We start from the raw sequence: 55,738 nt of genomic DNA on the forward strand, positions 1-55,738 counted from the left end.
GGCGCGTCCGGCGCGTACCGCGGGCACCGTCGTCAAGGACGAGGGTGAGGGCGGCAAGCAGCTCGCCGGCTTCCTCGCCGACCAGAAGTTCATCTAGTCCCACCCGTTCGCGCATCCAACGATCGATCAGGAGCAACGAATCATGGCTGAGATCCTGGTTCTCGTGGACCACGCCGACGGTGTGGTCCGCAAGCCGGCCCTCGAACTGCTGACCCTGGCCCGCCGGATCGGCGAGCCGTCCGCGGTCGTGCTGGGCGCCGGCGCCGCCGCTGCCGACATCGCCGCGAAGGCCGCGGAGTACGGCGCGGCCAAGGTGTACGTCGCCGACGGCGCCGAGTACACCGACCAGCTGGTCGTCCCCAAGGTGGACGCCCTCACCCAGATCGCCAAGGCCAACGACGCCGCGGCCGTCCTCCTCACCTCCTCCGGCGAGGGCAAGGAGATCGCCGCCCGCGTCGCGCTGCGCCTGGGCTCCGGCATCATCACCGACGCGATCGACCTGGAGGCCGGTGACGGTGGTCCGGTCGCCACGCAGTCGGTGTTCGCCGCGTCCTTCCAGGTGAAGTCGAAGGTCACGAAGGGCGCGCCGGTCATCACCGTCAAGCCGAACGCCGTCGCCCCCGAGGCGGCTGCGGCCGCCGGTGCGGTGGAGAACGTGGCGGTGGAGTTCACCGGCAACGCGGCCAAGGTCACCTCGCGTACCCCGCGGGTCTCGACCGGTCGTCCGGAGCTGACCGAGGCCGCGATCGTGGTCTCCGGCGGCCGTGGCGTCGGCGAGGCGGCCGGCTTCGGTGTCGTCGAGGAGCTCGCGGACGCGCTGGGTGCGGCCGTCGGCGCCTCGCGTGCCGCCGTCGACGCGGGCTGGTACCCGCACAGCAACCAGGTCGGTCAGACCGGCAAGCAGGTCTCGCCGCAGCTGTACATCGCGGCGGGCATCTCGGGCGCGATCCAGCACCGGGCCGGCATGCAGACCTCGAAGACCATCGTGGCCGTCAACAAGGACCCCGAGGCCCCGATCTTCGAGCTGGTCGACTACGGCGTGGTCGGCGACCTCTTCGCCGTGCTGCCGCAGCTGACCTCCGAGGTGAAGGCCCGCAAGGGCTGATCCTCCCCGCGCGGAGAAGCGGAGGGCGTGGCACCGGGCAGCCGGTGCCACGCCCTCCGACGTGTCCGGCGCCGCCAGGTGGGCGGTGGCGGTGGCGAGGTGTCGGCTGTGCGTGGGCCGGACGGGTGCGGCCCGTAGAGTCGGCGCGACAGCGTGAGACGAGGGCGAGGACGGAAGCATGGCACTGCTGACCGCACTTCAGGGCGACTACGGGGACGCGGCGGACGCGCTGCGGATCGACGGGCGGGCGCTGTCCCGCGAGGAGTTGCTGGGCGCGGCGACCGCCGTCGCCGACCGAGTGGCCGGCGCCCCCGCGCTCGCGGTGCTCGCCCGGCCCACCGTCGAGACGGTCGTCGCCGTGGTCGGCGGTCTGCTGGCGGGCGTGCCCGTGGTGCCGCTGCCGCCCGACTCCGGGCCCAAGGAGCGCGAGCACATCCTGCGCGACTCGGGCGCGGCGCTGCTCGCGCATGCCGTGGGTGACGCCGGTTCAGGGGGCCTGCAGGGGCTTCCGGTCGACCCGGCGGAGCGCGCCGCGACCACGTACGCCGAGCCGGCAGCGGACGCCACCGGCTTCGTCCTCTACACCTCGGGCACCACCGGGGCGCCCAAGGGCGCGGTGATCCGGCGCGAGGCGATCGCCGCCGATCTGGAGGCGCTCGCCGCGGCCTGGCAGTGGACCGCCGAGGACACCCTCGTCCACGGCCTGCCCCTGTTCCACGTGCACGGCCTCCTGCTCGGCGTCCTCGGCGCCCTGCGCACCGGCAGCCGGCTCGTGCACACCGGGCGGCCCACCCCGGCGGGGTACGCGGCCGCGGGCGGCAGCCTGTACTTCGGCGTGCCGACCGTCTGGTCCCGGGTTGCGGCCGACCCCGAGGCGGCGCGGCGGCTGGCCTCGGCCCGGCTGCTGGTCTCCGGCAGCGCGCCGCTGCCGGTACCGGTGTTCGAGAAGCTGGCGGCGCTCACCGGGCACGCCCCGATCGAGCGCTACGGGATGACCGAGTCGCTGATCACGGTCAGCACCCGGGCGGACGGCGAGCGCCGGCCGGGCAGCGTCGGCCTGCCGCTGGACGGGGTGCGCACCCGGCTGGCCGGCGAGGACGGTGCGCCGGTGCCGTCCGACGGGGAGAGCGTCGGCGAACTGCAGATCGCCGGGCCGACCCTGTTCAGCGGATACCTCAACCGGCCCGACGCGGATGCCGAGGCTTGGACGGCGGACGGCTGGTTCCGCACCGGGGACGTCGCCGTGATCGGCGAGGACGGCTTCCACCGGATCGTCGGTCGCGCCTCCGTCGACCTGATCAAGAGCGGCGGCTACCGGATCGGCGCAGGCGAGGTGGAGGCCGCGCTGCGCGACCACCCCGCGGTCGCGGACGCTGCGGTGGTCGGCGCACCGGACGAGGACCTCGGGCAGGCGATCGTCGCGTACGTCGTCCCGGACGGCGCCGTGACGGGGGAACAGCTGACGGCTTTCGTGGCCGAGCGGCTCTCCGCGCACAAGCGGCCGCGCCGGGTCGTGCTGGTGCCCGAACTGCCCAGGAACGCCCTGGGAAAGGTGCTCAAGAAGCAGCTGCTGACGGAGGCCGGCGAGCAGAGGTGACGGTGCGTCCGGTGCCACGCGGGTGACGGGTTGTTCACTCTGATGCACCGTCAGCGCCGGGCGAACCCTCCTATTGGCTCACTCCACTGCGCGCCGTGAGCGGACGCGCGCTTAACGTGACACGCAGGCAGAACCGAATCCCTGGGCGACATGCCGCGGCTTCCGGTCGCACGACCGGAGGCCGCGGCATGTCGGGCGGGGTCTGCCGATCCGTACGTGCCGATCCGTCGGGACGTACCGCGAGTCCGTAGCCGATTCCGCAGCCGTCACCGTGGCGGCAGTTCGCAGTAGTGAGGGAAGACAGCAGGATGACCACTGTCAACACCAGTGCGCCGGGTACCGCCGACGAACCGACCGGGCAGCCCGCTGCCGCCACCGCCACCGCCACCGCCGCCGACCAGCGGGCGGCCGCCGCCCGTCCCGTCCGTCCCTCCCGGGCCGCGCGGGTCCGGAGGGGGATCGGCATGGTGGCCGTGATCGTGGCCGGCGCGGGTGTGATCGGCCTCGGTACCAGCGTGGGCCCCGCGGCTGCCGAACCGGCACCGGCGCACGCCGGGTGGGACGGGTCGCGGTACTGGTTCAAGAACAGTCAGGGGCAGTGGCGCTGGACCACGCACTACAGCGTGTACGTGGCGCGGACGGGGGGCGGATCCTCCTCCGCGACGTCCTCCTCGACGAGTACGACGTCGAGCGGTGGGATCAAGCAGGGGTGGGACGGGTCGCGGTACTGGTTCAAGAACAGCAAGGGGGAGTGGCGCTGGACCACGCACTACGACGTGTACGTGGCGCGGACGGGGGGCGGGTCGGCGGGGTCCCCCGCGGCCCCGTCCGGTTCGTCCTCGTCGGGGTCGTCCGCCGGCGCGGTGGCGGCGGACCGGAACGTCGAGAACGCCGTGCAGTTCGCGCTCAGCCAGCTGGGCAAGCCGTTCCGGACCGCGGGCAACGGGCCGGACGGGTACGACTGCTCGGGCCTGGTGCAGCAGGCGTTCCGGCGCGGCGGCATCAACCTGCCGCGGGTGGCCAACGACCAGTACGCGGCGACCACGCCGATCAAGGCGAGCCAGCTGCGCCGGGGCGACCTGCTGTTCTGGTCCCCCGACGGCACCAAGCGGGGCATCCAACACGTGGCGATCTACCTGGGCGACAACCAGTACGTCGAGGCGGCGCGGCCGGGGACGCTGATCCGGATCTCCAGGATCAGCAGTGGCTACTACCCGTCGTACATGGGGAGGCCCTAGGCGGTCGGGCGGTCGGGCGGTCGGGCGGTCGGGCTGGCTGTTGGGCAGGTGGCCGGGAGCGTCCGGGAGTTGTCGTCCCGGGTGTCCCAGGGCGGTGCTGCCGGGGGTGATCGGTGGGCCGGTCCGCGGATCGCTCAGCGGGCCGGCCCGAGATCGCTCGGGCGGGGGAGCGCGCCACGGGCGCCGAGGGCGGTGACGGCGAACGCGCCGGCGGCCACGGCGGTGGCGGCCGCGTCGGGCAGGGAGGTGCCGCGGGCGAGTTCAGCGGCGAGGGCGCCGCAGAAGACGTCGCCGGCGCCGGTGGTGTCGACCACCTGGACGGCGGGGGCGGGCAGCCGGGTCAGCCGTCCGTCGGCGGCGACCAGCGCGCCCTCGCCGCCGAGGGTGAGTACGGCGCCGTCGGCACGGTGGGCGAGGGCTTGGGCGGCCTCCTCGACCGTGCGGGTGCCGGTCAGCTGGCTGGCCTCGACGGCGTTGGCGACGACCAGGGGGCGGCGCCCGGTCGGGCCGGTGTCGGGGAGCGCGCCGGCGGGGGCGGCGTTGTGCACCCAGCGGGTGCCGTCGGCGGGCAGGGCGGCGGCGGTCGCGTGGATGCACTCCTCGGGGACCTCGCCGCTGGTGAGCAGCACGTCGACGGGGAGCAGGCGGAGGTGGGCGAGTGCGGCGGTGACCTCTGCGGCGGTCAGACGGGCGTTGGCGCCGGGGACGACGACGATGCTGTTCTCGCCGGCGGGGTCGACCATGACGATCGCCTGACCGGTGGGCGCGTCGGGGTGTGTGAGCACGGCGCCCGTCTCGACCTCCGCGCTGCGCAGATCGGTGAGCGCCGCCTCGCCGTCGGCGTCGGTGCCGACCTTCGCGACCAGGTGTGTCGCGGCCCCCATCCGCGCTGCTGCCACGGCCTGGTTCGCGCCCTTGCCGCCGAAGCCCCGGGCCGCGGCGGTGGCGAGGACGGTTTCGCCGGGGGTGGGGAGTACGGGGCAGCGGAGGATGCGGTCGGTGTTGACCGAGCCGATGACCACGACGCGACCGGCGGGGAGCAGCTTCATCGTCCATCTGTACGTGCTGGGGCGTGCACGGCGCAAGCAGGCGCTGGGGAGCGTTGGGGGCGCGAGAGGGGCGCGGGGAGGAATATGCAGACCGGTCTACTGAATTATGTCGACCGGTCTATAGATTTTCGGGCGGAGTTCGTCTGCTGGTCGCCGCAGTCGGGCCGGTGGGGGCGATGGTGCCGCACGGGAAGTCGAGCAGGTCGAACTCCTGTGCGTGAGACATGAGGAGTAGGTGGAGCTTTCATGTAGACCGGTCTACATATTCTCCTGGGAAGGTGGCTGGCCTGGGCACATGCCCCTGTCAAGGGGCGGGCTGGGGCGCAACGGCGGGCGCGGTGGGGAGGCATGGGGAGCGGCGTGGCGCGGGTACCACCACGGGTAGCGCTGGTTCGGCCGACGGGGGCGCTGCCCGATGTGAACGGCATCGGGGCAAGTCGAGGGCAGGGGACGTTGTGATCGTCTGGGTCAATGGCACATTCGGGGCGGGCAAGACGAGTGCCTGCCGCGAGCTGGTGGAACTGCTGCCCGGGAGCGTGCTCTTCGATCCCGAGCTGGTGGGCTTCGGTCTGCGTCGGATGCTCCCGTCCGACCGGCTGGCGACGGTGTCCGACTTCCAGGACCTGGCGGCCTGGCGCCGGCTCGTCCCCGAGACGGCGGCCGCGCTGCTCAGTGAGGTGACGGGCCCGCTGGTGGTCCCGATGACCCTGCTCAGAGAGGACTACCGGGACGAGATCTTCGGCGACCTCGCCTCCCACGGCATAGCGGTGCACCACTTCGTCCTGGACCCAGAAGAAACGATCCTGCGTGACCGCATCGCTCGCCGCGACGAGTGCCCGGGCGATCCGGAGGCCAGCGAGCGGGTCCGCACGTGGTGCTTCGAGCACGTGGCCCGCTACCGGGCCGCCCGGCGCTGGCTGGTCGAGGACGCCCGGATGCTCGACACCAGCGAGCTCACCCCCCGCGAGACCGCCCACCGGATCGCCGAAATGGTCCGCGTCGGCGCCGCCCGCTGCCCGATCGTCCAGACCCCGGAACCGACCGGGGACACCGTGGCCTCCGCGGTCCTGTTCTTCGACGAGCAGGACCGCGTCCTCCTGGTCGATCCCGTCTACAAGCCCGACTGGGACTTTCCCGGAGGCGTGGTCGAGCGCGGCGAGGCCCCCACCGACGCGGCCCTGCGCGAGACCGCCGAGGAGTTGGGCCTGCGGCTCGACCCGTCCGGGCTGCGCCTGCTCGCCGTCGACTGGGAGCCGCGCACCGGCCCGCGCCGCGGCGGCCTGCGCCTGATGTACGACGGCGGCCAGCTGGACGCCGCCGCCCGCCAGAGCCTGCTGCTCCAGGCGGAGGAACTGCGCAGTTGGCGCTTCGTCACCCTGGACGAGGCCGCCGACCTGCTGCCCCCGAGCCGCTACCTGCGCCTCGCCGCCGCCCTGGACGCCCGCCGCAGCAACGAGTTGCGTTACCTGGAGGCGGGCCGCCGGGTCGCGCTCGGTCTGGCCAGCGCGGCGGACGCGGCCTAGGTGTTCTGACCCGTGAGCTTGGGGATGCGGCTTGCGGGTGGTTGGCCTGCGAGTGCGGTGTGTCTGCGGTGGTGATTGTAGGTGTGGAGCCAGGCGGGGTAGGCGTCGCGTCGTTCCTGTTCGGTGCGGTAGGGGCGTGCGTAGGACCATTCGTCGAGCAGGGTGCGGTTGAAGCGTTCGACCTTGCCGTTGGTCTGCGGTCGGTAGGGGCGGGTGCGCTTGTGTGCGATGCCCTCGGCAGCGAGGGCATCGCGCCAGGCGTGTGACGTAGGTCGTGACCGTCAGGGGAATCTGGGAGGCGTAGTCCCAGCGGGCGTTGGAGGGCCGCCCCACGGCCTGGGTCCTGTCCGAGTTCGTCAGCGGGAAGCTGTCGACGAGGTTCAAGTCATGGCCGCTCGTGGGGGTGGAGCCCATGCTCGCCTCCCCGCCTCCGCCGATGGCGACCTTGTTGCTGGGGCAGAAGGCGACCTGCCGGCTGAACTGCCGATCTGCTCGGGCTTCTTGACGATCTCGATCCCGAAGAGGGTGGCCCCCGTCGTGCCGCCGTCCCTCGTCGCGGCCTGCGAGGCCGGTGCCCCCGGACCGGCTGCCGCCGCGAACGCCCCGGCCACAACAGCCAACGCGGTGACGGCGGACCTGAACCTCTTCGAAGCGCGCATGGGAACTCCGCTGGATGAGCACGCGCTCATGACAAGGTGTGACCTTTCCGTGGCGCTTCGTGTCCGTCTGATCGTTCGACGGAAGTCATCCCGCGCTGGCGGGCGGAAGTGTGTGTGGCCTGGCGGATTCAGCGATTGGTCGCGGCCAGGGTCGAACGGTGGTCGTTTTGGTAGAACGATGGCGCCTGCTGCGAAAGGGGCCGATGCGGTGGGTGACGGCCGAGGACGGTGCGGGCGGCACTGCGGTAGGCGCCGCGGCGGCGAAGGCCGCTTGTGCCGGTACCGGCGGCAGGCCCGGCACGCGACCTGACTCGGGCAGCCCGCGCCTACCTCGGCACCGCAACCACAGCCGCCCTCGTCATCTGGCTCCGCGCAGGATCGACCGGACAAGTCCTAGCCGCACCGATCGCAGAGATCGTCCTCACTCCCCGAAACACTCCCGACCCCTGACCGCCGTGGGCGTTGGCCGGCCGGTCGGTGGGGGCGGGAGGATGGGGGCATGCCGTTCACACTGAGCCACCCCGCCGCCGTCCTCCCGCTGCTGCGCGCCGCCGGGGAACGCGGGCCGTTGGTCGCCTCGGCTCTGGTCGCCGGGTCGATGGCGCCCGACGTCCCGTTCTTCGCCGAGTCGCTGCTGCCCGGGGTGTACGGGCACGGCGGTCTGACGCACCGCTGGTGGGCCGTGCCGACGCTGGACGTGGCGATCGCGGGCGCGCTGGTGGTCGGCTGGCACGGCCTGCTGCGCGCGCCGTTGGTGGCGCTGCTGCCCGACCGGTGGGCGGGCGCCGCCGAGGCGCTGACGGTTCGGCGGCCCGCCGGCGGGGTGCTCGGTACAGGGGCGCTCCGTACGGGGGCGGCCTGGTTCGCGGCGTCGGCGGCGATCGGTGCGGCCACCCACGTCGGCTGGGACGCGTTCACCCACGAGGGCCGGCTCGGCGTCCGGCTGCTCCCGGTGCTGGACCGGCAGGTGGCCGGGACCCCGCTCTACTCCGCGCTGCAGTACGGCAGTTCGGCGCTCGCCCTGGCCGCTATGGCGGGTTGGGCGGCGCGCGCCGTACGGGCCGTCGAGCCGGTCCGCCCGGCCGTCGTCCTCGCGCCGCGGGCGCGTCGGGCCGCCGTCACGGCGCTGGGCGCGGCGACGGCGGCCGGGGTGCTGCACCGGCTGGTCCCGCTGCGGCGGAACCTGATCCCGGAGTTCTGCTTCGGCGCCGGGGCCGGGCTCGCGGTGGGCGCGGTCGGCTACGCGGTGGCGGCGACCGTCGCCCGAAGGCTCCGCGGCGGGCGTCCGGGGCCGAGGACCACCACCGGCAGCCCCCGGCCCAACGCGCGTCAGACGGAGCGCAGTTCGGCGTAGCGGCGGAGGAACAGGGCCTCGGTGAGGGCCATTCGCTCCAGCTCGTGCGGGTCGACGCTCTCGTTGACCGCGTGGATCTGGGCGGTCGGCTCCTCGACGCCGATGAGCACGATCTCGGCCTTCGGGTAGAGCGAGCGCAGGGTGCTGCAGAGCGGGATCGAGCCGCCCTGGCCGGACGTGACCATCGCGGTGCCGAAGGCCTCGGCCATGGCCTCGCCCATCGCCTCGTACGCCGGGCCGGTGGTGTCGGCGCTGAACGGGGCGCCGTTGCCCTGGCGTTCGATGGTCAGCCGGGCGCCGAGCGGGACCCGCGCCTCCAGGTGGGCGACCAGCGCGTCCTGGGCGGCCGCCGGGTCGCAGCCCGGCGGGACCCGCAGGCTGACCAGGGCCTTGGCGGACGCCTGGACGGAGGAGGTGGCGCCGATCACCGGCGGGGCGTCGATGCCGAGGATGGTGACGGAGGGGCGGGCCCAGAGGCGGTCGGCGATCGTGCCGGTGCCGGTCAGGGCGACGCCGTCGAGCACCTTGGCGTCGGAGCGGAACTGCTCCTCGGGGTACTGGACGCCGGTCCAGGTCTGGCCGCCGGCCAACCCGGCCACCGCGACGTCGCCGTTCTCGTCGTGCAGCGAGGCGAGCATCCGGACCAGCGACTGCAGCGCGTCCGGGGCGGCGCCGCCGAAGGCGCCGGAGTGCAGGTTGCCGGCCAGGGTGGTGACCGCGACCTCGACGGTCGTCATGCCGCGCAGCGAGGCGGTCACGGTGGGCAGGCCGGGGGCGAAGTTACCGGTGTCGCCGATGATGACGGCATCGGCGGCGAGCAGTTCGGGGTGGGCCTCGGCGTAGCGCTCCAGGCCGCCGGTGCCCTGCTCCTCCGAGCCCTCGACGATGATCTTCAGGCTGACCGGGTAGGCGTCGCCGGACGCCTGGCGGAGCGCCCGCAGGGCGGTCAGGTGCATCAGGATGTTGCCCTTGCAGTCGGCGGCGCCGCGCCCGTACCAGCGGCCGTCGCGCTCGGTCAGTTCGAAGGCGGGGCTGAGCCAGGCGTCCTCGTCGAGCGGGGGCTGGACGTCGTAGTGCGAGTAGAGCAGGACGGTCGGCGCGCCCTGGGGGCCGGGCAGTTCGGCGTAGACGGACTGGGTGCCGTCCGGGGTGTCCAGCAGCCGGACGTTGGTCAGGCCCTCGGCGGCGAAGGCGTCGGCGACCCAGCGGGCGGCCTTCTCGCACTCCTCGACCGGGAACTGGCGCGGGTCGGCGACCGAGGGGAAGGCGACCAGTTCGGCGAGGTCGGTGCGGGCACGGTCCATCAGGGACCGGACGGCGTCGGCCAGAGGCTGTGACATCGGGGCTCCGGGGGACGGGTCCGCCCGAGGGGTGGTGCGGGCGGAGGGGGTCGGTTGGGGTACCGCCGATCATAGGCGGAGTCGAACCCGGCGGTCCGGCGGTTCGGCCCTGTGGTTCGGTCTGGCGTTCGGGGGCGGTGCGGCGACCGGCGGGACCGGCGGACGCATAGGATTGCTCGACGTGACTGACTCCGGAAGCTCCGATTCCCGCAGCCCACTCGACACCGAGGACTCGCCGCTCGACGCCGAGGTGCCCGGACGGCCGTCAGGCCGGTCGTCGGGTCAGGCGTCAGGTCTGCCGTCAGGCGAGGCGGCCGAGGCGGTGCCCCAGGCGGTGTCCGAGACCGCGCCCGAGGACGAGGACGAGGCCGAGGCCGAGGCTGAGACCGGGCCCGAGGGCGAGACCGGGCTTGCGGCTGGGCCCGAGGCCGCGCCGCAGACCGACCGTGTGGCGTCCGACCCGCACGACGGTGTCTGGGACGTCGTGGTGGTCGGCGCCGGACCGGCCGGCGCCTCGGCCGCGCACGCCGCAGCCGTCCAGGGCCGCCGGGTGCTGCTCCTCGACAAGGCCGAGCACCCCCGCTACAAGACCTGCGGCGGAGGCATCATCGGCCCGTCCCGGGACAGCCTGCCGCCCGACTTCCGGCTGCCGCTGCAGGACCGCGTGCACGCCGTCACCTTCGCGTACGACGGGCGGTTCACCCGGACGCGCCGTTCCCGGCGGATGCTGTTCGGCCTGGTCAACCGGGACGAGTTCGACCTGCGCCTGGTCCAGGCGGCCAAGCAGGCCGGAGCGGTGCTGGTCACGGGAGTGACCGTCACGGGCGTCGAGCAGCGCGGCGGCGAGCACCGGACGGCGCTGGTGACGGCCGCTGACGGGCGTACCTTCGAGGCGCGCGCGGTGGTCGGCGCGGACGGCAGCGCGAGCCGGATCGCCCGGCACGTCGGCGTCACCTTCGACCAGATCGACCTCGGCCTGGAGGCGGAGATCCCGGTGCCGCCGCAGGTCGCCGCGGACTGGTCCGGCCGGATCCACCTCGACTGGGGCCCGCTGCCCGGAAGTTACGGCTGGGTGTTCCCGAAGACCGAGTCGAGCAGCCTGACCGTCGGCGTCATCTCGGCACGCGGCGACGGGGAGCGGACCAAGCAGTATCTCGCCGACTACATCCAGCGGTTGGGCCTCTCCGGCTTCACCCCGAGCGTGGAGTCCGGGCACCTGACCCGTTGCCGGGCCGAGGACTCGCCGCTCTCCCGCGGCCGGGTCCTGGTCGCCGGGGACGCGGCCGGACTGCTGGAGCCGTGGACCCGTGAGGGCATCTCGTACGCGCTGCGCTCGGGCCGGCTGGCCGGCGAGTGGGCGGTGAAGGTCGCGGAGGCGGGCAAGGCGGCGGACGTGCGGCGCGAGGCGCTGAACTACGCGTTCGCCATCAAGGCCGGGCTGGGCGTGGAGATGCGCGCCGGTAAGCAGCTGCTGGGGGCCTTCGAGCGGCGCCCGTACCTGTTCCACGCGGCGGTCTGCCTGGTGCCGCCGGCCTGGCGGGCCTTCGCCCGAACCACCCAGGGGCACACCACCTTCGCCCAGGTGCTGCGGCAGTACCGCGCGGCCCGGAAGCTGGCGGCGATGGCGTCCCGCTGACGGGGGTCGTCCTGCGTGGGCGTCTCGCTGAGGGATGGACTGCCTAGCGCGGGCGTTTCGCTGAGGGGCGGCCTGCCTTGCGCGGGCGCCTCCGTCGTGCGGAGGCCGATGCGGGACGAGGGGGGGGCGAGGGACGGGGGACGAGAGACGGCGTGGGCCGGCGCTCCGCTGCTCGGGAGTGCCGGCCGTTTCGCGTCACCGCTCCAACAGGCCGGTCTTCCCGGCTACTTGAGGCCGGAGTCGAGGGCGTTGATGAGCGTGCCGGACGGGGTGTCGCCCGAGATCTCCCAGATCATGCCGCCGAGCAGGTTCTTCGACTTGAGGTAGGCCGTCTTCTGAGCGATCGACCAGGTGTCGTCGAAGGTCCACCACTGGCCACCGGCTCCCGTGTAGCCGTACGTCGCAATGGACTTGGGGTCGTGGTAGACGGTGAGGTTGGGGACGCTGGTGATGAGGTTGTTGTAGCCGCGGGTGCCGGCCTCCTCGGCGAACTGGCCGGGGGCGGCGCCGTTCGCGGACTGCCACACGCCGGAGGCGCCGCCGTCCGCCACGCCCTGCCAACCGCGCCCGTAGAACGGGAAGCCGATGGTGAGTTTGCGCGGGTTGACCCCGGCGCCGAGGTAGGCCTGGACCGCCGCGTCCACGCTGAAGTGGAAGTTGTACGGGTCGTTCGCGTCGCTGTAGAGGTTGGCCTGCGGGCCGGTGCGGTTGGGCTCCCAGGAGTTGTCGCTGCCGGAGCCGTGGAAGTCGTAGCCCTGGACGTTGGCGATGTCCAGCGAGCTGAAGATCTTCGTGAGGTCCCAGCCCGCGGCGACCTTCGCCGGGTCGGCCGGGGTGAAGGCGGTGAGCAACTTGTGCGAGCCGCCCAACGCGTCGAGCTGCTTGCGGAATTCGGCCAGCAGCAGGGTCAGGTTGCCCTTGTCGTCGGCGCTCCAGTGGTTGCCGGCGTGGCCGTCGGCGGAGCCGGGCCACTCCCAGTCGAGGTCGATGCCGTCGAAGATCCCGGCCGCCACGCCGCCGCCGCCGGCGCCGTTGTAGACCGGCAGATTGCCCTTGATCCAGGTGTCCACGCAGGACTTGACGAACTTCTGGCGGGAGGCGTCGGTGGCGGCGACGTCCGAGAAGTACTTGGAGTACGTCCAGCCGCCGAGCGAGACGACCACCTTCAGGTTCGGGTACTTGGCCTTGAGCTTCTTCAACTGGTTGAGGTTTCCGCGGAGTTTGCCCCAGCCGTCGTCGGCCACGCCGTCCACCGACTGGTCGGCGCTCATCGGGCGGGCGTAGTCGGCGTCGGCGTCACCGGCGCCGGTGCCCTGGTCCGGGTCCTGCGGGTTGGCGGTGGTGCCCTTGGTGACGCCCGCCAGGCAGGTCAGATTGACCGGATCGATGTTCTCGAAGGCGTAGTTGACGACGTCGAGCTTGGCCGCGCTGCCCGAGGTGTCGAGGTTCTTGACGAAGTACTGGCGGCCGTAGATGCCCCACTGGACGAAGTAGCCGACCCGGGCGTACTTTCCGGCGCCGACCAGGTCCGAGGTGGTGGCGGTGAGGGGCGTGGAGGCGGGCGAGGCGTTGTCGGCGGGGTCGCGGGCCTTCACGGTGAACGTGTAGGTGGTGGAGGGCGACAGGCTGCCGACGGTCGCGGTGAGGGTGCCGCCACCGACCGTCGTCACCAGCGTGCCGCCCTGGTAGACGTCGTACGCGGCGACCCGGACGTTGTCGGTCGCGGCGTTCCAGGCGAGCGTGACGTCCGACGAACTGACTGCTGTGGCGCGGAGGTTGGTCGGCGCGGTGGGCGGGGTGGGGTCCGTCGACGGGTCGAAGGTGGCGGCGGTGACGGGTGCGCTGAGCGGCCCGGTGTTGCCTCGGCTGTCCTTGGCCCGAACGGTCAGGGTGTACGTCGTGGCCGGGGTGAGCCCGGTGACCAGGGTGCCGGCGGTGGTGCTGGAGGCGACCACGGTGCCGCCGTTCAGCACGTCGTAGGAGGCGACCGGGAAGTCGCCGCCGGTGGCGGCCGGCCAGGTGAGGGCGAGCGTGTGCGCGGTGGACTCGGTGACCACCGGGGTGCCCGGCGCCGATGGCGGGACGTCGGCGGTGCCGTCGCACTTGTCGCCGTTGACGCGGCAGTTGGTCGGCGTGGAGACCGGGCCGTTGCCGACGAACCAGAAGCTGTACGGCTCGGTGGTGCTGTGGGCGTCGACGGTGGCGTTGTAGAAGGCGTTGGTGGCGGTGACGTGCCGGCCGTTGACGGTGGCGGTGCCGTTGTAGCTGTTGCCGATGGTGACGCCGGCCGGCAGGTCGAACTCCAGGGTCCAGCCGGTCACGGCGGTGGCGCTGTCGTTGTGGACGATGTAGGTGCCCTGCCACCAGGAGCCGTTGTTGGCGGTGGTGAAGGTGGCGGTGAGCTTTCCAGTGGCGTTCGCCGGGGCCGCCAGCGCGGTGAGCGCCGCGAGGGGCAGGAGTAGGACGGAGAGCAGTGCCAGCAGTCTGCTGCGCACGCGTGGGCGTCTGACCCGGGATCGAGCGGACATGGTTCTCCCTGTGACTGTGGGGGTTGAACAGGGTGACGTAGAACCTCGGGGCTTGGTGCGTGTGCGATGGGTGCCAGCGCCGTGGGGAGACGGGGCATGGGCACTGTAGGAGGACTGGACCAATGCGTCAACAGGTCTGTACCACTTGGGAGTTGGGGCCAGGTCGGGGGTGGAGGCCCGGGTGGTGACCGGGGGTGGCGGCTGACGGATGGTAGATGACAACTTTCAGATTTCAGATAACAGAAGTTGAAATCTGTCATCTGTTATCTGTTATCTGTTCGACCCCGCCAGCTCGTCCCCGAGCGGGCTGCGCAGGTACAGCACCGAGCGGCCGTGCCGGGCCCGGGTGACCAGGCCGGTGGCGGCGAGGACGGACAGGTGCTGGCTGACCGCGCCCGGGGTGACGCCCAGTCGGTAGGCGAGGTCGGTGGTGGAGGCGGGTTCGGCGAGCAGGGTCAGTAGCCGGGCCTTCGGTCCGCCGACCAGCGCCGCCAGGGCCTGCGGCGGCACCGGCGTACCCGCGCCGGCCATGCCCGCCTGGCCGCGGGCCGGGTAACTGATCTGCGGTGCCCGGTCGTTGCTGATCATGGTGATCGCGCCGCGGGCGAAGAAGGTCGGGATGAGCACGAGGCCGCGTCCGTCCACGGCGGTCTCGGCGTCCCAGTCCGTCCACCGACGGTTGATCGACAGGACGCCGTCCTCCCAGCGCAGCCGGTGGTCCAGGTCGGCGAAGAGGGCCGCCGCGCCGTGCTGGGAGAGCAACCGGGCCCGGTAGACCAGGTCGGCGTCCAGCACCGCACGGGCCTGCGGCCACCAGGAGGGCGCGAGGCAGACCTCCCAGTACTCCTCCAGCGCGTCGGCGATCCGCTGCAGCAGTCGCGCCGGGTCGGCCAGCCCTGCGGCGAGCGCGGCGGGTATCGGCCTGCCGTGCGGCAGGAAGGTCTGCTCCAGTTCGGGGCGCAGCAGCTCCGGCGGCAGCGCGCGGACGCTGGCCAGCTCGGTACGGAAGTCGGCGGCCGGGGTGGCCGGGCGGGGTGTCAGGAAGTCGGGGATCCAGCGGTTTGCGGCGATGAGCGACAGCAACAGCGTGGAGTCCAGCCGCTCGAAGGCGGATCGGAGCCGTTCGAAGGCCGGAGTCTGGAGCGGGTAGACGCCCGGGTGGGTCCACATGCGCAGGCTGAGCGAGGCCTCCTGGATCGGGGAGACAGCGAACCAGGTGGTGGCGAGGTCGGCCAGGCCGAGCGTGAAGCGGTGCACGGGGTGCTCTCCTGCCGCGCCGTACGTGGACGCGGGCACGGTGGGGGCGGATGGATTTAGCCAGAGCCTAAAGGAATACCTGGCCCGGGCCGGCAGGCGGTGTGATCGGGGCATGACCACCACCTCGCCGGCGGAGACCTCCGCACCTGACCCCGCCATGCCCGGAAGTACCGGAAGCGTCGGAGCCACCGGAAGTGCCACGAGCCCCGGAGCCGGCGGGCCGTTCGGGGCCGTGCGACGACGGTTGCACCCCGACCCGATGGTCCGGCGGCTGGCCGGGATCACCCTGGTCAACACGGTGGGCAACGGTCTGTCCCTGTCCGTCGCGGTGCTGTTCTTCACCCGGGTGCTCGGCCTGAGCGCCGCCCAGCTGGGCCTCGGGATGACCGCCGCAGGCCTGTGCGGGGTCGCCGCCAGCGTGCCGGCCGGGCGGGCCGCCGACCGCTGGGGAGCCCGCCGGGTGCTGGTGGCGCTGGTCGCGGCGGAGGCGGTCGGCACCGCCGGGTACACGTTGGTGCACAGCTATCCGGCCTTCGTGGTGCTGGCCTGCGGGGTCTCCGCCGTCGACCGCGGGTCGGCCGCGGTGCGGAACGCCCTCTACGCCGAGGTGCTGCCGCCCGACCGCCGAGTGGCGGGCCGCGCCTATCTGCGGGTGGTGACCAACGTCGGCATCTGCGTGGGGACGGCCGTCGGCGCGATCGCGCTCCAGGTGGACACCCGGCCCGTCTATCTGACGGCGATTCTGGCCGACGCCGTCTCCTTCACGGTCGTCGCCGTGCTGTTCCACCGCCTCCCCGACCTCGGGCACCCGGGGCCGGCGGCGCCGTCCGTGGACCCGGGGACGGAGGGCGTCCGGCCGGGGAAGCGGCGCAACCCGGCGCTGCGGGACGGCCCGTTCCTGGTGGTGACGGTGCTGAACGCGGTCCTCGGGCTGCAGTTCGCCGTCCTGGAGGTCGGCGTGCCGCTGTGGATCGTCCAGGACACCGATGCGCCCCGGATCACCGTCGCGGGCACCCTGGTCGTCAACACCCTGCTGGTGATCGCCCTTCAGGTGCGGGCCACCCGGGGGACCGAGGACCGGGCGACGGCCGCCCGGCTCTGCGGTCGGGCGGGTCTGCTGCTCGCCGCCTCGTGCCTGGTCATCGCCCTCGCGCACGGCCTGCCCGCGATCGTCGCGGCCGTGGTGGTGCTCGGCGGGGTCGCGCTGCAGTCGCTGGCCGAGGTGCTCGGCCAGGCGGGCGGCTGGGCGCTCAGCTACGACCTCGCGGGGGAGCGCGACCACGGCGCCTACCAGGGCGTGTACAACGCGGGTTCGGCGGCGGCGCTGATGGCCGGTCCGGCGCTGGTCAGCACCGCCGTGATCGGGTTCGGCCTGGTGGGCTGGGCGGTGCTGGGCGCGGTACTGGCGGCGGCGGGTCTGGCGATGGGCCCCGCCGTCCGGTGGGCCGGGCGGCGGGGCGGGTACGCCGAGGGGAGGTGAGGCGGCTACTCCTGGACGATCGCGAGGGCCTCGATCTCGATCAGCACCTCGGGCAGGAAGAGCGCCGCGACCTGCACCGCCGAACTGGCCGGCGGGCAGGCGGTGTTCACGTGCTCGTCGCGGGCCTCGCGGATGGCCGGGAGGTAGGCGATGTCGGTCACGAAGATGGTGAACTTCAGGACGTCGGCGAAGTCGGCCCCGGCGGCGGCCAGGCAGCGGCGCAGGTTCTCGAAGACCTGGCGCGCCTGTGCCTTCGGGTCGCCCACGCCGACCAGGTTCCGGTGCTCGTCGAAGGCGACCTGGCCGGAGACCTGGACCAGCCGACCGGTGCCGGTGACGACCTGGGTGTAGCCGGTACCGGGGGCGACTCCGGGCGGCTCGGTGATGTGGGTGAGGTGCGTGGTGGTCATGGCGCCTATCGTGGCCCGGCCCGCGTACGCGGCGCACCCCCGTTTCGCGGTCGGCGTCACGCCGGTGCCGGATGCGCCGACGCCGGATCCGGCGGGGGGTGGCTCTGGTCGAGGGGCGGGTGGGCGTGCCAGAGTCGTCCGGGCGTCGTCCGGCCACCCCCGGGCGGCGCGGCAGTCCGACCCACCCTCAGCCGGAAGGCAGGCCCCGCCGATGACCAGCGCAGAGCCCCTCGTCCGCGTCACCACCGCCGACGCCGTCACCACGATCACCCTCGACTCGCCGCACAACCGCAACGCGCTCTCCACCCGCCTGATGGCCGAACTGCACGCCGGCCTGGCGGTCGCCGCGGCCGACCCGGAGGTCCGGGCCGTGGTGCTCGGGCACACCGGCAAGGTGTTCTGCGCGGGCGCGGACCTGTCCGAGGCGACCGGTGCGGACCCGACGGTCGGTCCGCGCGGCCTGGTCGAGCTGCAGCGGGCGATCGTGGACTGCACCAAGCCGGTGATCGCGGTGATCGACGGGCACGTCCGGGCCGGCGGCCTCGGCCTGGTCGGCGCGGCGGACCTCGCCCTGGCCGGGCCGGCCGCCACCTTCGCGTTCACCGAGGTCCGGCTCGGCCTCGCACCCGCCGTCATCTCGCTGCCGCTGCGCCCCAAGCTGGAGCCGCGCGCCGCCTCCCGCTACTACCTCACCGGCGAGGTCTTCGACGCCACCGAGGCCGCCCGGATCGGTCTGATCACCCGCGCCACCGAGTCCGCCGAGGACACCGGGGTCGCGCTGAAGGGCCTGCTGGACGCGCTGCGCCAGGGCTCCCCGCAGGGGCTGGCGGAGTCGAAGCGGCTGGCCAACGCCGAGGTGGTGCGGTCCTTCGAGCGGGACGCGGACGAGTTGGTGGGGCTGTCGGCGCGGCTGTTCGGGTCGGCGGAGGCGCAGGAGGGGATGCGGGCGTTCCTGGAGAAGCGGCCCGCGCGCTGGGTGCGCTGACCCCCAGCTGCCCCGGCCCAGCCCGCCCCGCACGCCCCGCCTGGCCCCGCCGCACGCCCCACCTGCCCCGACCGGCCTCCGCCGCGCGCCCCGGTCTCAGATGGCCGCCGTCGCCTGCCAGAGGTCGAGCAGCGCCGCGTCGCCGTCGAGTTCGACCCGCGCCGGGCCGATCGGGAGCCGGTTCCACAGCAGCAGGTACAGGTCGTGGGCTGGGCCGGTGAGGGTGAGGTCGGCCGGTTCGGCGGCCCCGCCCGTGGTGGTGGCCGGAGGCTCCTGGGTGATCGTCACGCGCCAGGAGCCGGGGCCGTCCGTCGTCCGGACGTCGACGGTGCGGGGCCGTTCGCTGCGCAGCTTGGACCGGCTGAGGACGGTGAAGCCGCGCAGCAGCTCGTCGATGCCGTCGAGGGCGAGCGCGGCGTCCAGCCTGGGACCTTCGGTGCCGGCCGCCGCGTCGGCGTCGAAGCGGTGGACGGCGGTCTCGTGCGCCTGACGACGGGCCCAGAACGCGAGCGGGCTGGTCGACGGCAGGAAGCTCCAGCAGTCGACGTCGGCCGGGGCCAGGGTGAGCGCGTCCACCAGGGCGGCGTGGCCCTCGCGGAACCAGTCGAGCAGTGCGGCGTCCGACGGGTCCGGCCCGATGGCGGCCCGCCGGCCCTCCTCGTCCAGGGGAGCGTGCAGGCCCCGGGACGGGTAGGCGGTTGCCCAGCGGTGGACCTGGCCGACGTGCCGCAGCAGGTCGCTCAGCTGCCACTCCGGGCAGGTCGGTACGGGGGCGGCGAGGTCGGTCCGGGCGGCGGCGTCGGCGAGCAGGACGCCCTCGCGGCGCAGTGCGTCGATGTGTTCGGTGATCTCCATGGGAGGCAGTGTTCCACCCGAAACCACCGTCGTTCGCGGTTTTCGGACCTGCCCGGGCGGATGGCCGGATCCGGCTGCGGGAGGCGTACGAGGCCGCAGGTCACGGCGGGCACGGCGACGGTGTGATGTTGGCCGCCCGGCGGCCGGTCGGACCCTACGGGCCGGTAACGTGAGCGCATGTCGATAACCCGTTCGCTGCTCTCCGCCGTCCGGTCCGGCGGCCGCCGTGCCACCGGTCGCCTCGTCCATCGGGGCTGGCGCTGGGTGCAGCGGACCGGCGCGGTCACCCGGCAGAGCCCGGGCCCGTACCGGTTCGGCGAGTTGGGGGACGGCACGACGCTGGCGTTCCCGCTCGGGGCGGTGTTCAACGAGCAGTGGATCACCATCGGACCGTTCTCGATCATCGGCGAGCGGGTCACCATCAGCGCCGGCTTCCTGCCCGGCCTCGACCTCGGGCCCGAGCCGATCGTCCGGATCGGCGGCGGCTGCGTGATCGGCCGGGACAGCCACATCGTCGGCCACCAGTCCATCGTCCTCGGCGACGACGTGTGGACCGGTCCCGGCGTCTACATCTCCGACCAGACGCACGAGTACCGGTCGACCGACCTGCCGATCGGCAAGCAGTGGCCGCGCAACGAGCCGGTGGAGATCGGCGCCGGGAGCTGGATCGGCACCGGCGCGGTGATCCTGCCGGGCGCCCGGATCGGCCGCAACGTGGTGGTCGCGGCGGGCGCGGTGGTGCGCGGCGAGGTGCCCGACCACAGCGTGGTGGCCGGGGCGCCGGCCAAGGTGGTCCGCCGCTGGACGGCCGAGGAGGGCTGGCAGCCGCCGCTGCGCCACGACGCGCCCCAGCCGGTGCCGGACGGCGTGACGGCGGAGCAGCTGCGGGCCCTGGTGGGGTGGGACCTGCGGCTGCCGGGGGAGACGGCCTAGTCCGGGATCCCGGCGTCCCGGCGTCCCGGGATTCCGGGATTCCGGGGCACCGAGGTCGGCGGGGCGGGCCCCGGAGCTGGTCCTGGCGCCGACCCCGGCGTTGGTGCTGGTGCCAGCCCTGGTGCTGGTGGCGGTGGACTACCGGACGGGCGTGGCCTGTTCGGCGGTGCGGGCGGCGATCGCGGCGGTGATCCGCAGCAGGTCGGCGGGGCGGGCGGGGTCGAGGCCGGTGAGGGCGGCGATCCGGCGCAGCCGGTAGTCGACGGTGTTCGGGTGCAGGTGCAGGGCGCTCGCGGTGTGTCTCCGGTTGAGCCCGCCGGCCAGGTGGGTGCGCAGGGTGGTGAGCAACTCGCCGCCGTCGGCGAGCGGTTCGAGCAGTGCGGCGAGGCGGGAACGGGCCTGGCTGGGGCGGGTGAGCTGGTATTCGAGCAGTACGTCGTCGAGCCGGTGGAGGCCGGGTGGGCGGCCGAACGCGCGGGCCACGTCCAGGACTTCGTACGCCAGCGCGGCCGCGCCGGGCACCTCGGCGGGTGCGGCGGCCGCCGCCGCGGCCAGGACGGGGGCGCCCGCGGCCCGGGCCGTCGCGGCGACGGTGGCGGCGAGCTGCTGCCACGGGATCCCGTCGGGCGCGCAGGCGTGCTCGGACGGCCTCTCGGGCCGTTCGTCCCGGGGCGCGCCGAGCGGGACGAGGACGAGGCCGCCCGAGGGGGTGAGCGCGGTGAGCGCCGACTGCCGCGTGCGATGGTCGAGTTCGGCGACGAGGCGGCGCAGCTTGCGGCGGGCGGCGACGCCCGGGTCGACGCCGGCGGCGGTCTCGTCGGGGTGGTCGGCGACGGACAGGCAGAGGACGGCGTACCGGGGCGGCAGCCGGAGCCCGGCCCGGGCGGCGGCCTCGTCCGCCGGGGTGCCGGCGAGCAGCGCGATGAGGAGGGACTGCCGGGCGTTGCTGCGCCGGTCGCCGGTCGGCCGGCGTTCGTCGAGGTAGCCGGCGCCGGCGGCGGTGGTGGCCTGGCGGAGCTGGTCGAGCAGCAGACGGTTGAGGGCGAGCAGGTCGGCGGCGTCGCCGTCGCGGGCGTGCCGGGTGATGAACTCCCAGCAGACCTCCAGCCCGATGTGGTGGGCGAGCAGGACGGCGTCCAGCGGCAGACCCTCCTCGGCGCGGCGGGTGGCGGCCTCCCGGACGGCGGTGAACTCCTCGTCGGGGGCGGGGAGTCCGGTGCGGACGGCGTGGGCGAGGGCGCGGATCCGGAGCTCGGTGTCGCGGGTGAGTTCGCCGGTCAGCTGCTCGCGGGGCAGACGGCGGTAGACCGGTACGCGGTCCAGCAGGGCGGCGACCACGGCCTCCGCCAACTCGCGTACGCCGCCCAGGAGTCGCTGGTCGGCCGGTCGGCCGCCGATCGACGGGACGTGCCAGTCGGGCGTGGCGCCGGGCTTGACACCGGGCGTGGCGCCGGGCGCGGTGTGGGGGGTGGCGCCGGATGAGCGGTCGGACGGGCTGTGGGGTGCGGCGTCGGGTCCGGCCTCGGGCGGGCCGTCGGGTGCATTGTGACCGGTCACAGAGAACACCGTCCAGGTCTGGGGAACGCCCAAGGGCCGGGCCGGAGGGGCGACCGCATGATGGAGCCACTCGGGTTACCTGTTGGTAACAAAAATCCGTCGTGGAGGCAACAGTTGAGAACCCCACTTCTCCGCTTCTCCGCAACTCCCCTGCGTCGTAGGCTCGGAGGAGCCTTCGGCGTGACCCTGCTGGCAGGGGCGCTGCTGGTCGGCGCGACGACGGCTCCGGCGAGTGCCGCGTCCGCCGCGCCTGGCATGCCTGCCGTGGCGGCCACCCCCTCCGTCGCCCCCTCCGTCCGCACCCCGTCCGCCGCCGAACTGCCGCCCGACGGCGACTCGGTGGCCTCGCCGCCCGGCGCCAACGACTGGAGCTGCCGGCCGACCGCCGCCCACCCCGACCCGGTGGTCCTCGTGCACGGCACCTTCGCCAACCGCTACGAGAACTGGCTCGCGCTCTCCCCGCTGCTGAAGGGCCTCGGGTACTGCGTCTTCGCCCTCGACTACGGCACCATCCCCGGCATCACCTCCAGCGGCAGCGGCCTGCTGCTGCCGATCGGCGGTCTCGGCCCGGTGCCCGAGTCGGCGGCCCAACTCGGCCGGTTCGTCGACCTGGTGCTGAACGCGACGGGAGCGGCCAAGGTCGACATCGTCGGGCACTCGCAGGGCGGCATGCTGCCGAACTACTACCTGAAGTTCCTCGGCGGCGCCGCCAAGGTCGGCCGACTGGTCGGCCTGGCGCCGTCCAACCACGGCACGACGCTCGACGGGATCACCAAGCTCGCGGCATACTTCCCCGGTGTCGCGGACCTGATCTACACCGTCTGCCAGGGCTGCCGGGACCAGGCGGTGGGATCCGACTTCAACCGCACGATGGCCTCCCGTCCGGACACCGTGCCCGGCGTGAGCTACACGGTGATCTCGACCGTGTACGACGAGGTCGTCACCCCGTGGCGGACCCAGTTCCTGACCGGCCCGAACGTCGACAACGAGGTGCTGCAGGACCACTGCCCGATCACGCTCGCCGAGCACGTGGCGATCGCGTTCTCGCCGACGGCGCTGCACTTGGTCACCAACGCCCTGGACCCGGCCCACGCCACACCGGTGTTCTGCGGCTGAGCCGAGCACGCCGCCGACGCCCCGGCCCGGGAGGTCCCCCGGGCCGGGGCGTCGGCGGCGGCGGAGATCGAGCGCCGGAGATCGAGCGGCGTAGATCGGGCGTCAGTGCGTAGGCGTCAGGGCGCGGTCGTCGAGCGGAGGGTGACCACGGCGACGGCTCCGCCGGTCCGGACCCGGACCTCGCACGTACCGGGCCCCGCCGGCAGGGCGGCGTCGAAGCGGTCGAGCACGGCGTCGTCCCCGACGACGGCCCCACCGGCGAGGCAGACCAGCAGGACGGTCGCCTCCGGCGGGACGTCCACGGCGGCCGGCGCGGTGAGCACGTCCACGGTGGCGCCGACCCGGCCGCGGCGGGTCATCACGTTGAAGTCGACCACCGGACCGGCCAGCAGTCGGCAGTCCGTCGCGGCGTCACCGGGAAAGGCGAAGGGACGGAAGGGCACGTCGACCAGGTGCCCGGCGCCGTCGACGGTGAGCGTCATGCCGGGACCCTCGACCAGGGTGATCACCCGGTCGACGCCGGGGAACGGCGAGAACGGCCCGGCCGACGCGACGTCCGCGAGGCTGACCCGCCAGTCGAACGCGTCCAGCCCGGCCCCGGTGGGGAAACCGGCGACCTCTCTGGTCACCCCGCCCCCGTTGAGCCACGCCGTGGCCGGGCGCTCGTCCGCCCGCAGTATCTGGATCCGTCCGCTGGTCGTCATGGCCCGCATCCTGCCACCACGTCCGCGAGCGGCCACGCCGAGGCGCCATCCGCCGCATCAGCCGGATCAGCCGGATCAGCCGCATCGGCCGGATCGGCGTCGTCCGCCGCGTCCGCCACGTCGGGCCGACCGGGCCCGTCAGCGCCGCCCGACGGCCAGCGGCAGGAGCGCCGCCGCCGTGGCGGTCACCGCGACGGTGGTCAGGGCCATCGGCAGCCCGGCCGCGTCGGCGAGGAAGCCGATCACCACCGGACCGATCAGCATCCCGCCGTACCCGAGCGTCGAGGCGAGCGCGACGCCCTGCGGGCCGCCCGCCGCGCCGGCCCGGGCGATCGCGAGCGGGAAGAGGTTGGCGAGGCCGAGGCCGACCAGGACGAAGCCGCAGACGGCCAGCGGCACCACCGGGGCGAGCGCGGCGACCAGCATGCCGGCCGCGGCGGTCAGCCCGCCGAGCAGCATCAGCCTGGTCTGGCCGAGCCTGATGGACAGCCAGGTGCCGCCGACCCGCCCGCTGGTCATGGCGAACGCGTACGCGGCGTACCCGGCGGCGGCCGTCCCGGGGCTGGCGTGGACGTCGTCGGTGAGGTGGAGCGTGGTCCAGTCCGCGATCGCGCCCTCGCCGTACGCGGTGCACATCGCGGTGAGGCCGAGCAGCAGGACGAGCAGGCGCAGGTGCGGCGCTGCGCGACCGGCGGCGCTCGCGGTCTCGGTGCTGCTGCTGGCGCTGGAGCTGGCGCTGGCGCCGGTGCCGTCGTCGCTGCGGCCGTCGCCCGTGCGGCCGGGCGCGACCAGTGGCGCGGCCGGGCTGCGCAGCAGGACGACGCCCGCGGCGGCGGTGACGGCGAGGCCGAGCAGTCCGCCGAGCGCGAGCGCCCAGGCGGTGCTCAGCGATCCGGCGAGCAGCCCGCCGATGCCCGCGCCGAGCAGGCCGCCGAGGCTGTAACCCGCGTGGAAGCTGGGCATGACGGGCCGTCGAAGCTGCGCCACCAGGTCGACGGCTGCGCTGTTCATCGCGACGTTGGCGCCGCCGTACCCGGCGCCGAAGAGCAGCAGCACGCCGCCGAGCGCGGCGACCGAGTGGGCGTGCGCGGGCAGTGGGACGGCGAGGCTGAGCAGGGCGAGCGAGCCGACGGTCACCGGGCGCGAGCCGTAGCGCAGGCACAGCCGCCCGACCAGCGGCATGGTGAGGACGGCGCCGATCGACAGGCAGAGCAGGGCGAGCCCGAGGGCGCTGTGCGAGGCGCTGACCTGGCTGCGGACGTCCGGGATGCGGACCACCCAGGCGGCGAAGAGGAAGCCGTCGACGGCGAAGAACGCGGTGAGCGCGAGCCGTGCGGCGCCCCAGGGGCTGTCGGTTCCGGGGGGTGTGCTGCGAGACTGGGAGGAGGCCGGGGCCGGCCGAGGATGCGAGCGGATTTTGTTTCGAAGCGGCACAAAGTCACAATAGGGGCGTGCAGCTCTCACCTTCAAGTCCGCGACCAGGTTCCGGGACCGACCTCGAAGCGCAGCGCGACGCCCACCGCCGCGCGGCCCCCGACCGCGGTCGGACGCTGCTCGGCCCCGCACTCTCGCTCGTCCACACCGGTCAGACGCCCACCCGCTCGGCGCTCACCCGCGCGCTGGACGTCACCCGGGCCACGGCCGGAGCCGTCACGGCCGAACTGGAGGCGCTCGGTCTGATCACCGTCGACTCGCGCCCGGCCGGCGGCGGTCGCGGCCGGCCCTCGCACCGGCTCGCGATCGACCCGCAGGGCCCGGTCGTGGTCGCCGGGCAGATCCACGCCGACGGGCTGAGCGTCACCCTGGCCGGCCTCGGCGGCCTGCTCGACCCGCCCGTCCACCTGCCGCTGCCCGCGGCCACCGACCCGGTCCGGATGCTGCGCGCCGTCGCCGAGGCGGGCGCCGAACTCGCCCGCTCCACCACGCGGCGCTGCCTCGGCGCCGCGCTCGCCCTGCCCAACCCGGTCACCGAACCGGACGGTGCCGCGCTCGCCGCACTGCACTTCGCCTGGCCCAGCGGGACCCCGGTCGCCGACCTGTACGACGTCGAGGTGGGCCGCGCCGACCACGGCCCCGGCGCCCGCCGCCCGCTGCCCACCGCGATCGCCAACGACGCCAACCTCGCCGCGCTCGCCGAGTACCGGCACGGCGCCGGGCGGGGCGCCCGTCACCTGCTCCTGGTCACCTCCGGCCACCGCGGCGTCGGCGGCGCGCTGGTGATCGACGGCCACCTGCACACCGGCAGCGCCGGCCTCGCCCTGGAGGTCGGCCACCTCACCGTCGACCCGCAGGGCCGTCCCTGCCAGTGCGGCAACCGGGGCTGCCTCAACTCCGAGACCGACCCCGACGCGCTGTTCGCCGCCGCCGGGGTCACCCCCGAACCGGGACGCCCGCTGCTCGACCAGGCACGCGAACTGTGTCAGGCGGCCGCCGGTGACGAGCGCGCGCGGGCCGCCGTGGAGCACGTCATCGACCGGCTGGGGCTCGGACTGGCCGGTGTCGCCAACATCCTCAACCCCGACCGGGTGGTCCTCAGCGGACTCCACCGCGACCTGCTGGAGGCCGCGCCCGGCCGGCTGCGCGCGGTGGTCGCCGAACGCAGCCTGTGGGGGCGCAGCGGACGGGTGCCGATCGTCGGCGCGAAGCTGGCGCACGGAGCCCTCGCGGGTGCGGCGGAGCTGGCGTGGGGGCCGTACCTGGCGGACCCGCAGTCGGTGACGGCGGGCTGACGGCGGGGCGGCGGCGGGGTCGCGCGGCGGCGGCGGGGCTCGGGACGGCGGCGGGGCTCGGGACGGCGGCAGGCCGCGCGGCAGGGACGATAAGCGGAAGCTGGCCCTTCGAAAACGGTCACTTATCGTGACTCTCATACACTCGTAGTGAGCAGTGGGGGTTGTGACGAGGGAGAGTGGCCATGAGCACCCAGCCGGACAGGACATACGACGTCGAGCCGACCGTCGACGTCGACCGGACCGATCAGCAGTACCGCGACTGGCTCAAGGAGGCGGTGCGCAAGGTCCAGGCCGACGCCAACCGCTCCGCCGACACCCACCTGCTGCGCTTCCCGCTGCCGACCGAGTGGGGGATCGACCTCTACCTCAAGGACGAGTCCACCCACCCGACCGGCTCGCTCAAGCACCGCCTCGCCCGCTCGCTCTTCCTCTACGGGCTCTGCAACGGCTGGATCCGCCCCGGCAAGCCGGTGATCGAGGCCTCCAGCGGCTCCACCGCCGTCTCCGAGGCGTACTTCGCGCAGCTCGTCGGGGTGCCGTTCATCGCCGTCATGGCCAAGAGCACCAGCCAGGCCAAGATCGACCTGATCGAGTTCCACGGCGGCGAGTGCCACCTCGTCGACCGCCCGGACGAGGTGTACGAGGCCTCCGCCCGGCTCGCCGCGAACACCGGCGGGCACTACATGGACCAGTTCACCTACGCCGAGCGGGCCACCGACTGGCGCGGCAACAACAACATCGCCGAGTCGGTCTTCGCCCAACTGCGCCTGGAGCCGCACCCCGAGCCGACCTGGATCGTCGCCACCGCCGGTACGGGCGGCACCTCGGCGACCATCGCCCGGTACGTGCACTACATGCAGTACGACACCCGGATCTGCGTCGCGGACCCGGAGAACTCCTGCTTCTTCGACGGCTGGGTGCACCACGATCCGGAGGCCGTCTGCGAGCGGGGCTCGCGGATCGAGGGCATCGGACGGCCCCGGATGGAGCCGAGCTTCGTCCCGGGGGCGATCGACCGGATGATGAAGGTGCCGGACGCCGCCTCGATCGCCGCCGTACGGGTGCTGGAGCAGGTGCTCGGCAAGAAGGCGGGGGCGTCCACCGGGACGGGGCTGTGGAGCGCGCTGAAGATCGTCGCCGAGATGCGGGCGGCGGGGGAGCGGGGCAGCGTGGTCGGCCTGATCTGCGACCCGGGCGACCGCTACCTGGACAAGTACTACTCGGACGACTGGCTGGCCGGCGAGCGGATCGACATCGCGCCGTACCGGGCCGCGTTGGAGTCCTTCCTCGCCGGCGGCGTCTGGACGGGCTGACGCCACAGGCCGGTTGACCATCCGTCAGGAGTCTACCGGGACGGCAGGGTTGTGGTGCTCTGCGAGCAGCAGCCCGCGGCCGTCCGCCTGCCCTCGCCCAGCCCGGCCGGGTAACGGCAGGCCGCCCGCCGCGCCTGCCGGAGGCATGCCCATGCCCATCCCAACGCCCGTGCCGCCGCGGGGCAGGTAGGCAGGTCAGGGCAGTGGCGCGGTCGGGAGGTCGGCCGGGACGAGGAGCTGGAGCTCCTCGGTGGAGGGGTCCGCGAGGTGGGCGACCCGCATCGCGTGCCGCTCGACCATGGTCTCGAAGACCTGCCGCGCGGTACGCCCGTTGCCGAAGTTGGGGCCGCGCTCCATCCGGGCGAAGTGGTCGAGCAGCACGCCCTCGGTCGCCTCGGCGAGCGCGTACTCGTGCTCGGCGCACTGGGACCGGGCGATCTCCAGCAGCTCCTCTGCCGTGTAGTCGGAAAAGGTGATGGTGCGTGAGAAGCGGGACGACACGCCGGGGTTGGCGGAGAGGAAGCGTTCCATCTCGGCGGTGTAGCCGGCCACGATGACGACCACCTCGTCCCGGTGGTCCTCCATCAGCTTGACCAGGGTGTCGATGGCCTCCCGCCCGAAGTCGCGCGCGCCGTCCTCGGGGGCGAGCGCGTACGCCTCGTCGATGAAGAGCACCCCGCCGCGCGCCCGGTCGAAGGCGGCGGCGGTGCGGATCGCGGTGGAGCCGATGTGTTCACCGACCAGGTCGACCCGGGCCACCTCGACCAGGTGTCCGCGCTGGAGCACCCCGAGCGCGGCGAGGATCTCGCCGTAGAGCCGGGCGACGGTGGTCTTGCCCGTGCCGGGTGCGCCGGTGAAGACCAGGTGCCGGCGCAGCGAGGGCGCCTTGAGCCCGGCCTGGCGGCGGCGCTTGCCGACCGAGATCAGGTCGATGAGCGTGCGCACCTCCTGCTTGACCGTGGCGAGCCCGACCAGCGCGTCCAGCTCGGCGAGCGCCTCGTCGGCGGGTCGGCAGTCCGGGATCGGGGAGATCACCGGTGCGGCGGCCGGCGCGGTCGCGGTCGCCACGGCCGACGGGGTCGTGGCGGAGGCCAGTTGGGCGGCGCGTGGGGCCGGCAGCTCGGCCGCGCCGGAGGGCGGTCCGGAGGGCGGGCCGACGTCGTCCGAGGTGCAGCCCTGCGCGACCGGCCCGGGCTCGGAGAACTCGAAGCCGGCCCGCTCGTTCTGCTCGGCCCGGCAGCGGGTCAGCTGGGTGCGGCAGCCGTCGATGATGTGGAAGCCGAAGCCCTTGCCGTGCGAGACCCGGCAGTCCTCGAAGGTGCCCCGCCCCTGCGCCGAGACGTACACCCCGGCGTCGGTGCTGGCCCGGACGGTGCAGTCGCGCAGCACCGGGTCGGCGCCCTTGGTGACGATCACCCCGGTGGCCACGTCGGAGATCTCGCAGTCGGTGAGCAGCCCGCTGCTCCCGTGGTCGCGGAACCACAGGCCGGTGCCGGCCTCCTGGACCCGGCAGCCGGTGAGGGTCACCGCCGCGCCGCCGCTGACCGAGACCGCCGAGCTGCGGATCCGGCTGAAGGAGCAGTCGGCGGCGGTGGCGGCGGAGTCCCGGTCCAGGACGAACAGCGCGTCGGGCAGGTCGTACAGCGAGCAGTCGGTGAGGGTGAGCCGGGCGCCGTCGCTGACCCACAGAGCCGGGTACTCGCCGGTGGAGCCGTGGATCTGGCAGGACTCGGCGACGGCCTCGGTGCCCTGGTCCCAGACCGAGAGCGCCCCGCGCCCGAAGTCCCGGACGGTGCTGTTGGCGAGGCTGAGCCGGGAGCGGCCGCGCAGGTCGGCGCCGTTCTCCGGCAGGTCGTGCACCCGGCAGCCGGTGAGGACGAGTTCGGCCTCGCCGTCCAGGGTCAGGCCGTTGCCGGTGACCCGGTGGATCTCGCAGTCGACGAGCCGCCCGCCCGCCTGCGCCTCGGCCTGGACGCCGCTGCCGCGGATCTCGTAGATCTCGCAGCCGGTCAGTTCGGCGGCGCTTCCCGGGTCGGAGAGCAGGACGCCGGCGCCGGCGGCATGGTGCACCCGGCAGCGTTCGAGGGCGGCGGTGGCGCCGCCGAGGACGGCGAGTCCGGCCTGGCCCGCGGCGGCGACCTCGCAGTCCTCGAAGGCGGCGGCGGTGCCCTGGCCGCGCAGGCGCAGCCCGAGCCCGGCCGGGTTGGCGACGACGCAGCCGCGCAGGGTCGGCCGGGCGCCGTCGGTGATCTCGACGCCGGTCGCGGAGCGGGTCTCGATCCGGCAGCCGCTGAGCGCGGGCGCCACCTGCGGCCCGGTGATCAGGACGGCCGGGGTGGAGCTGTCGCCGCCCTCGACGACGAGGTCGCGGACGGTCGCGTCGGCGGTGACGGTCAGCGCCACCCCGGACGGCGGGTCGATCCGGACGGTGCCCGGGCCATGGGCCGGGACGATCGTCACCGGCTTGTCCAGCAGCACGTTCTCCCGGAACGTCCCCGGCCGGACGGTCACGGTGTCGCCCGGTTCGGCGGCCGCGAGGGCCTCCGCGAGGGTGTCGTACTCGCCCGCGCGGCGACGCCAGCGGGATGCGCTGTCCTGGGTGACCCGGACCCTGTGCTCTGCCATGACGGTCTGTCGTCCCCACCTTCGTCGAGCCGGCGTTCAACGGGCCGTACCCGCGGGGCGCGCGGTCGGCCCGCCCACCGTAGCGCGCCTGCCTGGGTGGTCCGGTCGGCCGCGGTCGCGCGGGCACCGGGGGCTCGCGCCTTCGCCACAGGTTCCGACCACATGTTTCAACGAGCGCGCACAGCTGTGGTTCCTAGGCGGGCGCCGGGCGCCGGTGGACCGGCGCGCCGCCGGTTCACCCCCGCGCGTCGGCCGGCCACTGCGCCCCGTCCTCCAGCACCTCGACCTCGTCGCCGACGCGCAGCGTGCCGAGCACGTCGCCGGTGACGCCGGCCGGCCGTTCGGGGATCAGGTTCTGGCCGAACGCGGCCTTCTTCAGCAGCCGGTGGTGCCGGGCCAGGGTGCGCAGCGGCTCGGGGCCGCGCCGCTCGCCGCTCTCCTGGTCGGTGGTGGTGACGACACAGCGGCCGCAGGGCTTGACCACCTTGAAGGTGAGGTCGCCGATCCGGATCCGGCGCCAGCCGTCCTCGGCCCACGGCTCGGCGCCGCCCACCACGGCGTTGGGGCGGAAGCGCTCCATCGGCAGGGTCTCGTGGCCGTCCGGGTGCTCGGCGGCGATCAGCTCGTTCAGCCGGTCCAGCGAAGCGGTGGTGGTGAGCAGCAGCGGGAAGCCGTCGGCCATCGAGACCGTGCTGCCGGGCTCGGAGTAGTCGGGGTCGACCGGCCGGGCACGCGGGTCGTCCAGGTGCACCAGACGGTAGTCGCCGAGGTGTTCGGCGATCCACCGGTGCGCGTCCTTGGCGGCCTCGGCGGCGCGGAAGCGGGTGCCCCAGACCTCGACCTCGGCGAGCGGGTCGCCGGCGGCGACGGCGGGCGCGGGGACCTCGATCCGGGAGCCGCCGGGGGCGGTGAGGGAGAGCGCGCCGTCGGGGAGCAGCCCGGCCCGGATCTGGCCGAGGGCGGCGTTCTCGCGTTGGCTGACGAAGCGCCCGGTGTCGTCGGCGAGCATCCAGCGCCGGTCTCCGGCCAGGCCCCAGGGCTCGACGGTGGCGGTGTCCGGGCCCAGGCGGTACATGGACTTGACGGGGTAGACGTGGAGTCCGGTGAGCTGCATTCCCCCATCCTGCCAGCCCGGCCCCGGCGGTCCGCAGGCCCCCGTACGCGCACGGACCGCCCGGGACGCCGTGGGGGGCGTTCCGGGCGGTCCGTGGATGACCCGTTCTCCGTACGCCCGGCGCGAGGAGCGCGCCGGGTGGTGCTCAGGTGGTGCGGGTGCGGGCCGGGTGGGGTCGGCCCTGGGGTGTCAGCGGCTCAGTAGCCCTGGCCCTGCGGCTGGTAGCCGCCGCCCTGGTACTGGCCGGGCTCGCCGTACGGGCCCGGGCGCTGCGGCTGCGTCGGGCGGGCCGGCGCCATGGCCGGGCGCAGCTGGGCGCCGCCGAAGCCCTGTTCGCCGCCCTGGCCCTGGTATCCGGGGCCGGCCGGGTTCGGGCCGCCGAAGGACTGCTGGCCGCCGAAGCTCTGCGGTCCGCCCTGCGGCTGGCCGCCCGGCTGCCCGGGGCCGAACGCGCCCGGTCCGCCGATCGGCTGCGCGCCGAAGGACTGCTGGCCGCCCTGGCCGCCGATGAAGGTGTTCTGGCCGCCGAAGCTCTGGCCGCCGGTCGGCTGGTAGCCGCCGCTGGCGGTCTGGGCGAAGGCCGGTGCGGCGGGCTGCGGTCGCTGGTACGGCTGGGGGCCGCCGTAGCCGGGGACGGGCGGCTGCGGCGCGGAGGCGTACGCCGGTGCGGGCTGGGCGGGGATGTACGCCGTGGCGGGACCGGCGGAGGGACCGCTGCTCGGGCCGGGGCCCAGGGCGAGGCGGGCGGGCGGCAGCGCGGGGAGGTTGCTGCCGGCACTCTCGTACCCGTTGCCGTACCGGTTCTCGTAGGACGGGCCGGCGGTGGCCCCGTAACCGGACGACAGGGCCGGCGGCAGGGCCGCCGGCACGTTGATGGGTGCGATCTGGGGGACGCCGCGCTCAGCCACGAGGCTGTCGTAAATCGGCGTGCCGGAGGAGAAGGACGGAGAGGGGTAGCCGACTCCGTCGTAGGAGCGGGGCGAGGTCATGGGGCATACGGTAAGCCCACAACGAGCCTGCTGAGGAGAGCGGGAGGGGGAGCAGTTCGAGTGTTTACACAGTCTTCGCTCGCACAAAGGTTTCGAAAGTAGGAAGAACGGACATACCGGCGTTCAGTTCCGGACAACCTTGGCGCGCCGTCAGTGATCGAACAGTGCCCGGACGGTGGCGTCGCGAACCCTTGCGGTGACCGGGCGGTGGACGGTTCGGGACCCGGCGGAGAAACTTTTGCGGACAGGGCGTGCGCCGGCGCATTCGAGCCCCCGCCGAGGGTGCGGCGGAGGCTCGTGAATGTTTCGGGAATAAAGTCCCTGTCAGCGGCCGTGGAGGACGGCGACCAGTGCGTCCGCGGTGCTTGCGGCGTCGGGTGTGGTGCCCGCGGCGCCGGGTGTGGTGCCTGCGGTCAGTGCGCCTGCAGCGCCTGCGTCTGCGCGGGGAGGGCGGGCCGGCTGGAGACCTCCGAGGTGCAGAAGGAGCAGCGGCGCGCCGCGGCCGGGATCGAGCTCAGGCACTCCGGGCAGTCGACCTTCGCGACCGGCGCCGGCTTGGCCGACTCGAAGCGCGCCTGCAGCTTGCCGACCGGCAGCACCACGGCGAAGTAGATCACCGCGGCGATCAGCACGAACCCGATCAGTGCGTTGACGAAGACCCCGTACGGGAACCGGGTGCCGGCCACCTCGAAGGTCTTCTGGGTGAAGTCGCCGACGGCGCCGGTGGCGACCCCGATGAGCGGGGTGAGGAAGGCGCTGACGAACCCGGTGACCACCGCGGTGAAGGCCGCGCCGATCACGATGCCGACTGCGAGGTCCACCACGTTTCCGCGCAGCAGGAAGCTGCGGAATCCCTTGAACACCGGGTGACTCCAAATCCGTACGGGGGAGGGGGAGATGAGGCAGCGCGACGGGCGCCCCGGCCGGACATCCTGCCGACCGGGCCGGGCCGAGGTCCAACCGCGTTCACCCGATCCGCGTAACCGGCCCCGGGCCGTACCGGCAGGTCCGGGCGGCGCCCGGACGCTCCGCGTACGGGTCGATCCGGCTGCCGTACGCGCTCCGGCAGTACCCCCGGCGGGAACCCCGGGAGGGTCAGAGCGGCCGCACCCGCAACGCTCGCTCGTAGAACTCGACCATGTGCGCGGACACCTGAGGCAGCGTGAACGAGGTCAGGAAGCGCGCCCGCGCGGCCTTCGCCCGCACCCGCGCCGCCGCCCGGTCGTCCAGCGTGTCGAGGACCGCCGCCGCGAGTTCGGCCGGCCGCTCCGGCGCCACCAGCCGGGCGTAGTCCTCCGAACCGACCGTCTCGCGCAGCGCCGGCACGTCCGTGCAGACCAGCGGTACCCCGACGCCCATCGCCTCGATCGCGGTGCCGCCCTGGCCGGCCCAGCGGGACGGTACGGCGACCGCGTCGGCGGCGGCCATCAGGTCGGCCACGTCCTCGCGCCGCCCGAGCAGGCGGACGCTCCCGGCGGACTCGGCGAGCGCCCGCAGCCGCCCGCTCTGCGGGCCCGCCTCGCCGGCCAGCAGCAGCACGGCCCCCGGCTGTGCGCGCCGGACCGCCGGCCAGGCCGCCAGCAGGACGTCCAGGCCCTTCCGGTACTGCTGGCAGCCGGCGGCCAGCACCACCGGCACGTCCGGCGCCAGCTCCAGCGCACCGCGTACGGCGGCCCGCCGCTCCGGGGTGGCCGTGCCCAGCAGCTCCGGGTCGAGCCCGCGCGGCACCACGTCGATCCGCCGGCGGGGGACCCGCAGCCGCCGCGCCATCGTGGTGGCGACGTGCCGGGTGAGTGCGTGGAAGCGGCGGGCGCCCTGGGCGGTGGCCGCGTCCAGGGCCTGCGCGGTGCGCATCCGCCAGGGGCTCGCGCCGTGCGCGGCCGACTGCTCCGGTCCGTAGGCCGGGTCGAGCAGGCTGGAGACCACCGGGGTGCGGGCGGCGAGGGCGGCCGCCCGGCCGAGCACGTCCGAGGCGGGGCGGGCGGTGTGGACGAGGTCGGGCCGGCGTTCGCGGATCAGCCGGCGCAGCGCGGCGGCCGTCCCGGCCCGGGTGGGCCGGCCGATCCCGAACACGGCGGCGCCCGCCGCGGTCAGTTCCGGCTGCCAGCCGCCGGGGGAGTCGTACAGGTAGGCGACGTCCAACGTGACGCCGGCCCGGACCAGTTGGGGGGCCATCGCGACCAGGGCGCGCTCCGCCCCGCCGATCCGGTTCACGCTGTCGACCACCAGAAGCACCTGCACCGGCCACCCCCGCCCGCTGCGGGCGCGTCCGTTCTCCCGTGCCGGACGCCCCCTGACTGGTGATCAGCATCGCAGGTGGTCGGCGGGCCCGCCAGCGGTTCGCCCGCGGACCCCGGGCGGCGGCCGGGGGCGGACCGCGGGGCGGGGCGGGGCGAGTGGGGGGTGCGGCGAGGCGAGCGGGGGCGAGACGGGGTGCGACAGGGCGGGAGGGGGCGGGACAGGGCGCAGGACGGGGGCAACCGGCGCGCGGCCGCGGCCGACCCGCGCACACCAGGTGTATTCGCGTGGTCGCACGGACCACCACCAGGTTGCGCGAAGGGGCTGTACGGCGCGGAGCACTGTGCCAAGGTCGGTCCATGCCCGACGATACGTCGGCCGACCCGGCCGGAACCCGCCCCCGCGTCCTGCACCTGATCAGTGAGCCACGTCGCGGCGGCGCCCAGAACTTCGCCCGTGACCTCCACCGGGAACTGCGCCGCCGGGGCCAGGCCTCCGCCCTGTGCGCCCTCGCCCCGCACCCGGCTCCGCGGCCCGCCGGGCCGGCCCTCCCCGGGCCACGGACCGAGGCCTGCACCGGGGAGTGCACCGGGGCGCACGGCGCCCACCCCACCGCGCACGACTTACGCCCCGACGCGTACGACGCGCCCCCCGACGCGTGCGCCGACGCGGCGGGCCTGCGGGCCGCCGCCGTCCTCGGCTCCGGCCGCCTGCACCCCGGCACCCTGCGGGCGCTGCGCGCCACCGCCCGCGCCGCCGACGTGGTGCTCGCCCACGGTTCGGACACCCTGGCGGCCTGCGCCCTGGCCCTGGCCGGCACCCGTACCCCCTTCGTCTACGTCTCCGTCGGCCACCCCCGCTACTGGACCGCGAACCGACTGCGCCGGGTGCGCGGCGGCGCGCTGATGCACCGCGCGGCCGCCGTCACCACGCTCACCACCGAGGCCCGCACCGTCCTGGAGGGGCAGTTCCGGCTGCCCGACGGCAAGGTGCACGTGATCCCCAACTCCCGCGCCGCCGAGAGCTATCCGCCCGCCGACGGCCGGGCCGACCGGCGCGCCGCCCGGCACGCGCTCGGCCTGCCCGCGGACGTGCTGCTGGTCGCCTGGATCGGCGCGATCGCCCCCGAGAAGCGGCTCGACCTCGCCCTCGACGTGCTCGACCGCCTGCCCGACGTCCGACTCGCCGTCGCCGGGGACGGCCCGCTGCGCGAGACGCTGGCCCGCCACCCGGCCGCCGCCCGCGCGCACTTCCTCGGCGCCCTGCCCGACCCGGCGCCGCTCTACCGGGCCGCCGACGCGCTGCTGCTCACCAGCGACAGCGAGGGCGTGCCCGGCGCGCTGATCGAGGCGGCCCTGGCCGGCGTGCCCGCCGTCGCCACCGACGTCGGGTGGGTGCGCGAGGTGGTCCGGGACGGCGCCACCGGCGCGCTCGTCGCGCCGGGGGACCCGCTCGCCCTCGCCGAGGCGCTGGCCAAGGTGCTGGCGTGCAACCGCGCGGGCCTCGGCGCGGCCGCCCGGGCGCACGCGCTGGAGCACTTCGAACTCGGCGCCGTGGTGGACGCCTGGCAGCGGCTGGTCGCCGAGGTGTGGGCGGGCAGCGGGGCGGGGGCGCGCCCCGGCCCGTGACGGGCCCGCCGGCCCGGGCTGCGCCGATCGGGCGAATCCGAGCCTGCCCGCTCGGGCCGACTCGACGGTAGCAAACCGTCACCAGCACACTGCCCGGTGTGAACTCGAAGTCGCTGCTGCGCTCCGCCGTCCTGTTCGTCGTCGCCGCCGGGATCGCCGTATCCCCCGTCCAGGCCGGCGCGGTGACCCACCAATCCCCGGCCGAGGGCGCCCAGTTCGTCAAGCTCGACCATCCCCAGCCGGTGCGCGAGAGCACCCGTACCGAGGCGGTCGAGTTCTTCTGGTACGACTGCGGTCACTCCCAGCAACTCGAACAGCCCCTGCAGGCCTGGGCCTCGAAGCACCGTGCGGACGTCGCCCTGCGGCGTGTCCCGGCGATCTGGCCCACCAGCCGGGATGAGGGCGTGCAGCGCGGCCACGCACGCCTGTACTTTACGCTGGAGCGCCTGGGCCTGGTCGAGCGCCTGCAGACCAGCGCCTTCCGCTCGGTGCACACCGAGAAGGCCGACCTCACCACCGAGGCCACCGCGACCGACTGGGCGGTGCGACACGGCGCGGACGCCCAGCTCTTCCGTCAGGCGTACCGTTCCCCCGACGTGGCGCGGTCGGTCGACGAGGCCGCCGCCGAGTTCGTCCGCTACGGCGTCAACGAGCTGCCGACGGTGGTCGTCCAGGGCGAGTACCGGACCTCGCCGACCAAGGCCGGCGGCGTCGAGGAGATGCCCGAGGTGCTGGACTACCTGGTCCAGCAGGAGCAGCTGCGCGGGAACTGACGCCCGCCGCCCGCCTGGGCGGTGCCTGGCGTCGGTCCTGCCCGTCGGTCGTGCGCACCGGCCGGAGCGCGCCGCACACAGAAGTGGCGTGCTCCGGCCGGTGGTTCAGTCCCGGCGCAGCAGGTACGTGACGAAGCCGAACGTCCCCCGGTAGCCGTGCAGCCATTCCCGCCGGTGCCGGTCCGCCGCCTCCCGGGCGGGCGCCGCGTCCGGGTGGTCCGGGTGGTCCAACGCCCACTCGGCCAGCGTGCCCGTCCAGGCGAACTCGTAGTCGTCCCACTCCTGCGGGCTGCTCACGTACCCGGACACCGGCGTCCAGCCCTCCGCCAGCACCCGGTCCGTGGTGGTCGCCAGGTCCGCGTAGTCGTCCCGGGCCACGCCCAGCCCGTCCAGCGCGGCCTGGGACGGCTCCCGCTCCCAGAAGCCCTCGCCGACCAGCACCCGGCCGCCCGGGGCCAGGTGCTCGCGGGCCGCCGCCAGCGTGGGCAGCAGCCCGCCGAAGGCGTGGGTGGCGCCCACGCACAGCACCAGGTCGAAGGGCTCGGCGGAGCTGAACTCCCGGGCGTCCACGTGGTGCAGGCCGATCCGGCGGACCACCCCGAGCGCCTCGGCCGACTCCCTGGCCAGGGTCAGCGCGGCTGCGTCGAGGTCCACCCCCACCGCCCGCCAGTGCGGGCGCGCCGCCAGCGCCCGGACCAGCCACGCCCCTTCGCCGCAGCCGAGGTCCAGCGCGAGGCCGGTGTCCGTCCCGGCGGTCGCGCGGTCCAGCAGCCGGGCCACCGACTCGTCCGTGAGCGGCGCGGCGATCGGGTGGTGGGCATGGGCGAGGCGGGAGATCAGCTGTCGGTCCATCCGAGCAGTATGGAGCCACCAGGCCTGCCACGCCCGCGAATCGGGGCTTCCGGGCCCGGGACCCTCACGCCCGCGAGTACGTCCGGCCCTTCCACGCCGCACCCCGGCCGCGCCAGTGCTGCACCGCCGAGTCCACCGTCATCAGCAGGTACAGCCCGGCCGTGAAGGGCAGCAGCAGCACGGCCGGCGCGGGCTGCCGGTAGTACCGCACCATCGGCAGGTAGGTGCCCGCCATCAGCGCCCAGGCCGCCCCGCCCACCGCCGCCGGCGCGGGCACCCCCGCGACCAGTCCGGCCACCGTCGTCACCGCCGGCACCAGGTACACCAGCGCCAGCCCCAGCACCGTCCCGAGCAGCAGCAGCGGCGAATGCCGCAACTGGGCGTACGCGCTGCGCGACACCATCCGCCACAACTGCTCCAGCCGCGGGTACGGACGGACGCTGTCCACCTCCCCGGCCAGCCCCAGCCAGGTCCGCCCGCCCGAGGACTTCACCGCCCGGGCCAGCGAGACGTCGTCGATCACCGCGCCCCGGATCGCGGCCACCCCGCCCGCCCGCTCCAGCGCCTCCCGCCGCACCAGCGAACAGCCGCCCGCCGCGGCCGCCGTCCGGCCACCGGGCCGGTTGCTCCGGCGGAACGGGTACAGCTGCGCGAAGAAGTAGACGAAGGCCGGCACGATCAGCCGCTCCCAGCCGGTCTCCACCCGCAGCCGGGCCATCTGCGACACCAGGTCCAGCCCGTTGGACTCCGCCGCCGCCACCAGCTCCGCGAGCGAGTCCGGCCCGTGCGCGATGTCCGCGTCCGTCAGCAGCAGGTACTCGACGTCCGGACCGGCCAGCTCCACCCCGTGCCGCAGCGCCCACAGCTTGCCCGTCCATCCCGGCGGCAGCGGGGGAGGCGTGGTGACGGTCAGCTCCAGCCCGTCCATCGTCCGCAGCTCCGCCGCCAGCGCGCCCGTGCCGTCCGAACTGTGGTCGTCGACCAGGATCACCCGCGCCCGCCCCGGGTACTTCTGCGCCAGCAGCGTCGGCAGGCTCACCGGCAGCACCTGCGCCTCGTCCCGGGCCGGCACCACCACCGCCGCCTGCGGCCAGCGCACCGGCGGACGGCGCGGCGGCAGCCGCACATCGGTGCGCCAGAACAGCCCGTGGCAGCACGCCAACCAGAGCCAGACCAGCAGGGAGGACGCGGCGATCCACAGCAGGACGGTCACCCCGGCAGTCTGCCGCAGAACAGGCCCGATCGGGCGGATCGACTAAAGTCTTGCCCCGTGAAGATCGCACTGATGGACTCCGGAATCGGCCTGCTGGCCGCCGCCGTCGCCCTTCGGAAGGTGCGCCCGGACGCCGATCTGGTGCTCTCCTCCGACCCGGCCTCGATGCCCTGGGGGCCGCGCACGCCCGAAGAGGTCACCGACCTCGCCCGCGGCTGCGTGCTCGCCGCCGCGGCGCTCGAACCGGACGCGCTGGTCATCGCCTGCAACACCGCCTCCGTGCACGCGCTCGCCACCCTCCGCACCGAGTTCGAGCCCGGGCTGCCCGTCATCGGCACCGTCCCGGCCATCAAGCCGGCCGCCGCCCTCGGCGGCCCGGTCGCCATCTGGGCCACCCCGGCCACCACCGGCAGCGCCTACCAACGCGGCCTGATCCGCGACTTCGGCGGCCCGGCGGACGTGACCGAGGTCGCCTGCCCCGGCCTCGCGGACGCCGTCGAGCACGGCGACGACGCGGCCATCACCGCCGCCATCGCCGCCGCCGCCGCCCGCACACCGGCCGGCACCGCCGCGATCGTGCTCGGCTGCACGCACTACGAACTCGTCGCCGACCGCATCCGCGCCGCCGTCGCCCCCACCGCCTCCCCGGCGCTCACCCTGCACGGCTCCGCCGACGCCGTCGCCGCCCAGGCCCTGCGCCGCGTCGCCGACCCCACCCGTACCGGCGCCAGCACCCTCACCGTGCTCCACGCCGGCACCCCCGCCGCCCTCCCCGCGGCCGCGCTGCGCTACCCCGAGGGGCAGGCCCTCGCCGCCCTGACGCGCAGCCCGCTGTCGGCATGACCGGCAGCGCCGTCGCCGGGTACCTCGCGGTGATCGACGGCATGCTCGCCGAGCCCTGCGGCGGCCCGGGCCACCGCGGTCCGCGGTCCCGGGGCATCGGTCTGCTCGCGGCCGTCGGCCCCACGCCCGCTCCGGCTCTCGGCGCCCGCTGACCGGGCTCACCGCTCCCGCCTCCGGCCGGCGCAGGAGTCGTGCCCGGATGCCGTGGGACTAAGACCGACCGGCACATGGTGGGCGGCGTCGCGACGCCCGGGCTGCCGCCCGGTCTAACTTTTACCCGCTGGCTGCCATCGGAGGCGTCCGGGTGTGCGGCAGGAAGATCTTCTACCCCCGATCCCCGATGGTCGGGCCAGGGCGAAGCGGCCGCAGGCCGTGCGGCACGCCGTTGGGTCAAATTTTGCCCCTGACTGTTGACCGCCAGCCCAGGGCCGCCCGGGCGGCGCCGGTACGGGAAGTCGGCCTGCTCGACTTCCCGTACCGGCCGTACCAGCCGTACCGGGTACTGCAGGGCGCATCTTGGCCCCTCGACCCGGGTGGTCGTGGGGCTCAGATTGGCCCCCCGCAGCCCGCCGGTACGGGAAGTCGGCCCCGTCGACTTCCCGCGCACCGGGCACGGCCGGTCAGGCGACGGCCTGGCGTCGCCAGCGGCGGTAGGCGGGTTCCAGGCCGGAGAGGATGGTGTCGAAGCGCCGGGTGCTGGTGGTGGAGTCGACCTGGAGCCGGCTGATCTGGAGGGGGTGCGAGGGGATGCGCGGGCCGAGCCGGTGGTCGGAGAGGAAGCCGAGACGGTAGCCCAGCTCCTGCAGGACGGTTTCAGCACGCGGGTCGTGCCCGCCGTCGGGGTAGGCGAAGGCGATGGGGGGTTCGCCGAGCCAGCGGGTGAGGGCCTCGTGGGCGCCGGTGATCTCGGCCCGGACGGTGGCGTCGTCGCAGCGGCCGAGACAGGGGTGCCCCTGGGTGTGGTTGCCGATGGCGACGCCGCCGTCGCGCAGGGCGAGCAGGTCGGCGGGGGTGAGCTGCTCCTGGCGGGGCGGTCGGCGGTCGGCGCTGACCCGTAGCTCGTGCAGGCTGCGCCGCCGGTCGGGGTCGGGCATGGCCTTGAGCCGGGGGAGCAGCTGCGAGGGGTGCCCGCAGTCGAGCGAGCGGGCGCGGCCGCCGTGCCGGGCGAGGAAGTCGGCCTCGTGCCACCAGAAGGGGCGCTCGGTGCCGATGAGTTCGGAGATGACGAACGCGGTGGCGGGGATGCCGCGGGCGTCGAGGGCGGGCAGGGCGTGGGTGAGGACGCTGCGGTCGGCGTCGTCGAAGGTGACCAGGACGCTGCGGGGCGGCAGGGGCCGTTGTTCGGTGACGGCCTGGAGGACGGCCGTGAGCGAGACCGGGGTGGCCAGTCTTCGCAGCCGGTCGAGCTGGGCGCCGAAGGACCGGTGGTCGGTGACGCCGTGGTAGGCGAGCACGGCGAGGCGCTGTGCGGCGCGGGCGCGGAACAGCGGCTGGACGGGGGCGAACCGCAGCCATTCGCCCCGCGCGTCCGGCCGACCCTGCTCGGGAGAGGGCCGGCCCCTCTCGGCGGGCGGGCGGCGGCGGCCGGTGGCCGACGTCAGCGTGCTGACGACCGCGGCGGGCCTGGTGGGGGCCATGGAGATCGACGTGGTGGACTGGGACTGCGGCACGGTTCCCCCTCGGTCGCCGAGCGGCGTGGCGGTACCGCCGGAGGACGGAGCCCGGCCTCCGACTCCAGGGGGCGGCGGCTCCGGCCCCTGGGTATTCCGGTCCGCGGTGGGGGCTCGCACCCTTCCCGCGAACGGCTCCTGGATCGCTCAATGCCATTGAGACCGCTGCACCGAGCGGATGGTTGTACCGGGGGGACGAGGATTTTTCGTGGACTGATTGTGGAGCCGGAATGCACGACCGGGGCCGGATCGGAAGGGCTTCGGCGGGGCCCGCCGCGAGGTCTGCGGCCCGGTCGCGCCGGGTGGCCGAAGGATCACTCCCCGCGGGCTGCCGCCGGCGGCCGTCGGGGGTACCTTGGGCTCATGGCAGATGCGGACCGTGATCCATTCCACCTGCACGGCGCGACCCGGATGGCCCGCGCGTGGAGCGGTGGAGCCCTGGTCACCCACCAGCTCCCGCTCGCCGTGGTGGGCTTGGCCTGCCTGGCGCTGGGCATCGTGGTGGCGGTGATCGTTCCGGACAGTGACGGTCCGGCCTGGGCGATGGCGGTGGCCGGCTGCCTCGCCGCGGGCGTGCTGCTGCTCGGCCGGATCGTGTTCGGACTGCTGCGCTACCGCCGGGGTGCGGCCCTCTGAACGCCTGACCGCCTGACTCACCCGCCGGACGGCTGTACTTCGATTGCCCTCGGCATTCCGGTGGCCGATCGAGCAATATTGGTCAGATCGACCGAATTTCGGCCTGTCGGACAGTTTTCTGCTCACTTCTTTCACCATTCCCGGGCGGCGGCTCCATGGCGCCTCATACTGTGAATGCGTTCTTGCGGCTCGACGGCGCCGTGGAGGGGGAGCGATGGTCGGCAGCGTCGTGTCCGAACCGGACAGCGGATCGAGATGAGACGCGGCGGGGACCTCGCCCTCGCCGCCCTGGCCGGGATCGTCGCGCTCCCGCTGGCCCTGGTCATCGCCGGCCTGCTCCGCTGCACGGTGGGCGGCCCGGTGCTCCTGCGGCTGACTCGGACCGGACGGCACGGCCGGGAGTTCCAGATCCTCCGCTTCCGGACCGGCCGCGGCGGACGGCTCGGCACCCTGCTCCGCCGGACCGGCCTGGACGAGCTGCCCCGGCTGTGGAACGTCGCCCGCGGCGAGATGGGGGTGATCGGCCCCCGGCCCGCCCGCCCGGACCAGGTGGTCCGCTACTCCCGCCGCGAGCGCGGCCGGCTCGACGTCCGACCCGGCCTGACCGGCTGGGCCCAACTCCAGGCCCGCCGCCCGCTGGCCCGGCCGGACTGGGCCGAACTCGACCTCTGGTACGTGGAGCACCGCTCGCTCCGGCTCGACCTGAGGATCCTCGGGCTGACCGTCCTGGCCCTGCTGCGCCCGGAGGGGGACCTCGTGCGGTGAGGTCGAGGTCGTCCATGACCCCGAGCAGCGCTCGCGGGCCGCCGCCGCCCCGCCCCGCGGTGGCTCGATAGGCTGCGACGCATGGCCATTCCCGCGTTCCTCGCCGAACTCCGCGCCCTGGTGGGCACCCGTCCGCTCTGGCTGAGCGCCGTCGTCGCCGTCGTGCTGGACGACCACGACCGGGTCCTGCTGGCCCGACGGGCCGACGACGGGCGGTGGGCGCCGGTCGGCGGCATCCTCGACCCCGGTGAGCAGCCCGCCGACGCCGTGGTGCGCGAGTGCCTGGAGGAGACCGGGGTGGTGGTCGTGCCCGAGCTGCTCGTCTCGGCCACCGTCTCGCCGCAGGTCACCTACCCGAACGGCGACGTGACGCAGTACCTGGTGCTGACCTTCCGCTGCCGGGCGGTCGGCGGCGAGGCGAGGGTGAACGACGACGAGTCGCTGGAGGTCGGCTGGTTCCCGCTGGACGGGCTGCCGCCGATGATCGAGGTCGAGCACGAGCGGCTGCGCCACGCACTGGAGTGCGAGGGCCCGGCGGTCTTCGCCTGGGAGGGCAAGGAGCGCCCCTGACCGTGTGGCGGACCGTCCGCATGCTCGCCTCCCCGCCCCGGGCGGGCCGGGAGCCCGGGCCCGTGCCGATGGTAGCCGTCCAGTCACCCCGCGTGGGCGGAATCCGCGGTACGGCCCGCTCAGCCCTTGTACTGCCGGTAGGCCTCCTCCGCGGCGTCCAGTACGGCGGCGAGGTCGCCACCCGCGGTGGCGGTGGCGGCGGCGGCCACCGCGCCCTCGACGAACGGCGCGTTCGCGAACCGGACCGGGAACGGGAGGCCGTGCTCGTCGGCGTCGGACAGCAGGGCGCGCACGGTGGTGACGGCGCTGCCCAGGTCGGCGATCACCACCACCCCGTGGCCCTGGTCGACCCGGCGGGTGGCGGCGGCCACCAGCACCGCGCTGATGCCCGGCCCGGCCGGCTCCCCGCCGGTCGCGGCGATCGGGGCGGGGGCGTCGGATCCGGTCAGTGCGAGCGCCAGGGTGCGGACGGCGGTGGCCAGTTCCTGGCTGTGCGACACCAGGACGACCCCGACCCGGCCGTGCGCGGCGGGCCGGCCGGAGGACGGCCGGGGCAGGGTGGCGGGCGCGGGTGGCGTGCGGGGCGCCGGGGGGTGGGCCGAGGGCGCGTCGGAGATGGGGATGACATCGGCGCGGGTGCCGTCCCGGCGGCTCATCGGCTGCTCCCTGTGGGCGGTGGTGGCGGTTGACGGGTGGTCGGTGGGCGGGGCGGGGCGGCGGCGGTCGGGGTCGGCACGGGCCGGCGCGGGCCGCCGAGGGCCCGCGTACGGTCGGCGGAGGCGTTCCCGCACGCTGCCATGCACTCTGGCAGCTCCTGCGGCCTCCGACCGGCGGGACACGCGTCGAGCGGGCCCGCGGCGGCGTCGGTGCCCGGCCGATGGAGTCCTCGTCAACCCGCTGACCGGGGCGGGCGGGTGTGGCTAGGCTGGGCCGGGAACGCCGTCGGGAGGAGACCGGGTAGTGGCAGTCAACAGCGGGATCGACGTGGAGGCGGGCGGCGCACAGCCTGAACTGGCGCCGAGCGGGAAGCCGAAGGTGGACTTCACCGGGGCGAAGTGGCTGTGCAGCAGCCAGGGCGTCGGGGATGTCCAGATCGCGTTCGTGGACGGGTACATCGGGATGCGGGACGGCCGCCAGGAGGACGGCCCGGTCCTGGTGTTCACGCCGGGGGAGTGGCGGGCCTTCGTGCTCGGCGCCCGGGACGGCGAGTTCGACCTCACCTGAGCCGCGAGCCGTCGTCGCACGACCGCGGAGCGGGCCCCACCGGTACGGGGCCCGCTCCGCGGTCGATTTCGGCCCCGAACATCACAACTGATGATCTATTGAGCGTGCCCCGTCAGAATTTCTGTTGACTGTTAGACAAACGCAGCTCAGAGTATGAGCACAGGCAGACGCCGTGCCCACCGCCCCCACGCGGCCAGACACGGCGCCTGCTGTGCGGCCCGGCAGCGTTGCCAGGCCATCCTCCCAGTCATCCCCTGCGCACCGGGGGTGCGTCGGCCGGTCCCGGCCCACGAGGGGCCGGCAGTCGCCGGGAGGCTGGCGTCGACGCCGAGAGCGACTCGACGACGACACCGTTTGCTCGGGACCCGCACGCCCCCACGCGGCGGCGTCCCGAGCAAGATCCACGGGAGCGACGGGCCGGGGCCCCGCGGATCTGGCTTGTGGTGCATGGAACTGTTGGCTTGTGTGCTGTGCTGTGTGCGACGACGAAGCTGGGTGCTCGGCAGTTCGGCACGACAATGTGCACAGTGAGGGAAACGCGTGTAGGGCCGCGTTGCGACATGCCGTCCCCCCGGAGGGTGAAACCCAGAACGGCTGTCGTGCAGAACCGAACGTAGCCCGGACGGTTGCTCAGAGTCAACATTGGTCTCTGAGCGTCGATCTCCCGCCGCTGCCCCACCCACCTCGCGAGCGCGGTGTGCCGGACACGTACGATGTTCCCATGTCTTTTCTCCGCCGTCGCTCCGGACAGCCCGCCGGCCCGGACTTCGACCTGCTCGCGATGGACCCGGGTGACTGGCCCGGCGACTTCGGTGCGGCCATGATGACCGGCCCGGACGGCTCCTGCCAGGGGATTTTCCTGCGCTACGACCTGTTCGGCGGCAGAGGCCCGGCGATGTTCATCGGCAACCTCCCCGAGGGCTCGCCCGCCCGGGAGACCGGCGACAGCGTGCCCTTCGAGGTGCGGCAGCTGCTCGCGGCGCTGGAGAACGACGAGCCGGTCGACTTCGTCTCGGCCGAGGACTTCCCGGTGATGCTCGGGGACGACCTGCTGATCGTGAAGAAGGTCAAGGTCAGCGAGGAGCGGGTGTTCTGCGCGCAGTTCGGGCGCAGCGACGGCGTCCAGGTCACCATCGCGTCCTGGGACCGACCGATTTCGGACGACCTGTATCAGCTGTTGAAGCCGCTCCCGGCCGACATGTTCCAGCAGGGCTGACCGGCGCCCCGACCGGGGCCCGGACGCTGCTTGACGGCTTCGATCACAGGTTCGTACAGTCGCGAACATGTCGTGCCGTCTCCCGCTGCTGACCCGCCGCAGCTACCTGGACCTGCGGCGCACCGCCAGCGCGGTGTGTCCGGGCCACTGAGGGGATTCGTCCCCGAGGCGGCGGGCGGCCGGTTGTTCGTGGCCGGCGCCGAACCCGGGGGCGGGCCGTGAACCGACCTTCGGGGCCGCCGAGCCGGTACCGCGCGCCCGTCCGGCGTGCCGCCCGCATTCGCCGAGCCCACGCTGCCGCCCGGAGGCCCCAGCACCATGACGACCACCGCTGCCGACCGTTCGCCCGCGGATCGCCCGTCCGCCGCGTCCCGGACCACCGAGTCCCCGGCCACCCCGCCCTCGGCCACCGGGGCGGCGTCGGCTTCCGGCCACACCGCTTCCGGCCACACCGCTTCCGGCCACCCCGCGCCCGACCGCTCGGCGGTCACCGACGCCCTCGCCGGGCTGCCCCGGGTGGTCGACCTGCTCTCCGCCCGCGCCGAGGAGCACGACCGCGACGCGACCTTCCCGTACCAGGGCATCGAGGCGGTGCACGAGGCCGGCCTGCTCACCCTGACCGTCTCCCAGCGGTACGGCGGCCCCGGCGGCACGCTCGCCGACACCGTCCGGGTGCTGGCCCAACTCGGGCGCGGGGACGCCTCGGTGGCCGTGGTCACCGCCTTCACGCTGCTCCAGCACGCCGAGCAGGGCCGCCGCGCCGCCTGGCCGGCGGCCGGCTATCGGCGCCTGCTCACCGAGTCCCGGCGCGGACCGGCCCTGGTCAACACGCTGCGCGCGGAGCCCGGGGGCCGCCCCGGCGCGCTGCCCGAGACGGTGGCCCGACGGGACGGCGACGGCTGGCTGCTGACGGGCCGGAAGACGTACTGCACCGGCGCCGAGGCGCTGGCCTGGATGGCGGTGACCGCGCGGACCGACGAGCCGGAGCCGCGGGTCGGGACCTTCCTGGTCCGCGGCGAGAGCGAGGGCCTGGAGATCGACCCGACCTGGGACCAGCTCGGCCTGCGGGCCAGCGCCAGCCACGACGTCCTGCTGGAGCAGGTCCGGGTACCGGCCGATCTCGCACTCGGCCTCACCGCGCGCGGTGGAGCGGCGGGTTCCGCCGGCCCGGAGGCCGAGGCCGCCGAACTCTCCCTCGCCTGGCACGATCTGGCGCTCTCCGCGGTGGCGATCGGGGTCGCCCGCGCCGCCCAGTCCTGGCTGGTCCGCTTCCTCAACCAGCGCACTCCGGCCAATCTGACCGAGCCGCTCGGCACCCTGCCCCGCTACCGCTGCGCCCTCGGCGAGATCGAGGCCCAGCTGATCGGCGCCGAGGAACTGGTCGAGGGGCTGGCCCCCCGGGTGGACCGGGGCGAGCCGGACGCGGTCGCCCGGACCGGACCGGCCCACCTGCTGGCCACCCGGGCCGCGACGGCGGCCGTCCAGCAGGCCGTGTCGCTCACCGGCAATCCCGGCCTGAGCCGACGTCACCCGCTGGAGCGCTACCTGCGGGACGTGCTGAGCAGCCGGGTGCACCTCGCCCCGGACGAGGCCGTCCTGGAGGCCGCGGGCCGGACCGCCCTGGAGCGCGGCGGCCGGCCGTAGGGCGACCAGGGCCTGTCCGGGCCCTCAGTGCTTGGCCGGTCAGCGGGTGCCGACCGCGGCCCGGACGGCTCGGCGGGCGAGCGCGGCGTCGTCGTAGAGCCGGCGGATCATGATCCGCTGCTCCTCGCCGGCGCCCGGCACGTCGTACAGCCGGATCTCCCGCATCAGCACCAGCACCAGGTTGACCAGGAACGCGTCCCGGGCCAGCGTGCCGCCGCTCTGGGCGAGTTGGCTGATCTGGCGGCGTGCCGCGGTGTCGCCGGACAGCACGCTCCACAGCACCGCCAGGTCGTAGCCGGGCAGGTACCAGCCGGCCTGCTCCCAGTCGACCAGCACCGGGCCGGACGGCGCCAGCAGCATGTTGCTGAGCAGGGCGTCGCCGTGGCAGAGCTGCAGCGGGGTGTGGCCGAGGCCGTGCAGCAGGCCGCGCAGGTCGCCGGCGTCCCGGTCGGTGAGCTGGCCCACCGAGTGGTAGCGGGCGATCTCCAACGGATAGTCCATGCGCGGCTGGAACACGTCGGTCGGCGGCCGCCACAGGTTGAGCGTGCGGACGGCCCCCAGCAGCGCCCGCACCTCGCCCGGGGTGGGCGCGTTGACCGGGTGGCGCTCCCGGGCGGCCGGCCGGCCGGGCACGCGCTCCATGACGAGCACGCAGCGGTCGTGGTCGGCGGCGACCAGCCGGGGCAGCCGCACCGGCGGGCGGTGCCGGACGAACGCCCGGTAGACCGCGACCTCGTGGTGGAAGTCGGCCACCAGCTGCTCGAAGTGCCCACTCCGCACCGCCTGCGGCGCCAGGCACTTGGCGACCACCGGGGCCCGCCCGATGGTGCCCGCCACCAGGATGTGGCGGCTGCCCTCGCGCAGCACCTGGCGCGGGGTGAACGCGGGACATATCCGCGCGACGCTCGCCAGCGCGGCCCGTACGGCCGGGGTCTGCAGCGCCGACGGGTCGATCCGCTCGGGGCCGCCGGCCTGGCCGGGCCGGTGCGGCTGGCGCAGCACCCGGCCGTCGGCCTGACGGGCCAGCGGCAGTCGGCCGCCGACGGGCGGGGCCGACTCGGGGCCGCGCAGCCCCAGCGCCGTACGGCCGGCCGGGACCCGGGCGTCCGTGGACCGGCCGTCGGTGCCGTGCGGAGCCACCGGGCGGCTCGACGGGGGCACCTGCTTCGGGCCGGGACGGCCGGCGGCTGCGGTGGGGGGGCGCAGCGCGGAGCGGGTCGCGGTGGGCGTGGGGGTCGTCGCTGAGGAGTACATGGGGTGAGGGTGGTCCCTTTCAGTCCGTCGGCGGGTGCGCCCCGCGGTGCGGGGAGGGCCGGTGCCGCGTGCTTCCTGGCGTGACGGCGACCCTGGCTCGGTGCGGTGGGTGGTGCGCGGGCGCCGGGCACGGACGCGGGGTCGGGAAGACCCTGTCGACGGCAGTGCTCCCGCCTTCCGCACCCTGGGGAGTACGGTCGGCCGGACTGCCGTGGCCGTGCCCGGCGCCCCCGCGCCACCCGGCCGCGCCACCCCCTCGGGTGAGGACCGGGAGCGTCCCGTGCCACGGTCGGGGGAATGCCCCGACGCTGGTGGGACGCCGCCCGACCCGGGGGCGAGGTGGCGCACCCCTACAACACACCCACCGCGCACTGGCTTAGTAGTCTGGCGGGCCCTGGCGAACGGTGGCGAATGCTCGCCTGGCACTTGCCGGAGCCTCTAGCCTCGAAGCAGCCGAGGAACCTGGGGGCTTCGTTGAGCAGGGAACCCAACACCCGACTCGCTGATTTGTTCGTCCTGACCGGATGGTCGAAGGGCGAACTCGCGCGGCTGGTCAACCGTCGGGGTGCCGCGATGGGTCAGCAGCAGCTGTCCACCGACACGTCGAGGGTACGGCGTTGGATCGAGCAGGGGGAGATCCCCCGCGATCCGGTCCCGAGGGTGCTGGCGGCCGTGTTCACGGAGCGGCTCGGCCGTGTCGTCACCACTGAGGACCTCGGTCTGGAACGACACCGGCCCACCAGGTCCGGAGCGGCGCAGTCCGCAGCAGTGCCATGGTCGCCGGATCGAACGGCCGCGGTCCTCACCGAGTTCACGGGAATGGACCTCATGCTGAACCGACGTGGATTGGTGGGCGCGGGCGTCGTGCTCACGGCCGGAACGGTCATCGCCGATTCGTTGAAGGGCTGGCTCGGGGGGGACGCGGTCGCGTACGCGGCCTCCGTCCCCGGGCCGCGCCAGGTGATCACCCAGGGCGGGGCGCGCCCGGTGGTGGACGTGTACGACGCGGGCCCGGTGGGGCTCGACGAGGTGGAGTCGCTGGAGCGCTCGGTGCAGGTGTTCCGCGCCTGGGACGCGGCGCGCGGCGGCGGACTCCAGCGCAAGGCGGTGGTCGGTCAACTCAACGAGGTCGGCGGACTGCTGACGCACCGGCACGCTCCCGTGGTGGAGCAGCGGCTGTGGCTGGTCGCGGCCAACCTGGCGGTGCTGGCGGGCTGGATGTCGCACGACGTGGGCCTGGAGCCCACCGCCCAGCGGTACTTCATGATCGCGGCGGAGTCGGCCAAGGAGGCCGGCGACCGGCCGCGGGCCGGCGAGGCGATCTCCCGGGCCGCGCGGCAGATGGTCCACCTGGGCCGGGCCGACGACGCGATCGACCTGATGTCGGCGGCCAAGGCGGCGGGCGGCCGGGTGCTGCCGAGAACGCGCGCGATGCTGAACACCGTCGAGGCCTGGGCGCATGCCTCGATCGGGCACTCCCAGGACACCTGGCGGCTGCTCGGGGAGGCCGAGGAGCTGTTCGCCGAGGGGGTGCCGGAGCCGCCGCCGTCCTGGATGCAGGTGTTCGACGAGGCCGAACTGCGCGGCATGCAGGCGCTGGTGCTGCGCACGCTCGCCGAGCACGACCCGTCGGCGGCCCCGCAGGCGCAGCGGCACGCGGAGCGGGTGATCACCCTGCGGGAGGGCACCGGGCAGCTGCGCTCGGCGCTGTTCGACCGGATCACCCTGGCCTCGGTGCACTGGCTGACCGGCGAGCCGGACGCGGCGGAGTTCCAGGCGAAGATGGTGATGAACCTGATCGGCCAGAACTCCTCGCACCGGACCTGGGACCGGCTGCGCGAGATGTACCGGCTGACCGCGCGCTACCGGGGGCTGCCGGTGGTGGACGAGCTGCGGGCCGAGCTGGGGCGGGAGCTGCGGACGGCGGACACGAAGAACCGGCCGAAGCGGCCCTGAGGCGGCCGGCCCGCAGTCGTGCGTCGGCGGTGCCCGGAATCGTGGGCCTGGTGGGCCCGGTGAGCCCGGTTGGCCCGGGGTGGCCCGGGTCAGTTCGGCGGCGCCGGCCGGAGCAGCATCCGCAGCGCGGTGACGGTGCCGTCCGCGCCGAGGACGGGCTCGCCCGCGCACTCGACGTCGGTGTGCGGGGCGCCGGTCCGGCGGATCCGCAGGGTGCCGGCGGAGGTGCGGCCGTGCACCAGGGCGTCGGTCATCATCCGGCGCAGCACCGGCCGGTCCGCCTCGGGGAGGCGGTCGGGCAGCCGGTCGAGGCTGAGCGGGCCCTTGCCCGGGTCACAGCCGAGGAGTCGATAGGTTTCCGCGTCCCAGTGGACGCGGTCGGTGAGGAGGTCCCATTCGGCTGAGCCGATGACGTTGTCGAGGTCGTCACCGGCGCCCGGTCCGTGGCCGGGGTTGGACGGCTCCTGCGCCGTGCCGTCCACTCTGCCGTCCGTTCCGCTGTCGGCGTCGCCGCCCGTTTCGCCGCAGGCGCCGTCGTCCGTCGCGCCCGCCGGGGCGCCGTCCACCGTGGCGGTGTCCGGCGGGCGGGCGGGAGCCAAGGGCATGTTCATGGCAGTTCCATCGCTCAGGGCCCGCTGCGCACGGGCCGTCGGTGGTGAGAAGACTGTCGCACGGCGCCCCCACCCCTGCGGGCGATTTGGACATATCGCAGGCAAAATACCCGTGGCATATGCCACTGTGGCAGGAGCCTTCGTCGCCCTGTGTGCGGACGGGGGCCCGAGGCGGTAACCTTCGGTGATTCCGGCGCCCGGGCGCCCACCGCAGTACCGACCACAGACCCCGGCGACGGAAATCCCGTTGCCACTACGACCGCCGCAACGGATGCTGACCTCATGTTCGAGCCAGTGATAGCACCCAGTGCCAGCCTCCTCGGCCTCCTGCAGCGAGGCCGCGGTGACGGGCAGCTCCACGCGCTGGCCGCCGACCGTACCGAGGCCATCGCCGCGCTGGAGGAGTGCGTCACCAGGGATCCGCGAGCCGACTGGCAGGTCGAGAGCCGCTCCCTCTACTACGCCCGCCTCTACATGGAGCTGGAGGCCCCCCTCGACGGCATCGAGGACCACCTCCACTCCGCCGAGGACCTCGTCAGCGACGACGAGAGCCGCACCGGCCTCGCCCTCTCCGTCCTGGGACACCTCGCCGCGTACGGCCGGCGCGACGCGCTGCTGATGCTGCGCGAGTACACCGCCACCGGCGCCAACTGGGCCTGGGCCCTCGACGAGCTCGCGCTGCGCGACGACGACCGCGGCCTGCTGCTGCTCGGCACCGCCGTGCTGGACCGCTTCGCGCCGGGCCCCGAGGGCGACGCCGAGCTGCGCGAGTTCATCCGCAACGCCTACGAGCCCCGGCCCTGGCGGCTGTGGGCGGCCTACCACCCCAGAGTGGCGGCGGCCAGCGAGCAGTCCCCCTTCGACCTGTGGCAGCGCCAGCTCAACCGCGGCGGCGTCACCCCGGGCTGGTCCACCGCCGACGTCCTGGCCTGGGCCGACCAAGGGGACCTCGGCGCCCTCGGGGCCGGCGCCTTCCTCGGCCGCCCCGACGGCCGGCCCGAGCTCGCGCAGGACACTGCCGATCCGGCCGGACCCGACGCCGTGGACCGCCGCGCCGCCGCGGCCGCCAGGTGTCTGACCGCCGTGGTCCGGCCCGAGGACCGCCCCGCCGTGCTGGAGGCCGCCCGCGGCGGCCTGCCCGGCGCCCGCCGGGCCGCCCTGCGCTACCTGGTCGACCAACGCGACCCGGCCGCCGTCGAGCTGATCGAGGCCGCCGCCGCCGACGTGGACGACCGGATCGTGCGCGCCGCCCTGGAACTGCTCGGCCGGATGCGCGGCCCCGAGGTCCTGACGCACGCCCGCCGCTGGGCCGACCCGGCCACCGGCGGTGCGGACAGCGCGCTCGGCGAGGCCGCCGTCAAGCTGCTCGCCGACGCGGGGGAGCCGTCCGACGCTCCGCTGGTGGTCGCCGGGCTGCGCCGCTGGATCTCCGTCCGAGGGGTCAGCGGTACCGGGCTCGGGTCGCTGGTCGACGGTGCGGGGCGGCTGGTCGCCGCCGACGCCGTACCCGTGCTGCGCCACATCTACGGGGAGGCCGCCTCCTCCGAACTGCGCGGTCGCGCCGCCCGGGCGCTGGCCGTGACCGACGTGCACTTCCCCGAGGGGCCCGCCGTCGAGTGCCTCTGGGACTGCGAGGAGTCCACCCGCGAGCTCGCCGCGCGCCACGTCGCCACCACGGGCGACGCCCGTGTGCTGGAGCGGCTGCGCCGACTCGCCGCCGACCCGGCCGAGGAGGCCGAGGTCCACGCCGCCGTCCGCGGGCGGCTGACCGCCGCGCGGGAGTTCGGACGGTAGGGCCGCCCGCCCCGCGATCCCCTGCTCGGCGAACAGTGGGCCGGGACACCCCCCTCGGGTGTCCCGGCCCACTGCTGTGGCGGGGTCGTTCTGAAACGTGGTTCTACTTGGCGACGCCCGCGTCCGGGGTCAGGACGCCGCCGGCCACCAGTCCGATGATCAGGACGCCGAGCAGCACCCGGTAGACCACGAACGGCAGGAAGCTGTGGTGCGAGATGTACTTGAGGAACCAGGCGATCGCCGCGTAACCGACCACGAAGGCGATCAGGGTGGCCAGGATGGTCGGCCCCCAGGCCGGGGCCGGGCCCTCGCCGATCTTGAACAGCTCCAGCACCCCTGAGGCGAGTACCGCCGGGATCGCCAGCAGGAAGGAGTAGCGCGCCGCCGCCTCCCGGCTGTAGCCGAGCAGCAGGCCCGCACTGATCGTGCCACCGGAGCGGGACACCCCGGGGATCAGCGCCAGCGACTGGGCGAGGCCGTAGACGCCGGCGTGCGGCAGGGTCAGGTCGGTGATCGGCCGGGCGTGCCGGATCGCACGGGTGCGGTCGGCGAAGGCCAGCACCAGGCCGAAGACGATCAGCGTGGTGCCGATGATCCGCAGATCGCGCAGGTGGGTCTCGATGCCGTCCTGGAACAGCTTGCCGAGGATGCCGATCGGCAGGGTGCCGATGATCACGAACCAGCCCATCCGGGCGTCCGGGGCCGAGCGCAGCGCCGGGCGGAACAGCGACAGCGTCCAGGTCTTCACGATCGAGGCGATGTCGCGGCGGAAGTAGATCAGCACCGCGGTCTCGGTGCCGAGCTGGGTCACGGCGGTGAAGGCCGCGCCCGGGTCGTCCCAGCCCAGCAGGGCGGAGAAGACCCGCAGGTGGGCGCTGGAGGAGATGGGCAGGAACTCGGTGAGCCCCTGGATCAGGCCGAGGACGGCCCCGTGGAACCAGTTGATCACCAGACACCCACCCGGGGTATCCGTAGGTCGTCGTACATGTGCGGTCCTCGCAGGTCGGAACGGGCGTACGGGCATGCGGGCGTGCCGCGACCCGCACGGCCCTCGGGCCGCGCACGGGCCGGCGCGCGGCCGATGGTACGGGGTGAAGATGACCATTCTTTGTTCACCCTTTGACCCGGCTTTGCCCGCCGGTCCTTCCGCGACCCGCCGACCTTCGGTGATTCAGCGCGTGGGCCGGGCGCGGACCCAGGTGCGGTCCTCCGTCAGGTAGCTCTCGACCGTCAGACCGGCGTCCGCCAGGGCCTGCTCGAACGCGGCGGTGGTGAGCGGCCGGGACCGGAAGGTGTGCGTCCAGCGGCCGTCCGGGAACTCGTACTCGGCGTGGACGGAGTTCACGCCGTCCCCGACCCGGGTCGAGGAGACGATGCGCGCCACGCCGTCGGCGCCGAGCCTGCTCTCGCGCGGCACGTTGAGGTGCCAGTCCTCGCCCTCGCGCTGCATCAGCACGCAGCCGTCCGCGGCGACGTGGCGGCGGCAGGTCTCCAACAGGCCCTGGCGGACGGCCTCGTCGCCCGCGTGCACCAGGAAGGAGGCGAGCAGGACGACGTCGAAGCGCTCGCCGAGGTCCAACCGCTCGATCGGACTGCGCACGGTGCGGACGTCCTCGCGCACCCTGGCCAGCATCTCGGCGGACTCGTCCACCGCCGTCACGGTGAAGCCGCGGTCGGTCAGCGGGTGCGTCATCCGGCCGATGCCGCAGCCCAGTTCGAGGATGGTGACGCCGGCCGGCACCGCCGCCTCGATCACGTCCGGGGTATCGCCGACGGGGAGCCGGGCCCAGAGCTCGACGGCGCAGCCATCCGGGGTGATCGGGCCCGGGCCCGTGCCGTCGTGGCCCTCGCGTCGTGTGCTGTCGGTGTGTGTGTCGTTGCCCATGGGCGCCATCGGAACACGGGTCGGGTGGGGAGGGAAGGCGCCGGAGCGGGTTTCGGTCAGTCCGTCAGTGCGCCCTCCAGTTCGGCCAGGGTGGCGTGCAGCCAGGCGAGTTCGGCCTCGCTGGTGGCGCGGGCGATCAGCAGCAGGCCGCGCCGGAACGGGTCGGCGAACTCCTCGGCGCCGAGCGGGCGGTCGCCGTCGTAGAAGAAGCTGGCCGGCTCAGCGAGGAAGGCGAGACGGCGGCGGAGCACGACGGCCTGGGCGGCGGGGTCGTCGAGCTGGCGCAGGAAGGCGAGCAGGGTGAACCAGCGGTTCTCGTCGCTGATGTCCAGCGGCTCGGGTTCGCGCAGTTGGTCGAGCAGCGCGGTGCGGCCGGCCTCGGTGAGGTGGAGGGTGTGCCGGGGCGCGGCGGCGGTGCCGGGCTCGGTCTCGCGGACCAGTAGACCGTCGGCCTCCAGGCGCTTGATCGCCGGGTAGAGCGTGCCGTCGCTGATCGGGCGGACGTGCCCGGTGAGCGCGGCGAGGTGGCGGCGCAGCTGGTAGCCGTGCAGCGGGCGGTCGTAGAGGAATCCGAGGATCGCGAGCTTCAGCATGGGGCCACTCTCGCAGATCGTCCCTCGGATCGTCGGTATATCCGTTCCGTTATACCTCGATACCGAGGTATGGTCTCGATGTTCCCAGCCACCTGGTCGAGAAGGAGTTCCCGTGCTGCGCCACGCCCCCGTCACTGCGAACGGCGATCTGATCCGATGGGTCGAACTGCCCGGTGCCGAGCCCGCCCGGCTCTACCTGCACGGCCTCGGCGCCAGCTCGCCCGTCTACTTCGCGGCCGCCGCCGCCCACCCGGGGCTCGCCGGGCGCCGCTCGCTG

Annotated in this window: 48 protein-coding genes and 2 pseudogenes (1 of these 50 cut by a window edge); 26 read left to right on the forward strand and 24 right to left on the reverse strand. The window is 74.4% G+C overall.

The annotated features are described in order from the left end of the window. The 4 genes and pseudogenes from ACIO5E_RS36585 to ACIO5E_RS36600 form a co-directional block, all read left to right on the forward strand. A pseudogene (locus ACIO5E_RS36585) lies at positions 1–97 on the forward strand (electron transfer flavoprotein subunit beta); the annotation flags it as partial. 45 nt (positions 98–142) lie between these two features. Next, positions 143–1,105 (forward strand): electron transfer flavoprotein subunit alpha/FixB family protein, encoded by a 963-nt coding sequence (locus tag ACIO5E_RS36590; protein WP_400676391.1) that lies wholly within the window; start codon positions 143–145, stop codon positions 1,103–1,105. A 178-nt stretch (positions 1,106–1,283) separates the two neighbouring features. Beyond that, complete coding sequence (locus tag ACIO5E_RS36595) at positions 1,284–2,702, forward strand: acyl-CoA synthetase (protein WP_400676393.1); 1,419 nt, start codon at positions 1,284–1,286, stop codon at positions 2,700–2,702. 308 nt (positions 2,703–3,010) lie between these two features. Then, entirely contained in the window at positions 3,011–3,940 is a 930-nt protein-coding gene (locus ACIO5E_RS36600) for a C40 family peptidase (RefSeq protein ID WP_400676395.1), read from the forward strand. 134 nt (positions 3,941–4,074) lie between these two features. Here the strand turns inward: ACIO5E_RS36600 and ACIO5E_RS36605 are convergent, their stop codons facing one another. Then, positions 4,075–4,989: a ribokinase gene (locus tag ACIO5E_RS36605; protein WP_400676397.1), complete on the reverse strand. Its 915-nt coding sequence runs from the start codon at positions 4,987–4,989 to the stop codon at positions 4,075–4,077. Positions 4,990–5,444: 455 nt separating this feature from the next. Between ACIO5E_RS36605 and ACIO5E_RS36610 the strand changes: the two genes are divergently transcribed. Continuing rightward, complete coding sequence (locus ACIO5E_RS36610) at positions 5,445–6,512, forward strand: NUDIX domain-containing protein (protein ID WP_400676399.1); 1,068 nt, start codon at positions 5,445–5,447, stop codon at positions 6,510–6,512. On the opposite strand, the pseudogene ACIO5E_RS36615 reads toward ACIO5E_RS36610, so the two are convergent. Beyond that, positions 6,509–6,778: pseudogene (locus ACIO5E_RS36615) on the reverse strand (integrase core domain-containing protein); the annotation flags it as partial. The gene ACIO5E_RS36610 and the pseudogene ACIO5E_RS36615 overlap by 4 nt on opposite strands. An 892-nt stretch (positions 6,779–7,670) precedes the next feature. Here ACIO5E_RS36615 and ACIO5E_RS36620 point away from each other — a divergent pair. Then, positions 7,671–8,525, forward strand: coding sequence for a DUF4184 family protein (locus ACIO5E_RS36620; protein WP_400676401.1), 855 nt, complete (start codon positions 7,671–7,673; stop codon positions 8,523–8,525). Here the strand turns inward: ACIO5E_RS36620 and ACIO5E_RS36625 are convergent. Further along, complete coding sequence (locus ACIO5E_RS36625; protein ID WP_400676403.1) at positions 8,501–9,865, reverse strand: dipeptidase; 1,365 nt, start codon at positions 9,863–9,865, stop codon at positions 8,501–8,503. The two genes, ACIO5E_RS36620 and ACIO5E_RS36625, sit on opposite strands and share 25 nt — an antisense overlap. Positions 9,866–10,046: 181 nt before the next feature. Between ACIO5E_RS36625 and ACIO5E_RS36630 the strand changes: the two genes are divergently transcribed. After that, a complete protein-coding gene (locus tag ACIO5E_RS36630; RefSeq protein ID WP_400676405.1) occupies positions 10,047–11,501 on the forward strand; it encodes a geranylgeranyl reductase family protein in 1,455 nt (484 codons plus the stop codon). Positions 11,502–11,725: 224 nt separating this feature from the next. Here the strand turns inward: ACIO5E_RS36630 and ACIO5E_RS36635 are convergent, their stop codons facing one another. Together ACIO5E_RS36635 and ACIO5E_RS36640 are read right to left on the reverse strand one after the other, a co-directional pair. After that, positions 11,726–14,029 carry a glycosyl hydrolase family 18 protein gene (locus tag ACIO5E_RS36635; protein WP_400676407.1) on the reverse strand — a complete coding sequence of 768 codons (2,304 nt, stop codon included), beginning with the start codon at positions 14,027–14,029 and terminating at the stop codon, positions 11,726–11,728. A 270-nt stretch (positions 14,030–14,299) separates the two neighbouring features. Next, entirely contained in the window at positions 14,300–15,286 is a 987-nt protein-coding gene (locus tag ACIO5E_RS36640) for an ArsR/SmtB family transcription factor (RefSeq protein WP_400676409.1), read from the reverse strand. Positions 15,287–15,518: 232 nt separating this feature from the next. Here ACIO5E_RS36640 and ACIO5E_RS36645 point away from each other — a divergent pair, with 232 nt between their 5' ends. Further along, entirely contained in the window at positions 15,519–16,766 is a 1,248-nt protein-coding gene (locus tag ACIO5E_RS36645; protein ID WP_400676411.1) for an MFS transporter, read from the forward strand. Between the two features lie 5 nt (positions 16,767–16,771). Here the strand turns inward: ACIO5E_RS36645 and ACIO5E_RS36650 are convergent, their stop codons facing one another. Further along, the gene (locus ACIO5E_RS36650) at positions 16,772–17,176 is read right to left on the reverse strand and encodes a RidA family protein (RefSeq protein ID WP_400676413.1); all 405 of its coding nucleotides are present in this window, start codon (positions 17,174–17,176) and stop codon (positions 16,772–16,774) included. Positions 17,177–17,387: 211 nt separating this feature from the next. Between ACIO5E_RS36650 and ACIO5E_RS36655 the strand changes: the two genes are divergently transcribed. Continuing rightward, the gene (locus tag ACIO5E_RS36655) at positions 17,388–18,161 is read left to right on the forward strand and encodes an enoyl-CoA hydratase family protein (RefSeq protein ID WP_400676415.1); all 774 of its coding nucleotides are present in this window, start codon (positions 17,388–17,390) and stop codon (positions 18,159–18,161) included. A 96-nt stretch (positions 18,162–18,257) separates the two neighbouring features. On the opposite strand, the gene ACIO5E_RS36660 is transcribed toward ACIO5E_RS36655, so the two are convergent. Next, positions 18,258–19,016 (reverse strand): maleylpyruvate isomerase family mycothiol-dependent enzyme, encoded by a 759-nt coding sequence (locus ACIO5E_RS36660; RefSeq protein WP_400676417.1) that lies wholly within the window; start codon positions 19,014–19,016, stop codon positions 18,258–18,260. 177 nt (positions 19,017–19,193) lie between these two features. On the opposite strand from ACIO5E_RS36660, the gene ACIO5E_RS36665 reads away from it, so the two are divergent. After that, positions 19,194–19,949, forward strand: coding sequence for an acyltransferase (locus tag ACIO5E_RS36665; protein ID WP_400676419.1), 756 nt, complete (start codon positions 19,194–19,196; stop codon positions 19,947–19,949). A 138-nt stretch (positions 19,950–20,087) separates the two neighbouring features. Here ACIO5E_RS36665 and ACIO5E_RS36670 read toward each other — a convergent pair whose 3' ends face one another. Continuing rightward, positions 20,088–21,506 carry a PucR family transcriptional regulator gene (locus tag ACIO5E_RS36670; protein ID WP_400676421.1) on the reverse strand — a complete coding sequence of 473 codons (1,419 nt, stop codon included), beginning with the start codon at positions 21,504–21,506 and terminating at the stop codon, positions 20,088–20,090. A gap of 60 nt (positions 21,507–21,566) precedes the next feature. Here ACIO5E_RS36670 and ACIO5E_RS36675 point away from each other — a divergent pair, with 60 nt between their 5' ends. Beyond that, positions 21,567–22,622, forward strand: a complete 1,056-nt coding sequence (locus ACIO5E_RS36675; protein ID WP_400676512.1) for an esterase/lipase family protein — start codon at positions 21,567–21,569, stop codon at positions 22,620–22,622. A gap of 116 nt (positions 22,623–22,738) precedes the next feature. Here ACIO5E_RS36675 and ACIO5E_RS36680 read toward each other — a convergent pair whose 3' ends face one another. Beyond that, on the reverse strand, positions 22,739–23,326 hold the full coding sequence (locus tag ACIO5E_RS36680) for a HutD family protein (RefSeq protein ID WP_400676423.1): 588 nt from the start codon (positions 23,324–23,326) through the stop codon (positions 22,739–22,741). A gap of 138 nt (positions 23,327–23,464) precedes the next feature. Further along, positions 23,465–24,760 carry an MFS transporter gene (locus ACIO5E_RS36685; protein ID WP_400676425.1) on the reverse strand — a complete coding sequence of 432 codons (1,296 nt, stop codon included), beginning with the start codon at positions 24,758–24,760 and terminating at the stop codon, positions 23,465–23,467. Between the two features lie 17 nt (positions 24,761–24,777). On the opposite strand from ACIO5E_RS36685, the gene ACIO5E_RS36690 reads away from it, so the two are divergent. Together ACIO5E_RS36690 and ACIO5E_RS36695 are read left to right on the forward strand one after the other, a co-directional pair. Beyond that, on the forward strand, positions 24,778–26,055 hold the full coding sequence (locus tag ACIO5E_RS36690) for an ROK family protein (RefSeq protein WP_400676427.1): 1,278 nt from the start codon (positions 24,778–24,780) through the stop codon (positions 26,053–26,055). Positions 26,056–26,237: 182 nt separating this feature from the next. Beyond that, entirely contained in the window at positions 26,238–27,368 is a 1,131-nt protein-coding gene (locus ACIO5E_RS36695) for a PLP-dependent cysteine synthase family protein (RefSeq protein ID WP_400676429.1), read from the forward strand. 195 nt (positions 27,369–27,563) lie between these two features. Here ACIO5E_RS36695 and ACIO5E_RS36700 read toward each other — a convergent pair whose 3' ends face one another. The 5 genes from ACIO5E_RS36700 to ACIO5E_RS36720 form a co-directional block, all read right to left on the reverse strand. After that, positions 27,564–29,993, reverse strand: a complete 2,430-nt coding sequence (locus ACIO5E_RS36700) for a right-handed parallel beta-helix repeat-containing protein (RefSeq protein ID WP_400676431.1) — start codon at positions 29,991–29,993, stop codon at positions 27,564–27,566. A 235-nt stretch (positions 29,994–30,228) separates the two neighbouring features. After that, on the reverse strand, positions 30,229–31,107 hold the full coding sequence (locus ACIO5E_RS36705; RefSeq protein WP_400676433.1) for an MOSC domain-containing protein: 879 nt from the start codon (positions 31,105–31,107) through the stop codon (positions 30,229–30,231). A 197-nt stretch (positions 31,108–31,304) separates the two neighbouring features. Continuing rightward, positions 31,305–32,096 carry a hypothetical protein gene (locus tag ACIO5E_RS36710; protein ID WP_400676434.1) on the reverse strand — a complete coding sequence of 264 codons (792 nt, stop codon included), beginning with the start codon at positions 32,094–32,096 and terminating at the stop codon, positions 31,305–31,307. A gap of 413 nt (positions 32,097–32,509) precedes the next feature. Then, complete coding sequence (gene mscL / locus ACIO5E_RS36715) at positions 32,510–32,959, reverse strand: large conductance mechanosensitive channel protein MscL (RefSeq protein ID WP_400676436.1); 450 nt, start codon at positions 32,957–32,959, stop codon at positions 32,510–32,512. Between the two features lie 232 nt (positions 32,960–33,191). Next, on the reverse strand, positions 33,192–34,322 hold the full coding sequence (locus ACIO5E_RS36720) for a glycosyltransferase family 4 protein (RefSeq protein WP_400676438.1): 1,131 nt from the start codon (positions 34,320–34,322) through the stop codon (positions 33,192–33,194). Between the two features lie 371 nt (positions 34,323–34,693). Between ACIO5E_RS36720 and ACIO5E_RS36725 the strand changes: the two genes are divergently transcribed. Together ACIO5E_RS36725 and ACIO5E_RS36730 are read left to right on the forward strand one after the other, a co-directional pair. Further along, a complete protein-coding gene (locus ACIO5E_RS36725; RefSeq protein WP_400676440.1) occupies positions 34,694–35,962 on the forward strand; it encodes a glycosyltransferase family 4 protein in 1,269 nt (422 codons plus the stop codon). A gap of 98 nt (positions 35,963–36,060) precedes the next feature. Beyond that, on the forward strand, positions 36,061–36,735 hold the full coding sequence (locus ACIO5E_RS36730) for a thiol:disulfide interchange protein DsbA/DsbL (RefSeq protein WP_400676442.1): 675 nt from the start codon (positions 36,061–36,063) through the stop codon (positions 36,733–36,735). A 105-nt stretch (positions 36,736–36,840) separates the two neighbouring features. Here the strand turns inward: ACIO5E_RS36730 and ACIO5E_RS36735 are convergent, their stop codons facing one another. Continuing rightward, positions 36,841–37,587, reverse strand: a complete 747-nt coding sequence (locus ACIO5E_RS36735; protein WP_400676444.1) for an SAM-dependent methyltransferase — start codon at positions 37,585–37,587, stop codon at positions 36,841–36,843. A 64-nt stretch (positions 37,588–37,651) separates the two neighbouring features. Beyond that, positions 37,652–38,791, reverse strand: a complete 1,140-nt coding sequence (locus tag ACIO5E_RS36740; protein WP_400676514.1) for a glycosyltransferase — start codon at positions 38,789–38,791, stop codon at positions 37,652–37,654. 66 nt (positions 38,792–38,857) lie between these two features. Between ACIO5E_RS36740 and ACIO5E_RS36745 the strand changes: the two genes are divergently transcribed. Continuing rightward, entirely contained in the window at positions 38,858–39,643 is a 786-nt protein-coding gene (locus ACIO5E_RS36745) for a glutamate racemase (protein WP_400676446.1), read from the forward strand. Beyond that, complete coding sequence (locus ACIO5E_RS36750) at positions 39,640–39,795, forward strand: hypothetical protein (protein WP_400676448.1); 156 nt, start codon at positions 39,640–39,642, stop codon at positions 39,793–39,795. Before ACIO5E_RS36745 ends, ACIO5E_RS36750 begins: the two co-directional genes overlap by 4 nt. 468 nt (positions 39,796–40,263) lie before the next feature. On the opposite strand, the gene ACIO5E_RS36755 is transcribed toward ACIO5E_RS36750, so the two are convergent. Continuing rightward, positions 40,264–41,313, reverse strand: a complete 1,050-nt coding sequence (locus ACIO5E_RS36755; RefSeq protein WP_400676450.1) for a polysaccharide deacetylase family protein — start codon at positions 41,311–41,313, stop codon at positions 40,264–40,266. 363 nt (positions 41,314–41,676) lie between these two features. Here ACIO5E_RS36755 and ACIO5E_RS36760 point away from each other — a divergent pair, with 363 nt between their 5' ends. The 3 genes from ACIO5E_RS36760 to ACIO5E_RS36770 all read left to right on the forward strand — a co-directional run bounded on the left by ACIO5E_RS36760 (position 41,677) and on the right by ACIO5E_RS36770 (position 43,284). Further along, entirely contained in the window at positions 41,677–41,949 is a 273-nt protein-coding gene (locus tag ACIO5E_RS36760) for a hypothetical protein (RefSeq protein ID WP_400676452.1), read from the forward strand. A gap of 255 nt (positions 41,950–42,204) precedes the next feature. Continuing rightward, positions 42,205–42,714 carry a sugar transferase gene (locus ACIO5E_RS36765; protein ID WP_400676454.1) on the forward strand — a complete coding sequence of 170 codons (510 nt, stop codon included), beginning with the start codon at positions 42,205–42,207 and terminating at the stop codon, positions 42,712–42,714. Positions 42,715–42,795: 81 nt separating this feature from the next. Continuing rightward, positions 42,796–43,284: an NUDIX domain-containing protein gene (locus ACIO5E_RS36770; protein WP_280685276.1), complete on the forward strand. Its 489-nt coding sequence runs from the start codon at positions 42,796–42,798 to the stop codon at positions 43,282–43,284. Between the two features lie 119 nt (positions 43,285–43,403). Here ACIO5E_RS36770 and ACIO5E_RS36775 read toward each other — a convergent pair whose 3' ends face one another. Then, entirely contained in the window at positions 43,404–43,940 is a 537-nt protein-coding gene (locus tag ACIO5E_RS36775; RefSeq protein WP_400676457.1) for a PTS-dependent dihydroxyacetone kinase phosphotransferase subunit DhaM, read from the reverse strand. 304 nt (positions 43,941–44,244) lie between these two features. Here ACIO5E_RS36775 and ACIO5E_RS36780 point away from each other — a divergent pair, with 304 nt between their 5' ends. From ACIO5E_RS36780 to ACIO5E_RS36790, 3 genes are all read left to right on the forward strand, one after another. Further along, complete coding sequence (locus ACIO5E_RS36780) at positions 44,245–44,508, forward strand: DUF397 domain-containing protein (RefSeq protein ID WP_400676459.1); 264 nt, start codon at positions 44,245–44,247, stop codon at positions 44,506–44,508. 721 nt (positions 44,509–45,229) lie between these two features. Next, positions 45,230–45,724 carry a hypothetical protein gene (locus ACIO5E_RS36785; protein WP_400676461.1) on the forward strand — a complete coding sequence of 165 codons (495 nt, stop codon included), beginning with the start codon at positions 45,230–45,232 and terminating at the stop codon, positions 45,722–45,724. A 318-nt stretch (positions 45,725–46,042) separates the two neighbouring features. Beyond that, the gene (locus ACIO5E_RS36790; protein WP_400676463.1) at positions 46,043–47,368 is read left to right on the forward strand and encodes an acyl-CoA dehydrogenase family protein; all 1,326 of its coding nucleotides are present in this window, start codon (positions 46,043–46,045) and stop codon (positions 47,366–47,368) included. Between the two features lie 39 nt (positions 47,369–47,407). Here the strand turns inward: ACIO5E_RS36790 and ACIO5E_RS36795 are convergent, their stop codons facing one another. Beyond that, positions 47,408–48,622: a phosphotransferase gene (locus ACIO5E_RS36795; protein WP_400676465.1), complete on the reverse strand. Its 1,215-nt coding sequence runs from the start codon at positions 48,620–48,622 to the stop codon at positions 47,408–47,410. A gap of 474 nt (positions 48,623–49,096) precedes the next feature. Between ACIO5E_RS36795 and ACIO5E_RS36800 the strand changes: the two genes are divergently transcribed. Further along, positions 49,097–50,578, forward strand: a complete 1,482-nt coding sequence (locus ACIO5E_RS36800) for a hypothetical protein (RefSeq protein ID WP_400676467.1) — start codon at positions 49,097–49,099, stop codon at positions 50,576–50,578. Positions 50,579–50,667: 89 nt separating this feature from the next. Here ACIO5E_RS36800 and ACIO5E_RS36805 read toward each other — a convergent pair whose 3' ends face one another. Then, complete coding sequence (locus ACIO5E_RS36805) at positions 50,668–51,189, reverse strand: hypothetical protein (protein WP_400676469.1); 522 nt, start codon at positions 51,187–51,189, stop codon at positions 50,668–50,670. A gap of 282 nt (positions 51,190–51,471) precedes the next feature. On the opposite strand from ACIO5E_RS36805, the gene ACIO5E_RS36810 reads away from it, so the two are divergent. Then, positions 51,472–52,983 (forward strand): HEAT repeat domain-containing protein, encoded by a 1,512-nt coding sequence (locus ACIO5E_RS36810; RefSeq protein ID WP_400676471.1) that lies wholly within the window; start codon positions 51,472–51,474, stop codon positions 52,981–52,983. Between the two features lie 103 nt (positions 52,984–53,086). On the opposite strand, the gene ACIO5E_RS36815 is transcribed toward ACIO5E_RS36810, so the two are convergent. The 3 genes from ACIO5E_RS36815 to ACIO5E_RS36825 form a co-directional block, all read right to left on the reverse strand. After that, positions 53,087–53,929 carry an undecaprenyl-diphosphate phosphatase gene (locus ACIO5E_RS36815; RefSeq protein WP_400676515.1) on the reverse strand — a complete coding sequence of 281 codons (843 nt, stop codon included), beginning with the start codon at positions 53,927–53,929 and terminating at the stop codon, positions 53,087–53,089. A gap of 225 nt (positions 53,930–54,154) precedes the next feature. Then, the gene (locus ACIO5E_RS36820) at positions 54,155–54,868 is read right to left on the reverse strand and encodes a class I SAM-dependent methyltransferase (RefSeq protein ID WP_400676472.1); all 714 of its coding nucleotides are present in this window, start codon (positions 54,866–54,868) and stop codon (positions 54,155–54,157) included. A gap of 56 nt (positions 54,869–54,924) precedes the next feature. Continuing rightward, positions 54,925–55,461, reverse strand: a complete 537-nt coding sequence (locus tag ACIO5E_RS36825) for a PadR family transcriptional regulator (RefSeq protein ID WP_400676474.1) — start codon at positions 55,459–55,461, stop codon at positions 54,925–54,927. Between the two features lie 115 nt (positions 55,462–55,576). Here ACIO5E_RS36825 and ACIO5E_RS36830 point away from each other — a divergent pair, with 115 nt between their 5' ends. Continuing rightward, positions 55,577–55,738: the beginning of an alpha/beta fold hydrolase gene (locus ACIO5E_RS36830; RefSeq protein ID WP_400676517.1), read on the forward strand. It continues 606 nt past the right edge of the window; only the first 162 of its 768 coding nucleotides appear in the window; it begins with the start codon at positions 55,577–55,579; its stop codon lies off the right edge, out of view.

This window comes from Kitasatospora sp. NPDC087314 (genome assembly GCF_044744365.1).
In the GTDB taxonomy this organism is placed as follows: Bacteria; Actinomycetota; Actinomycetes; order Streptomycetales; family Streptomycetaceae; genus Kitasatospora.

What these genes read in the sequence shown, in the direction of transcription:
- ACIO5E_RS36660 (WP_400676417.1), bottom strand. Translation starts at nt 19,016, where the DNA reads ATGGAGATCACCGAACACATCGACGCACTGCGCCGCGAGGGCGTCCTG.
- ACIO5E_RS36710 (WP_400676434.1), bottom strand. Translation starts at nt 32,096, where the DNA reads ATGACCTCGCCCCGCTCCTACGACGGAGTCGGCTACCCCTCTCCGTCC.
- ACIO5E_RS36810 (WP_400676471.1), top strand. Translation starts at nt 51,472, where the DNA reads ATGTTCGAGCCAGTGATAGCACCCAGTGCCAGCCTCCTCGGCCTCCTG.
- ACIO5E_RS36705 (WP_400676433.1), bottom strand. Translation starts at nt 31,107, where the DNA reads ATGCAGCTCACCGGACTCCACGTCTACCCCGTCAAGTCCATGTACCGC.
- ACIO5E_RS36805 (WP_400676469.1), bottom strand. Translation starts at nt 51,189, where the DNA reads ATGAACATGCCCTTGGCTCCCGCCCGCCCGCCGGACACCGCCACGGTG.
- ACIO5E_RS36590 (WP_400676391.1), top strand. Translation starts at nt 143, where the DNA reads ATGGCTGAGATCCTGGTTCTCGTGGACCACGCCGACGGTGTGGTCCGC.
- ACIO5E_RS36695 (WP_400676429.1), top strand. Translation starts at nt 26,238, where the DNA reads ATGAGCACCCAGCCGGACAGGACATACGACGTCGAGCCGACCGTCGAC.
- ACIO5E_RS36785 (WP_400676461.1), top strand. Translation starts at nt 45,230, where the DNA reads ATGTCTTTTCTCCGCCGTCGCTCCGGACAGCCCGCCGGCCCGGACTTC.
- ACIO5E_RS36770 (WP_280685276.1), top strand. Translation starts at nt 42,796, where the DNA reads ATGGCCATTCCCGCGTTCCTCGCCGAACTCCGCGCCCTGGTGGGCACC.
- ACIO5E_RS36735 (WP_400676444.1), bottom strand. Translation starts at nt 37,587, where the DNA reads ATGGACCGACAGCTGATCTCCCGCCTCGCCCATGCCCACCACCCGATC.
- ACIO5E_RS36760 (WP_400676452.1), top strand. Translation starts at nt 41,677, where the DNA reads ATGGCAGATGCGGACCGTGATCCATTCCACCTGCACGGCGCGACCCGG.
- ACIO5E_RS36725 (WP_400676440.1), top strand. Translation starts at nt 34,694, where the DNA reads ATGCCCGACGATACGTCGGCCGACCCGGCCGGAACCCGCCCCCGCGTC.
- ACIO5E_RS36620 (WP_400676401.1), top strand. Translation starts at nt 7,671, where the DNA reads ATGCCGTTCACACTGAGCCACCCCGCCGCCGTCCTCCCGCTGCTGCGC.
- ACIO5E_RS36655 (WP_400676415.1), top strand. Translation starts at nt 17,388, where the DNA reads ATGACCAGCGCAGAGCCCCTCGTCCGCGTCACCACCGCCGACGCCGTC.
- ACIO5E_RS36680 (WP_400676423.1), bottom strand. Translation starts at nt 23,326, where the DNA reads ATGACGACCAGCGGACGGATCCAGATACTGCGGGCGGACGAGCGCCCG.
- ACIO5E_RS36605 (WP_400676397.1), bottom strand. Translation starts at nt 4,989, where the DNA reads ATGAAGCTGCTCCCCGCCGGTCGCGTCGTGGTCATCGGCTCGGTCAAC.
- ACIO5E_RS36625 (WP_400676403.1), bottom strand. Translation starts at nt 9,865, where the DNA reads ATGTCACAGCCTCTGGCCGACGCCGTCCGGTCCCTGATGGACCGTGCC.
- ACIO5E_RS36790 (WP_400676463.1), top strand. Translation starts at nt 46,043, where the DNA reads ATGACGACCACCGCTGCCGACCGTTCGCCCGCGGATCGCCCGTCCGCC.
- ACIO5E_RS36820 (WP_400676472.1), bottom strand. Translation starts at nt 54,868, where the DNA reads ATGGGCAACGACACACACACCGACAGCACACGACGCGAGGGCCACGAC.
- ACIO5E_RS36825 (WP_400676474.1), bottom strand. Translation starts at nt 55,461, where the DNA reads ATGCTGAAGCTCGCGATCCTCGGATTCCTCTACGACCGCCCGCTGCAC.
- ACIO5E_RS36650 (WP_400676413.1), bottom strand. Translation starts at nt 17,176, where the DNA reads ATGACCACCACGCACCTCACCCACATCACCGAGCCGCCCGGAGTCGCC.
- ACIO5E_RS36765 (WP_400676454.1), top strand. Translation starts at nt 42,205, where the DNA reads ATGAGACGCGGCGGGGACCTCGCCCTCGCCGCCCTGGCCGGGATCGTC.
- ACIO5E_RS36795 (WP_400676465.1), bottom strand. Translation starts at nt 48,622, where the DNA reads ATGTACTCCTCAGCGACGACCCCCACGCCCACCGCGACCCGCTCCGCG.
- ACIO5E_RS36665 (WP_400676419.1), top strand. Translation starts at nt 19,194, where the DNA reads ATGTCGATAACCCGTTCGCTGCTCTCCGCCGTCCGGTCCGGCGGCCGC.
- ACIO5E_RS36635 (WP_400676407.1), bottom strand. Translation starts at nt 14,029, where the DNA reads ATGTCCGCTCGATCCCGGGTCAGACGCCCACGCGTGCGCAGCAGACTG.
- ACIO5E_RS36675 (WP_400676512.1), top strand. Translation starts at nt 21,567, where the DNA reads ATGGAGCCACTCGGGTTACCTGTTGGTAACAAAAATCCGTCGTGGAGG.
- ACIO5E_RS36700 (WP_400676431.1), bottom strand. Translation starts at nt 29,993, where the DNA reads ATGGCAGAGCACAGGGTCCGGGTCACCCAGGACAGCGCATCCCGCTGG.
- ACIO5E_RS36595 (WP_400676393.1), top strand. Translation starts at nt 1,284, where the DNA reads ATGGCACTGCTGACCGCACTTCAGGGCGACTACGGGGACGCGGCGGAC.
- ACIO5E_RS36775 (WP_400676457.1), bottom strand. Translation starts at nt 43,940, where the DNA reads ATGAGCCGCCGGGACGGCACCCGCGCCGATGTCATCCCCATCTCCGAC.
- ACIO5E_RS36600 (WP_400676395.1), top strand. Translation starts at nt 3,011, where the DNA reads ATGACCACTGTCAACACCAGTGCGCCGGGTACCGCCGACGAACCGACC.
- ACIO5E_RS36750 (WP_400676448.1), top strand. Translation starts at nt 39,640, where the DNA reads ATGACCGGCAGCGCCGTCGCCGGGTACCTCGCGGTGATCGACGGCATG.